This is a genomic window from Nonomuraea sp. NPDC003804 (genome assembly GCF_040610675.1).
Lineage (GTDB): Bacteria > Actinomycetota > Actinomycetes > Streptosporangiales > Streptosporangiaceae > Nonomuraea.
In genome coordinates this window covers 56,835-101,480 of record NZ_JBEXMT010000035.1, presented here as the reverse complement: position 1 = coordinate 101,480, position 44,646 = coordinate 56,835, and the positions used below count along the sequence as shown (strand labels likewise).

At 70.9% G+C, this 44,646-nt stretch carries 43 protein-coding genes and 1 pseudogene (1 of these 44 cut by a window edge); 23 read left to right on the top strand and 21 right to left on the bottom strand.

The genetic code is table 11. The annotated features are described in order from the left end of the window. Positions 1–357 precede the first annotated feature (357 nt). The 3 genes and pseudogenes from ABZX22_RS37085 to ABZX22_RS37075 form a co-directional block, all read left to right on the top strand. Positions 358–795, top strand: a pseudogene (locus tag ABZX22_RS37085) (methylmalonyl-CoA mutase family protein); the annotation flags it as partial. A gap of 111 nt (positions 796–906) precedes the next feature. Continuing rightward, the gene (locus tag ABZX22_RS37080) at positions 907–1,521 is read left to right on the top strand and encodes a TetR family transcriptional regulator C-terminal domain-containing protein (protein ID WP_354919049.1); all 615 of its coding nucleotides are present in this window, start codon (positions 907–909) and stop codon (positions 1,519–1,521) included. Next, complete coding sequence (locus tag ABZX22_RS37075) at positions 1,518–2,486, top strand: haloalkane dehalogenase (RefSeq protein WP_354919047.1); 969 nt, start codon at positions 1,518–1,520, stop codon at positions 2,484–2,486. The genes ABZX22_RS37080 and ABZX22_RS37075 overlap by 4 nt, the downstream gene beginning before the upstream one ends. A 78-nt stretch (positions 2,487–2,564) precedes the next feature. Here ABZX22_RS37075 and ABZX22_RS37070 read toward each other — a convergent pair whose 3' ends face one another. Further along, positions 2,565–3,356, bottom strand: a complete 792-nt coding sequence (locus ABZX22_RS37070) for a hypothetical protein (protein ID WP_354919044.1) — start codon at positions 3,354–3,356, stop codon at positions 2,565–2,567. Between the two features lie 269 nt (positions 3,357–3,625). Here ABZX22_RS37070 and ABZX22_RS37065 point away from each other — a divergent pair, with 269 nt between their 5' ends. The 10 genes from ABZX22_RS37065 (at position 3,626) to ABZX22_RS37020 (ending at position 15,307) form a co-directional block, all read left to right on the top strand. Next, a complete protein-coding gene (locus ABZX22_RS37065; RefSeq protein ID WP_354919041.1) occupies positions 3,626–4,525 on the top strand; it encodes a serine/threonine-protein kinase in 900 nt (299 codons plus the stop codon). Positions 4,526–4,752: 227 nt separating this feature from the next. Further along, positions 4,753–6,063, top strand: coding sequence for an extracellular solute-binding protein (locus ABZX22_RS37060; RefSeq protein WP_354919038.1), 1,311 nt, complete (start codon positions 4,753–4,755; stop codon positions 6,061–6,063). Positions 6,064–6,123: 60 nt separating this feature from the next. After that, on the top strand, positions 6,124–7,077 hold the full coding sequence (locus tag ABZX22_RS37055; protein WP_354919035.1) for a sugar ABC transporter permease: 954 nt from the start codon (positions 6,124–6,126) through the stop codon (positions 7,075–7,077). Continuing rightward, positions 7,074–7,883: a carbohydrate ABC transporter permease gene (locus ABZX22_RS37050; RefSeq protein WP_354919033.1), complete on the top strand. Its 810-nt coding sequence runs from the start codon at positions 7,074–7,076 to the stop codon at positions 7,881–7,883. The genes ABZX22_RS37055 and ABZX22_RS37050 overlap by 4 nt, the downstream gene beginning before the upstream one ends. Further along, entirely contained in the window at positions 7,880–9,304 is a 1,425-nt protein-coding gene (locus ABZX22_RS37045; RefSeq protein ID WP_354919031.1) for a GH1 family beta-glucosidase, read from the top strand. The genes ABZX22_RS37050 and ABZX22_RS37045 overlap by 4 nt, the downstream gene beginning before the upstream one ends. 74 nt (positions 9,305–9,378) lie before the next feature. After that, positions 9,379–10,716, top strand: a complete 1,338-nt coding sequence (locus ABZX22_RS37040; RefSeq protein WP_354919028.1) for an ABC transporter substrate-binding protein — start codon at positions 9,379–9,381, stop codon at positions 10,714–10,716. A 132-nt stretch (positions 10,717–10,848) separates the two neighbouring features. After that, positions 10,849–11,820, top strand: coding sequence for a sugar ABC transporter permease (locus tag ABZX22_RS37035; RefSeq protein WP_354919055.1), 972 nt, complete (start codon positions 10,849–10,851; stop codon positions 11,818–11,820). After that, positions 11,817–12,731 carry a carbohydrate ABC transporter permease gene (locus ABZX22_RS37030; RefSeq protein WP_354919026.1) on the top strand — a complete coding sequence of 305 codons (915 nt, stop codon included), beginning with the start codon at positions 11,817–11,819 and terminating at the stop codon, positions 12,729–12,731. The genes ABZX22_RS37035 and ABZX22_RS37030 overlap by 4 nt, the downstream gene beginning before the upstream one ends. Continuing rightward, complete coding sequence (locus ABZX22_RS37025; protein ID WP_354919023.1) at positions 12,728–13,723, top strand: LacI family DNA-binding transcriptional regulator; 996 nt, start codon at positions 12,728–12,730, stop codon at positions 13,721–13,723. Before ABZX22_RS37030 ends, ABZX22_RS37025 begins: the two co-directional genes overlap by 4 nt. A 24-nt stretch (positions 13,724–13,747) precedes the next feature. Continuing rightward, positions 13,748–15,307 carry a sigma factor-like helix-turn-helix DNA-binding protein gene (locus tag ABZX22_RS37020; protein WP_354919020.1) on the top strand — a complete coding sequence of 520 codons (1,560 nt, stop codon included), beginning with the start codon at positions 13,748–13,750 and terminating at the stop codon, positions 15,305–15,307. Here ABZX22_RS37020 and ABZX22_RS37015 read toward each other — a convergent pair. After that, positions 15,285–15,926, bottom strand: a complete 642-nt coding sequence (locus tag ABZX22_RS37015; RefSeq protein ID WP_354919017.1) for a TetR/AcrR family transcriptional regulator — start codon at positions 15,924–15,926, stop codon at positions 15,285–15,287. The two genes, ABZX22_RS37020 and ABZX22_RS37015, sit on opposite strands and share 23 nt — an antisense overlap. Positions 15,927–16,001: 75 nt before the next feature. Here ABZX22_RS37015 and ABZX22_RS37010 point away from each other — a divergent pair, with 75 nt between their 5' ends. Then, a complete protein-coding gene (locus ABZX22_RS37010; RefSeq protein WP_354919014.1) occupies positions 16,002–17,105 on the top strand; it encodes a serine hydrolase domain-containing protein in 1,104 nt (367 codons plus the stop codon). Positions 17,106–17,126: 21 nt separating this feature from the next. On the opposite strand, the gene ABZX22_RS37005 is transcribed toward ABZX22_RS37010, so the two are convergent. The 3 genes from ABZX22_RS37005 to ABZX22_RS36995 all read right to left on the bottom strand — a co-directional run bounded on the left by ABZX22_RS37005 (position 17,127) and on the right by ABZX22_RS36995 (position 21,129). Next, positions 17,127–18,644: a glycoside hydrolase family 13 protein gene (locus ABZX22_RS37005; protein WP_354919012.1), complete on the bottom strand. Its 1,518-nt coding sequence runs from the start codon at positions 18,642–18,644 to the stop codon at positions 17,127–17,129. A gap of 7 nt (positions 18,645–18,651) precedes the next feature. Next, a complete protein-coding gene (locus ABZX22_RS37000) occupies positions 18,652–19,707 on the bottom strand; it encodes an extracellular solute-binding protein (protein ID WP_354919009.1) in 1,056 nt (351 codons plus the stop codon). A gap of 435 nt (positions 19,708–20,142) precedes the next feature. After that, complete coding sequence (locus ABZX22_RS36995) at positions 20,143–21,129, bottom strand: LacI family DNA-binding transcriptional regulator (protein ID WP_354919006.1); 987 nt, start codon at positions 21,127–21,129, stop codon at positions 20,143–20,145. 304 nt (positions 21,130–21,433) lie between these two features. Between ABZX22_RS36995 and ABZX22_RS36990 the strand changes: the two genes are divergently transcribed. Beyond that, positions 21,434–22,294 carry a TrmH family RNA methyltransferase gene (locus ABZX22_RS36990; protein ID WP_354919003.1) on the top strand — a complete coding sequence of 287 codons (861 nt, stop codon included), beginning with the start codon at positions 21,434–21,436 and terminating at the stop codon, positions 22,292–22,294. Positions 22,295–22,427: 133 nt separating this feature from the next. Here ABZX22_RS36990 and ABZX22_RS36985 read toward each other — a convergent pair whose 3' ends face one another. Beyond that, a complete protein-coding gene (locus ABZX22_RS36985; protein WP_354919000.1) occupies positions 22,428–23,210 on the bottom strand; it encodes a helix-turn-helix transcriptional regulator in 783 nt (260 codons plus the stop codon). A gap of 255 nt (positions 23,211–23,465) precedes the next feature. Then, on the bottom strand, positions 23,466–23,963 hold the full coding sequence (locus ABZX22_RS36980; RefSeq protein WP_354918998.1) for a GyrI-like domain-containing protein: 498 nt from the start codon (positions 23,961–23,963) through the stop codon (positions 23,466–23,468). A 273-nt stretch (positions 23,964–24,236) separates the two neighbouring features. Between ABZX22_RS36980 and ABZX22_RS36975 the strand changes: the two genes are divergently transcribed. From ABZX22_RS36975 to ABZX22_RS36965, 3 genes are read left to right on the top strand one after another with little or no spacing between them, the layout of a single operon-like run. Continuing rightward, complete coding sequence (locus tag ABZX22_RS36975; protein ID WP_354918995.1) at positions 24,237–24,515, top strand: discoidin domain-containing protein; 279 nt, start codon at positions 24,237–24,239, stop codon at positions 24,513–24,515. After that, positions 24,485–25,429 carry an MBL fold metallo-hydrolase gene (locus tag ABZX22_RS36970; RefSeq protein ID WP_354918992.1) on the top strand — a complete coding sequence of 315 codons (945 nt, stop codon included), beginning with the start codon at positions 24,485–24,487 and terminating at the stop codon, positions 25,427–25,429. Before ABZX22_RS36975 ends, ABZX22_RS36970 begins: the two co-directional genes overlap by 31 nt. Continuing rightward, entirely contained in the window at positions 25,408–26,922 is a 1,515-nt protein-coding gene (locus tag ABZX22_RS36965; RefSeq protein ID WP_354918990.1) for an FAD-dependent monooxygenase, read from the top strand. Before ABZX22_RS36970 ends, ABZX22_RS36965 begins: the two co-directional genes overlap by 22 nt. Positions 26,923–26,948: 26 nt before the next feature. Here ABZX22_RS36965 and ABZX22_RS36960 read toward each other — a convergent pair whose 3' ends face one another. The 3 genes from ABZX22_RS36960 to ABZX22_RS36950 all read right to left on the bottom strand — a co-directional run bounded on the left by ABZX22_RS36960 (position 26,949) and on the right by ABZX22_RS36950 (position 28,806). Further along, on the bottom strand, positions 26,949–27,188 hold the full coding sequence (locus tag ABZX22_RS36960; RefSeq protein WP_354918987.1) for a DUF6343 family protein: 240 nt from the start codon (positions 27,186–27,188) through the stop codon (positions 26,949–26,951). 22 nt (positions 27,189–27,210) lie between these two features. Next, a complete protein-coding gene (locus ABZX22_RS36955; protein ID WP_354918985.1) occupies positions 27,211–27,909 on the bottom strand; it encodes a maleylpyruvate isomerase family mycothiol-dependent enzyme in 699 nt (232 codons plus the stop codon). A gap of 174 nt (positions 27,910–28,083) precedes the next feature. Continuing rightward, a complete protein-coding gene (locus ABZX22_RS36950) occupies positions 28,084–28,806 on the bottom strand; it encodes a hypothetical protein (RefSeq protein WP_354918982.1) in 723 nt (240 codons plus the stop codon). 188 nt (positions 28,807–28,994) lie between these two features. Between ABZX22_RS36950 and ABZX22_RS36945 the strand changes: the two genes are divergently transcribed. Genes ABZX22_RS36945 through ABZX22_RS36930 form a run of 4 tightly spaced genes read left to right on the top strand, consistent with a single transcriptional unit; the run spans position 28,995 to position 31,991 of the window. After that, positions 28,995–29,888 carry a sugar kinase gene (locus tag ABZX22_RS36945; protein ID WP_354918979.1) on the top strand — a complete coding sequence of 298 codons (894 nt, stop codon included), beginning with the start codon at positions 28,995–28,997 and terminating at the stop codon, positions 29,886–29,888. Positions 29,889–29,945: 57 nt separating this feature from the next. After that, entirely contained in the window at positions 29,946–31,217 is a 1,272-nt protein-coding gene (locus tag ABZX22_RS36940) for an MFS transporter (protein ID WP_354918976.1), read from the top strand. A 52-nt stretch (positions 31,218–31,269) separates the two neighbouring features. Then, positions 31,270–31,638, top strand: coding sequence for a hypothetical protein (locus tag ABZX22_RS36935; RefSeq protein WP_354918973.1), 369 nt, complete (start codon positions 31,270–31,272; stop codon positions 31,636–31,638). A gap of 11 nt (positions 31,639–31,649) precedes the next feature. Continuing rightward, the gene (locus tag ABZX22_RS36930; protein WP_354918970.1) at positions 31,650–31,991 is read left to right on the top strand and encodes a YbaB/EbfC family nucleoid-associated protein; all 342 of its coding nucleotides are present in this window, start codon (positions 31,650–31,652) and stop codon (positions 31,989–31,991) included. Here the strand turns inward: ABZX22_RS36930 and ABZX22_RS36925 are convergent. The 11 genes from ABZX22_RS36925 to ABZX22_RS36875 all read right to left on the bottom strand — a co-directional run bounded on the left by ABZX22_RS36925 (position 31,988) and on the right by ABZX22_RS36875 (position 44,472). Further along, positions 31,988–32,824 carry a hypothetical protein gene (locus ABZX22_RS36925; RefSeq protein ID WP_354918967.1) on the bottom strand — a complete coding sequence of 279 codons (837 nt, stop codon included), beginning with the start codon at positions 32,822–32,824 and terminating at the stop codon, positions 31,988–31,990. The two genes, ABZX22_RS36930 and ABZX22_RS36925, sit on opposite strands and share 4 nt — an antisense overlap. A 107-nt stretch (positions 32,825–32,931) precedes the next feature. Then, positions 32,932–34,113 (bottom strand): MFS transporter, encoded by a 1,182-nt coding sequence (locus tag ABZX22_RS36920; RefSeq protein WP_354918964.1) that lies wholly within the window; start codon positions 34,111–34,113, stop codon positions 32,932–32,934. Further along, positions 34,113–35,258 (bottom strand): YcaO-like family protein, encoded by a 1,146-nt coding sequence (locus ABZX22_RS36915; RefSeq protein ID WP_354918960.1) that lies wholly within the window; start codon positions 35,256–35,258, stop codon positions 34,113–34,115. The genes ABZX22_RS36920 and ABZX22_RS36915 overlap by 1 nt, the downstream gene beginning before the upstream one ends. Before the next feature lie 32 nt (positions 35,259–35,290). Beyond that, positions 35,291–35,413, bottom strand: coding sequence for a hypothetical protein (locus tag ABZX22_RS36910; RefSeq protein ID WP_354918957.1), 123 nt, complete (start codon positions 35,411–35,413; stop codon positions 35,291–35,293). Positions 35,414–35,464: 51 nt separating this feature from the next. After that, on the bottom strand, positions 35,465–36,421 hold the full coding sequence (locus ABZX22_RS36905; RefSeq protein ID WP_354918955.1) for a hypothetical protein: 957 nt from the start codon (positions 36,419–36,421) through the stop codon (positions 35,465–35,467). Continuing rightward, a complete protein-coding gene (locus ABZX22_RS36900) occupies positions 36,418–38,841 on the bottom strand; it encodes an SMC family ATPase (RefSeq protein WP_354918952.1) in 2,424 nt (807 codons plus the stop codon). The genes ABZX22_RS36905 and ABZX22_RS36900 overlap by 4 nt, the downstream gene beginning before the upstream one ends. Further along, positions 38,841–39,980, bottom strand: coding sequence for an exonuclease SbcCD subunit D (locus ABZX22_RS36895; protein ID WP_354918949.1), 1,140 nt, complete (start codon positions 39,978–39,980; stop codon positions 38,841–38,843). Before ABZX22_RS36895 ends, ABZX22_RS36900 begins: the two co-directional genes overlap by 1 nt. Positions 39,981–39,990: 10 nt before the next feature. After that, entirely contained in the window at positions 39,991–41,742 is a 1,752-nt protein-coding gene (locus ABZX22_RS36890; RefSeq protein ID WP_354918947.1) for an ATP-binding protein, read from the bottom strand. Positions 41,743–41,859: 117 nt separating this feature from the next. After that, positions 41,860–42,546, bottom strand: coding sequence for a helix-turn-helix domain-containing protein (locus tag ABZX22_RS36885; RefSeq protein WP_354918944.1), 687 nt, complete (start codon positions 42,544–42,546; stop codon positions 41,860–41,862). A 59-nt stretch (positions 42,547–42,605) separates the two neighbouring features. Then, positions 42,606–43,331: a ThuA domain-containing protein gene (locus ABZX22_RS36880; protein ID WP_354918941.1), complete on the bottom strand. Its 726-nt coding sequence runs from the start codon at positions 43,329–43,331 to the stop codon at positions 42,606–42,608. Next, positions 43,219–44,472 carry an MFS transporter gene (locus ABZX22_RS36875; protein WP_354918937.1) on the bottom strand — a complete coding sequence of 418 codons (1,254 nt, stop codon included), beginning with the start codon at positions 44,470–44,472 and terminating at the stop codon, positions 43,219–43,221. Before ABZX22_RS36875 ends, ABZX22_RS36880 begins: the two co-directional genes overlap by 113 nt. A 66-nt stretch (positions 44,473–44,538) precedes the next feature. On the opposite strand from ABZX22_RS36875, the gene ABZX22_RS36870 reads away from it, so the two are divergent. Next, positions 44,539–44,646, top strand: the start of a protein-coding gene (locus ABZX22_RS36870) for a LysR family transcriptional regulator (protein WP_354919052.1). 834 nt of this gene lie beyond the right edge of the window; 108 of the gene's 942 nt are visible here — the first part of the coding sequence; it begins with the start codon at positions 44,539–44,541; its stop codon lies off the right edge, out of view.

Genomic DNA, 44,646 nt, shown 5'->3' with positions numbered 1-44,646 from the left:
CTCGGATGCGCGGGCACACAACGATTGGAGGTTCCTGGATGCCAGTTTCAACCCATTGGAAGGCTGCTTCTCGGCACATCCGGACTTATGCCTCGATAGCATGGGCACTGCAGTGCATTTGGGTGCAAGTGTGTCTGAATTACTGATTGCGGTTGTGTGAGTATTGGGTCACTGATGGCGGGGATGGATCATCTGGTGATTTTTGATTTTTGTTAGACTTGGATTTTAATATAACAAGGGGTGAATTCATGAGCGGAGTTTCAGCATTTTCTAACGAAATTTCTCTGTATGATGACGAAGACGAAGGGCTGCGGATCGAGTGTTCTGAAAAATTCGTTGAGCGCATTAAGCGGGGCCGATCTGGTCGAGGAAGCGGTGCTGAGCGAGTTCGAGCGCCTGTCGGACCGCGGCGGCGTGCTCGGCGCGATGGAGACCGGCTACCAGCGCGGCAAGATCCAGGACGAGTCGATGCTCTACGAGACCCGCAAGCACGACGGCTCGCTGCCGATCATCGGGGTGAACACCTTCCGCAACCCGCGCGGCGAGGTGGAGCACGGGCCGCTGGAGCTGGCCAGGGGGACCGAGGAGGAGAAGCATTCCCAGCTCGACCGGCTGCGCGGCTTCCAGGCGAGGAACCGCTCCACCGCGCCGGCGGCGCTGCGCCGGCTGAGGGAGGTGGCCATGTCGGACGACAACGCGTTCGAGGTGCTGATGGACGCGGCGAGGGTGTGCTCGCTCGGCCAGATCACCGAGGCCCTCTTCGAGGCGGGCGGCCAGTACCGCCGCAACGTCTGATCCCGCCGGAACGACAGGCCTCCCGGGGGCGCGTCACGCGCTCCCGGGAGGCCTTTCCGGTTGTGGAGCCTATGGCTTGACGAAACCAATATGAACGTCCATATTGGACTCATGGCGAGACCATCGAAGAAAGACCAACTCCTCGACCAAGGGATGGAGGCCGTCCGCAGGACGGGACTGGTGGGCGCGAGCGTCCGCACCATCACGGCGGCGGCCGGCGTCCCGCTCGGCTCGTTCAGCAACCACTTCGCCTCCAAGGAGGACTTCGGGCTGGCGGTGATCGACCGCTACTTCACCGACGTCCGCGCGATCGTCGCCGCGACCCTGGACGACACCGGCAGGCCTCCGCTGGAACGGCTGCGCGCCTACTTCGACGCCATCACCGAACGGCTGCGGGCACGCGAGTGGCACGACGGATGCCTGATCGGCAACACCAGCCTGGACTCGACCGAGACCAGCGAGGCCATCCGCACGCACCTGGCACAGATCTTCACCGAGTGGCACGAGCCGTTCGCACGCTGCCTGGACGAGGCGCAGCGGGCAGGCCAGATCACGCTGCCGCTGCCCGCGCCCGACTTCGCCGACTTCCTGATGGCCTCCTGGCAGGGGGCGATGCTGCGGATGAAGGTGGAGCGCTCGTCCGATCCGCTGGAGCGCTTCACCACCGTGGTGTTCGGCACCCTCCTGGCCCCTTCCACCTCACCGACCGAAGGACGACACCCATGACCGCGAGCACCGGCACCGACACCATCGCCGGCACCGACACCGTCTCCGCCGCCGACACCAGCACCAGCACCATCTCCGCCGCCGGCACCGGTACCGGCACCATCTCCGCCGCCGACCCGCACCCGCGGCGGCAGGTGCGCGTGCTGGGCACCCACCTGAGCCACGTGGACACCGGCGACGGCGAGCCGGTGGTGTTCCTGCACGGCAACCCCACCTCCTCCTACCTGTGGCGCAACGTGATCCCCTACCTGGCCGACGTCCGCCGGTGCCTGGCGCCCGACCTGGTCGGCATGGGCCGTTCCGGGCCCGCGGCCGACGGGGCCTACCGGTTCGCCGACCACGCCCGCCACCTCGACGCCTGGTTCGACGCGGTGCTGCCCGAGGGGCAGGTCACGCTGGTGCTGCACGACTGGGGTTCGGCGCTCGGCTTCCACTGGGCGCGCCGCCACCCCGAGCGCGTGCGCGCGATCGCCTACATGGAGGCGATCGTCCAGCCGCGGCTGTGGGCCGACTTCCCCGAGGGCCGCGACACGCTGTTCCGCGCGATGCGCGGGCCCGAAGGCGAGGAACTGCTGCTGGGCCAGAACTTCTTCGTCGAGACGGTGCTGCCCCGAAGCGTGCTGCGTCCGTTGCGGGAGGAGGAGATGGCGGCCTACCGCGCTCCGTTCGGCGACCGGGACTCGCGCCTGCCCACGCTGGTCTTCCCCCGTGAGCTGCCCATCGACGGCACGCCTCGGGACGTGGCCGAGGTGGTGGAGGCGTACGGGAGCTGGCTGGCCCGCAGCGCCGTCCCCAAGCTGCTGATCTCCGCCGAGCCCGGCGCGATCCTGGTCGGCAGGGCGCTGGAGTTCGCGCGCACCTGGCCGAACCAGCGCGAGGTCGGCGTGCGCGGCATCCACTACGTCCAGGAGGACTCCCCGCACGAGATCGGCGCGGCGATCAGGGACTTCGTCCTGCGGCCGTGACCGACCGGCCCCACCACCCGGCTCCCGCACCCGGCACGCCAGCCCGGCGGCCCGCTCGTCCGTCCGGGAGGGTGAGCGTCAGGTCGCCGGCGGACGGTGCCACATCGTCAGCCGCATCAGCCGCAGGTATCCCATCGCCTCGTAGACCGGCTGGCCCTCGTCGCTGGCGATGAGCATGGCCGGCTGGTACGGCTCGGCGAACGTGGCGGCCCAGGTGACGGCGGCGCCGATGCCCCTGCCGCGATGGGAGGGCAGCGTGGACACCCATTCGACGTCGACGATGCCGTGCCCGAGCCGGGATCCGGACGTGGCGACGGGCCGGTCGCCGGCGTATCCCACGAACAGCTTGATCGGGCCGTCCAGGACCCGTGCGTCGCCGAACACCGTGCCCTCCGCCTCCGGCATCGGGTAGGCCTCGACGAGTGTGCGGACGAAGTCCGCCAGGCCGCGGCGGTCGGTGACGGGGACGATCCTGAGCCCGTCGGGAAGGGGCGGCGGGCTCCCGCCCGGCGGGCGCAGCATGAGCGGAGGATGGCCCATCAGCCGCAGGCCCGCCGTGGACAGGTCCGGCGTCGGCCAGACCGACAGGAACACGAAGTGGCGTTCGGGCGGGTAGAAGGCGAGCAGCCGCCGCAGCGTGTCCGCCAGGTCGATGTACGGCGGTGGCGCCAGCAGCACGGCGGCGTTGTCGAACAGGACGGGCGAGGCGGGGTCGGCGACCGCGAGGTCCTGCCAGCGTTCGGCGCGCCCGCCCGCGTAGGCGGCGACGAAGGCGTTGCGGTCGGCGTTGGCCAGCACGAACCTGCGCACCAGGGAGTCTCCGGCGTCGAGGTCCTGCTCCCAGCCATGGGTGAGATGCTCGTCGGACACGCGGCGCACCTGCCTCTCGTCCGGGCGACGAGGTCCACGCTCGAGTCTAGAACCGTGGGAGGCCGACGACGAGCCGCGGGCGGCAACGGCCGCCCGCGTCCGCGTGCACCGCCGTGATCTCCTGACGCCCCATGGGCCGATCGTCGGCGGCCACGTCCGGCGCCCGCGGGACCGGGCCCGCGCCGCACGGCGATCAAGATCCACCTGGTTGCTGTAGATTCCCCGGAGGGTCTCAAGCGGGCTGGTCGTGGAGGGGGCAGGAGAGGCGGATGGTCATCGGTGACCGCTACGTGCTCGACGACCTTCCTCTGGGCCGGGGCAGCATGAGCGCCGTCTACCGTGGCCACGACCGGCATCTCGACCGGCGGGTGGCGGTCAAGCTGCTGTACCCGCTGCCCGGCAAGGACGCCGACGAGGAACTGGAGCGGCGCTTCACCAGGGAGGCGCGCATCCTGGCGCGCCTGGAGCATCCGGGGGCGCCCGTCCTGTACGACTTCGGGACGCACGAGCAGCGGCTGTTCCAGGTGATGCAGTTCATCGACGGGGTCACGGTCGCCGACCTGCTGAGCGAGCACGGCCCGCTGCCGGTGCCGTGGGCGGTGGCGATCGCGGCGCAGGCGTGCGCGGTGCTGTCGGCGGCGCACGCGCTGGAGATCTGCCATCGCGATCTCAAGCCGACCAATCTCATGCTCTGTCGCGACGGCAGCGTCAAGGTGCTCGACTTCGGCCTGGCGATGTTGCGGGAGGCGAACGGCACGCAGTTCACCAGGATCGGGCAGATCCTCGGCACTCCCGCCTACATGGCGCCCGAGCAGATCCAGCGGGGTGTCGCCGAGCCGCGCAGCGATCTCTACTCGCTCGGCTGCGTGCTGCACGAGATGCTGACGGGGCGGCAGCTGTTCACCGGCCCGACGGAGTACGTCGTGTTCGAGAAGCAGGTGAAGGAGCGGCCGCCCCCCGTGCCCGGGCTTCCGGCCGCGCTCGGGAAGGTGCTGTCCGACCTGCTGGAGAAGTCGGTCGAGGACCGGCCGCGCGACGCCAACGTGCTGTACGAACGGTTGCAGGCGTTCGCGGTCGATCTGCCGATGCTGCCGGGGTTCCTGACCCCGCCGGCGACGCCGAGCCCCGGCCGGATGTACGCCAAGGTGCTCGGCCGCGTCCTCGGCTGAGAGAACGCTCTCCCACTACAGGTAACACTCTGGAAACGGGCCAACCGTCTGGGAGCGCTCCCACCACTCCAAGGCGTGGCCGTCACCTGCGGAAACGCCGCCATGGATGAGAGAGCGCTCTCTGGCGCACCCCTGAAACCCTCCGTTGACATGGCAGGCCCCCGACCCGCAACCTCTGAGAGAGCGCTCTCTCATCGCCACTCCCCACCGCCCTCGAGGAGGGTTCCATGGCCACGCCGTACTCCCAGGCCCGCCGCTTCGGGCGGCTCGCCGTACCGGTGCTCACCGCCTCCGCGCTCGCGCTCGCGCTCGCCGCCTGCGGCGGCGGATCACAGCAGACCGCCGACACGGGCGGCGGCACCGCCGAGAAGGTGACCCTCAGCGTCGCGCTCTTCGGCGACTTCGGCTTCAAGCCGCTGTACGAGGAGTACAGGAAGACGCATCCCGACGTGGAGATCGTCGAGCGGGTCACGCAGTTCAACGACCACCACAACAACCTGGTCAAGCGGCTGGCCACCAACGCGGGCGCGGCCGACGTCGAGGCGGTGGAGGTCGGCTACATCAGCTCCTTCACCTCCCAGCCCGACAAGTTCCACGACCTCAAGCAGTACGGCCTGGACAAGCGGCAGGGCGACTACCTGGACTGGAAGTGGCAGCAGGGCCTGTCGAAGAACGGCTCCCGGCTGCTCGGCCTCGGCACCGACGTCGGCGGCCTGGCCATGTGCTACCGCAAGGACCTGTTCGAGAAGGCCGGGCTGCCCACCGACCGCGAGAAGGTCGCCGAGCTTTGGCCGACGTGGGAGCAGTACATCGACACCGGCAAGAAGTTCGCCGCGAACGTCAAGGACGCCAAGTTCGTCGACTCCCCCGGCGAGATCTTCCGCGCGATCGTCAATCAGGCGCCGGTCGGCCTCTACGACGCCCAGGACCAGATCGTCGTCGCCACCAACCCCGAGGTCAAGAAGGCCTGGGACCTGTCCAACCAGCTCAGCCTGAACGGCCTGAGCGCCAAGCTGGCCGCCTTCTCCCCGCCGTGGAACACCGGCTTCGCCAAGGGCTCGTTCGCCACGATCATCTGCCCGGCCTGGATGACCGGCTACATCCAGGAACAGGCCAAGGACGCGGCCGGCAAGTGGGACATCGCGAAGGTCCCCGGCGGCTCGGGCAACAGCGGCGGCTCGCACCTGCTGCTCCCCAAGCAGGGCAAGCACCCCGAGGAGGCGGCCGAGCTGATCGACTTCCTCACCTCGAAGGACAACCAGGCCCGCGTCTTCAAGGAGGAGGGCACCTTCCCCTCGATCCCCGCCCTCTACGACGACCCGTCGATCCAGAGCTTCACCAAGCCGTTCTTCGGTGACGCGCCGATCGGCAAGATCTACTCCGACGCGGCGCGCACCCTCAAGCCCCAGCACCTCGGCCCCAAGGAGGGCGACGTGCGCGTGGCCGTCGGCGACGGGCTGGGCCGGGTCGAGCAGGGCAAGCAGACGCCGGACGAGGCGTGGGCGCAGGTCGTCGCGGACGTCGAGAAGATCAAGTAGCCCCCGGTACGGCGGGGCGCGCCCGTCCCGCCGTACCGCATCGACCTGGAGGACCTCCGCATGGCCACCCTGCCGGCCGCGGTGCCCGGGAGGCGCCGCCGCCTCGTCAGGCACGCGCTCGACCTCAAGCTCTCCCCGTACGCCTACGTGGCCCCGTTCTTCCTGCTGTTCTGCGCCTTCGGGGTGTTCCCGCTGATCTTCACGGCGTGGGTGAGCCTGCACGAGTGGACGCTCACCTCCGACACGCACACCTTCATCGGGGTGGAGAACTTCGGCACGCTGCTCGGCGACGGCTACTTCTGGAACGCCACGTTCAACACCTTCTCCATCGGCGTCCTGTCGACGGCGCCGCAGCTCGTGCTGGCCATCTGGCTGGCGCACCTGCTCAACCGCCCGCTGCGGGCGCAGACGTTCTTCCGCATCACGCTGCTGGTGCCGAACGTGACCAGCGTGGTCGCGGTCGTGGTCATCTTCAGCCAGCTGTTCGGGCGCGACTACGGGCTGATCAACTGGATGCTGTCGTGGTTCGGGATCGAGGGCGTGGCCTGGGCGGAGGGCACCGCGACCTCGCACGTGGCCATCTCGGTGATGATCATGTGGAGGTGGACGGGCTACAACGCGCTGATCTTCCTGGCGGCGATGCAGGCCGTCCCCAGGGAGCTGTACGAGGCGGCCACGATCGACGGCGCGTCGAACCTGACGCAACTCAAGAAGATCACCATCCCGATGATCCGGCCCACGATCATCTTCGTGGTCACGGTCTCGACGATCGGCGCGATGCAGATCCTGGCCGAGCCCCTGCTGTTCGGGGCGGGCAGCGGCGCGGGGGGCATCACCAGCGGCGGACCGGACCGCCAGTTCCAGACGCTCGCGCTCTACGTCTACGACCTGGGCTTCACCAAGTTCGACTTCGGCTACGCCTCGGCGGCCTCGTGGGTGATGTTCCTGTTCGTCGTGGTCGCGGCGGGCGTCAACTACCTGCTGACCCGCCGGCTGGGAGGGGCCTTCAAGTGAGACGACGCCTCACCCATCTGACGCTGCTGGCGGTGGCCTTCTTCTCGGTCTTCCCGCTCTACTACAGCGTGGTCGTGGCCTCGCGGCACAACTCGGCGCTGGCCGAGGTGCCGCCGCCGCTGCTGCCCGGCGGCAACTTCCTCGCCAACGTGCAGCGCGTCTTCGACACCGTGCCGTTCGCCCTGGCCCTGCTCAATTCCTTCCTGGTCGCCGGGTCGATCGCGATCGCGGTGATGTTCTTCTCGACGCTGGCCGGGTTCGCCTTCGCCAAGCTGTCCTTCAGGGGCAGGAACATCCTGCTGCTGATCACGGTGGCGACCATGATGGTGCCGGCCCAGCTCGGGATCATCCCGCTCTACATGCTCATGGCGAAGATCGAGTGGACCGGCTCGATGTACGCGCTGGTGGTGCCCGCGCTGGTGAACGCCTTCGGGGTGTTCTTCATGACGCAGTACCTCTCCCGCGCGCTGCCCACGGAACTGCTGGAGGCGGGCAGGGTCGACGGCGCGACGACCTGGGGGCTGTTCTGGCACGTCGTACTCCCCGCGGCGCGGCCGGCCGCGGCGGTGCTCGGGATGCTGACGTTCATGTCGGCGTGGAACGACTACTTCTGGCCGCTGGTGGTGCTCACCCCGGAGAACCCGACGGTGCAGGTGGCGCTGTCGACGCTTGCCAGCGGGTACGTCAACGACTACGTCCTCGGCCTGTCGGGGACGGCGGTGGGTACCCTGCCGCTGATCCTCGTGTTCGTCCTGCTCGGCAAGCAGATCATCGGAGGAATCATGCAAGGAGCTGTCAAGGGATGACGATCACGACCATGGAGGCGCGGGGGACCGTGGTCTTCCCTGAGAACTTCGTCTGGGGCGCGGCCACAGCGTCCTACCAGATCGAGGGGGCCGCGAAGGAGGGCGGGCGCGGCCCGTCGATCTGGGACACCTTCTCCGCGACGCCGGGGAAGGTCCGCGACGGCGACACCGGCGAGGTGGCCTGCGATCACTACCACCGCTACCGCGATGACGTGGCGCTGATGAGGGAGCTGGGCCTCGGGGCCTACCGGTTCTCCGTCGCCTGGCCGAGGATCCAGCCCACCGGCTCCGGACCGGCCAACTCGGCGGGCCTCGGCTTCTACGACAGGCTCGTTGACGAGCTCCTCGAAGCCGGCATCACCCCATATGTCACGCTTTATCACTGGGATCTGCCGCAGACGCTCGAGGACCTGGGCGGCTGGACCGTCCGCGACACCTCCCATCGCTTCGCCGACTACGCCGCGATCATGCACGACCGGCTCGGCGACCGGGTCAGCCACTGGACCACCCTCAACGAGCCGTGGGTCGCGGCGTTCCTCGGCTACGGCAACGGCGTGCACGCGCCGGGCCGTACCTCCGCGCACGACGCGCTCAGGGCCGCGCACCACCTGCTGCTCGGCCACGGGCTCGCGGCCAGGACGCTGCGCGCGAAGGGCGCCGAGGAGATCATGCTGGTGGTCAACTCGGCGCCGGTGCTGACACCCGCCCAGGTCAATGACCCTGACGTGGCGCCGTCCGCGGCCGACGCCGAGGCCGTCCAGCGCATCCACGCGCTGCTGACCCGCCAGTTCCTGGACCCCGCGCTGGCCGGCCGGTACCCGGAGGAGGTGCTGAGCGCCGCCGGTCGCAACGGCGGCACCGCGCACATCCGCGACGGCGACCTGGAGATCGTCAACGCCCCCATCGACCTGGTCGGCGTCAACTACTACAACCCCTGCGTGGTCGACGCGGCGCCCGGACTGCCCGCCGACGCCGCGTGGCCGGGCTCGGAGGGCGTGCGCTTCGCCCCCGCCGACGCCCCCGTCACCGCCATGGGCTGGCCGATCGTGCCCAGCGGCCTGTCGCGCCTGCTGGTACGGCTGTCGCGGGACTACCCGCGGGTCGGCCTCATGGTCACCGAGAACGGCGCCGCCTTCGACGACGTCGTGGAGCACGGCAGGGTGCACGACGACGGCAGGCTCGCCTACCTCGAAGGGCACCTGCGCGCCGCCCACGCGGCCATCACGGCCGGCGCCGACCTGCGCGGCTACCTGGTCTGGTCGCTGCTGGACAACTTCGAGTGGGCCGAGGGGTACCGCCGCAGGTTCGGCCTCGTCCACGTCGACTACGCCACCCAGGCCCGCACCCTGAAGGACAGCGCTCTCTGGTACAGGTCCGTGATCAGCGACAACGGGTTTACCTGGGGTCCCAACAAACCGTGATCCCCCCGATATTGACCTCGTCATGTGCGCCATCAATTCTCAGAGAACGCTCTCACCGGCACAGGAGGATGCACATGACCACCGCCCCTCGACTTCTCGTCGGAGCCGCGGCGCTGGCGCTCGTCGTCACCGGCTGCGGCTCCACCGGGTCAGGGTCCTCCACCGGCCAGGCGGCCCCCGCGGCCGACTGCGCCGCCTTCCAGCAGTACGGCAAGCACGACGGCAAGAAGGTCACGGTCTACTCCCCCATCAGGGACACCGAGGCCGACCTCTTCCAGCAGAACTGGAAGACGTTCGAGCAGTGCACCGGCATGAAGATCACCTACGAGGGCACGGGCGAGTTCGAGGCGCAGATCCAGGTGCGGTCCGACGGCGGCAACCCGCCTGACCTCGCCTTCTTCCCCCAGCCTGGCCTGCTGGCGCGCTTCGCGAAGGCGGGCAAGCTGAAGCCCGCCCCGGCCGAGGTCAAGGCGCTGGCCGACCAGGGCTGGTCCAAGGACTGGATCGCCTACGGCACCGTGGACGGCACCTTCTACGCCGCCCCGCTGGGCGCCAGCGTGAAGTCGTTCGTCTGGTACTCGCCCAAGACCTTCCAGGAGAAGGGCTGGCAGGTCCCGAAGACCTGGGACGAGCTGATGAAGCTGAGCGACACGATCGCGGCCGCCGGCACCAAGCCGTGGTGCGCGGGCATCGAGTCGGGCGAGGCGACGGGCTGGCCGGCGACCGACTGGATCGAAGACGTCATCCTGCGCGAGCTCGGACCCGAGGAGTACGACCGCTGGGTCTCCCACGAACTGAAGTTCAACGACCCCAAGGTGGTCGCGGCGGTCGACAAGGTGGGCGCGATCCTCAAGAACGACAAGTACGTCAACGGCGGGTACGGGCCCGTCAAGTCGATCGCCAGCACCGCCTTCCAGGAGGGCGGCGTGCCGATCACGACGGGCAAGTGCGCGATGCACCGCCAGGCCTCCTTCTACGCCAACTTCTGGCCCGAGGGCACCAAGGTCGCCCAGGACGGTGACGTCTTCGCCTTCTACCTGCCGGGCAACGACCCGGCCACGAAGCCGGTGCTCGGCGCGGGCGAGTTCGTCGCCGCCTTCGCCGACCGGCCCGAGGTGCAGGCGTTCCAGCGCTACCTGGCCACGCCCGAGCACGCCAACTCCAGGATGAAGCTGGGCACGTACGTGTCGGCCAACAAGGGCGTCGACCTCGCCAACGCGCAGAACCCGATCGACAGGCTGTCGATGGAGATGCTGCGCGACGAGGCGACGGTGTTCAGGTTCGACGGCTCGGACCTCATGCCGGCCGCCGTCGGCTCCGGCACCTTCTGGAAGGGCATGACCGACTGGATCAACGGCAAGGACACCAAGACGGTGCTCGACTTCATCGACGCCTCCTGGCCCACCTCCTGAAGTCCCCGGTACGGCAGGCAGCCCGCGCGGCGCCTGCCGTACCGGTCAGGGGAACGCCCGCCCCAGCCCGCTCACGTCCGCCCCCTCCGGCGCCACCCCCGCGCCCGAGGGCCCCCAGGAGGACCCTTGGACCTGGACTTCGACCTGGCCGCCGAGTCGCCCAAACTCATCCAGCTGGTCATCGGCGTCGTCGCGTTCCTCGCGGTCGTCGGCCTGGTCCTGCTGCTTCTCGACCGGGCCCCGATGCGCAGCAGAGCCCGCCTGCACGCCGCGATCCTGCTCGCCCCCGCCGTCGTCCTGCTCGCCGTGGGCCTGGTGATCCCGGCCGTCCGCACCACGCTGCTGTCGTTCATGAGCGGTGACGGCACCGCCTTCGTCGGCCTGGACAACTACGCGTGGATGTTCACCCAGCCGGAAGCCGTCACGGTGCTGCGCAACACGCTCGTCTGGGTGGTCCTCGTCCCGCTGCTGGTGACCGCGATCGGCCTGGTCTACGCGGTGATCGTGGACCGGGCCAGGTTCGAGTCGCTGGCCAAGTCGCTGCTCTTCCTGCCGATGGCCATCTCGTTCGTCGGCGCCGGGATCATCTGGAAGTTCGTCTACGCCTACCGGCCCGAGGGCGTCGACCAGATCGGCCTGCTCAACCAGGTGGTGGTGTGGCTCGGCGGCGAGCCCCGGCAGTGGCTGCTCGACCCGCCGCTCAACACGCTCTTCCTCATCGTGGTGATGGTCTGGATCCAGGCCGGTTTCGCCACGGTCGTGCTGTCGGCGGCGATCAAGGGGATCCCCGCCGACATCGTGGAGGCCGCCAAGCTCGACGGCGCCGGGGCGGCGCAGATGTTCTTCAGGGTGACGCTGCCCTCGATCCGGCCCGCGGTGATCGTCGTGCTGGTCACGCAGTCGATCGGCACGCTGAAGCTCTTCGACATCGTGCGCACCATGACCGGCGGCCAGTTCGACACCAGCGTCATCGCCAACGAGATGTACAACCAGGCATTCCGCTACGGCGAGACCGGCAAGGGCGCCGCGCTGGCGGTCTTCCTGTTCGTGCTGGTCACGCCGATCGTCATCTACCAGATCCGCAGCAGGAGGGCCCTTCGATGACGACCGCGCCAGCCCGGGTGCGCGCCCGCCTGTCGAGCAGGACGGCCTCCCTCGCCGCACTGCTGATCGCGCTGCTCTGGACGACACCCACCGTCGGCCTGCTGCTGTCGTCGTTCCGGCCGGAGGACCAGATCAAGACCACCGGCTGGTGGACGTTCTTCTCCGCGCCCGTGCTGACGCTGGAGAACTACCAGGAGGTGCTGTTCGGCACGTCCTCCTCCTCCGGGCAGCTGGCCAGCTTCCTGCTCAACTCGATCGTCATCACGATCCCGTCGGTGCTCTTCCCGCTGGCCTTCGCCGCCTTCGCCGCCTACGCGCTGGCCTGGCTGCCGTTCAGGGGCCGCGACTGGATCTACATCGGGATCTTCGCGCTGCAGGTCGTGCCGCTGCAGATGGCGCTGGTGCCGCTGCTGTCGTTCTTCTCCGAGGGCGTCGAGGTGTTCGGCCTGCAGCTCATGCCCGCCTGGAACCTGGAGGGCACCGGCAGGTTCGTCCAGGTCTGGTGCGCCCACACCTGCTTCGCCCTGCCGCTCGGCGTCTTCCTGCTGCACAACTTCATGTCCGAGTTGCCGCACGAGTTGATGGAGGCGGCCAGGGTCGACGGCGCCACCCACGGCACGATCTTCCGCAGGATCGTGCTGCCGCTGGTGGCACCCGCCCTCGCCAGCTTCGCGATCTTCCAGTTCCTGTGGGTGTGGAACGACCTGCTGGTGGGGCTGATCTTCGGCGGCGGCACCGCGGAGAGCGCGCCGATGACCGTCCGGCTGGCGCAGATGGCCGGAACCAAGGGCAACGAGTGGCAACGGCTGACCGCGGGCGCTTTCGTGTCTGTCATCATTCCTCTCGTGGTCTTTCTGTCGATGCAGCGCTACTTCGTCCGCGGGCTCCTGGCCGGAAGCGTCAAAGGGTGAAGCGCCCCACCCTCGAGGCGGTCGCCGCCAGGGCGGGAGTGTCGCGTGCCACGGTCTCCCGGGTGGTCAACGGGCAGTCGACGGTCGCCCCGCACATCCGCGACGCGGTGCTGCGCGCGGTCGACGAGCTCGGCTACGTGCCCAACCCGGCGGCGCGCAGCCTGGTCACCCAGCGGACCGACTCGATCGCCCTGGTCTTCTCCGAACCGCCGACCAGGGTGTTCTCCGAAGACCCGATGTTCTCCACCGTCATCAGGTCGGCCAGCGTGGAGCTGGAGGCGGCCGACAAGCAGATCGTGCTCATGCTGACCAGCTCGGCCAAGAGCCACGCGCGGGTGGAGCGCTACATCGCCAGCGGCCACGTCGACGGCGTCATGCTCATCTCCATGCACGGCGGCGACCCACTGCCCGCCGCGATCGCGCGGATGCGGATCCCCGTCGTCTCGTACGGCAGGCCCGCCGTCCCCATCGACATCCCGTTCGTCGACAACGACAACGTCGGCGGGGCGGCCGAGGCCGTACGGCACCTGGTGGAGAGCGGCCGGCGCCGGATCGCCACCATCGCGGGCCCGCAGGACATGATCGCCGGCCTGGACCGGCTCGAGGGGTACCGCACCGTGCTGCGCGGCTCCGACCGGCGTTCCATCGTGGCGATCGGCGACTTCACCAGGGAGTCGGGCGCCGTCGCGATGCGGCAGCTGCTGGAGGACGACCCCCAGCTCGACGCGGTCTTCTGCGGCAACGACCTCATGGCCGTCGGCGCGCTGCAGGCACTGCGCCAGGCGGGGCGCAGGGTGCCCGACGACGTGGCCGTGGTCGGCTTCGACGACATCGAGGCCGCCAAGTACACCGACCCGCCGCTGACCACGGTCCGCCACCACATCTTCGAGCAGGCCGCGGCCATGACACGGCTGCTGCTGGGGCTGTTCGAGGGCGGTCCCGCCGATCCGGTCATCCTGCCGACCGAACTGGTCATCCGCGAATCCTCCTGAGATGCTGGCCACGGAGGTGGCTGGATGGGTCCTCCGGACGGCTTCACCGATTTCGTGCTCATCAAGGGCATGGGGTTCGTGCGCTACGGCCTCGTGCTCACCGGCGACCAGCGCGAAGGCGTCCTGCTGGCCCAGGAGGCGCTGGCCGGGCTACGCATGGCGAGGACCGGCCACCCCGACACCTTCGTCGGCACGGCGATGGCCCGCCTGTTCGTGCGCCGGCGGCGGCGCCGGGCGGGCCAGGGGGTGCCCGAGGCCGAGATCGCCGGGCACGGCGGTGATCCGGACGTCTGGCGGCAGCTGGCCGAGCTGCCTCCGCTGGCCAGGGCGGTGATCGTGCTCCGCTCGTACGGCGGGCTGTCGAACGAGGACATCGCGCGCGTGCTCGACCTGCCCGCGGCCAGGGTGCGCGACCAGAGCGTCGCCGTCCGGCAGGACGACCTGGTCAGGACGCTGGAGGCGGCGGCCGCGACGGCTCGCCCCGCCGATTTGCTGTCGGGCCTGTCGCGGTTGCGGCGGCGCCGTACCGGCAGGCGGTTGCGGTCGGCCGCCGCCGCGGGTCTGGCGCTGGCCACGGTCACCGGCCTGGTCGTGCTGGTCAGGCCGACGGTCGCGGCGCCCGCCGACCACGTGTCGGCCGCCGCCAGGCCCGTGCCCGCCAGTGTCGGGCTGGCCAGGGCGGCCCAGGAGGTGTGGCCGCGCGCGGTCTCCAGGCTACCCGCCCGGTCCGCCGACGGGCTGGTCTACCAGCCGGCCATCGCGATCGACGACCGGCGCGTGGTGCTGCTGGCGCAGAACCGGCTCGGCTACGGCGACGTGCGGCTGGACGTCTACGACGCGGCCACCGGCCGGATCGGCCGGTTCGCGAAGCTGCCGGCGGGCGACGAGGTGCGCGGGTTCGCCACGGACGGCCGGCTCGTGGTGTGGAGCTCGCTCGGGCTGCGCGCGGACGAGACGCTGGAGACGCGGTTCTGGCGCGTGCCGGTCAAGGGCGGCAGGCCGCGCCTGGTCACCAAGGCCGCGCAGGGCGACCGGTCGGCCCCGCCGGAGGCCCGCTTCCAGGTGGGCGACGGCCATCTGTTCTGGAACACCGGCCAGGCGGTCTACCGCCGGCCGCTGTCCGGCAGGGGTGGCAGGGAGAAGGCCGGCGAGGGGCTGTGGCTGCTGGCCTGGCCGTGGGCCGCCGACCTGGCGAAGGGGACGTTGACCGACCTGGAGTCGGGGCGCTCGCGAGCGTTCGTGACCGGCGGGCAGGGGGTGGCGCGGTGTTCGCCCGACTGGTGCGTGGAGCGCCACCCGATCTCGGGGGTGACGCTCGCGCGCAGGACGGACGGGTCCGGCACGGTCGAGTTGCCGGGGACGACGGCGAGCGGGCCGGTGCTGAACCGGTTCGTGGTGCTCCGGCTGCGCGCGGGGTTACAGGTCATCAAGGATCTGCGCGCGGGGACGCTGGCGACCTTCGACCCCGCCGACCCGTCGATGGCGGTCGGCCTGGGCGACAAGAACGATCCGGGGACCCTGCTGGCCTGGAGCGACACCGACGGCCGCGACCTGTGGATCCTCAACCTGAAAGCGGTGCGCTGACTCCGTAGGCGCGCAGGAACGCCGCGACCGCCGTCTCGGCCAGCCGGTCGAGCTCGGCGTCGGTGTAGGAGGCGTCCCCACCGCAGAACATGACCCTGTTCACCGGGATCCACAGCAGCAGGCCCATGAGGTGGTCGGCGGCCAGCCGGGGGTCGTCCAGGTGGAGCAGGCCGCGCTCCGCCAGGCGCCCGAAGCAGCCGGTCAGCGTCGTCAGCACCCGCTCGAAGCCCTGCTCGTACCAGGTGCGGCCCAGGTCGGGGAAGCGGTCGGCCTCGGCGATGATCAGCCGCCGCAGGCTCAGCACCTCGGGCCGCAGCAGCGAGCCGAGGAAGGCGCGGGCCAGCTCGCCCAGGGCCCGCCGGGGATCGTCGCTGTCGTCGAAGGCCGCCGTGACCATCCGGGTGAGGTGGTCGATCTCGCCGGTCGTGTCGAGCACGAGGTGGGTGAAGAGCTGCTCCTTGTCGGTGAAGTACTTGTAGACCGTCTGCTTCGACACCGCGGCGAGGGCGGCGACCTCGTCCATGCTCGCGCCCACGTAGCCGTTGCGCAGGAAGACCGCCTTGGCGGCGTCGAGGATCTGCCTGCGTTTGAGTGCCGTGCGACCCACTTCCGTTGTCATGGTCCGGATAGTACTAGACAGTTCCGTACCGGTCTCAGTACTGTACCGTCTAGTTCCAAACATTGAAGGACGGACATGATGAGCGAACTCCAGAAGCTGGTGCAGCAGGCCGCCGACGACCTGGTCGAGTCGGGCCGGGAGCGGGGCCTCCAGGTGGCCGTCTACCGTGACGGCCGGCAGGTCGTGGACGTGGTCGCCGGTGTGGCCGACCCGGAGACCGGCCGGCTCGTGACGCCCGGCACACCGTTCTACAACTTCTCCATCGGCAAGGGTGCCACCGCCACCGTCGCCCACGTACTGGTGGAGCGCGGGTTGTTCGGCTACGACACGCGCGTGGCGGAGCTGTGGCCGGAGTTCGGGGCGCACGGCAAGGAAGGCGTGACGGTGCGCCACGTGCTGACGCACACCGCCGGGGTGCCCGGCCTCCCGCTGGACACCACGCCGGAGGACGTCTGCGACTGGGACACGATGGTCGCCGCCCTCGAGAACGCCGAACTGTGGTGGGAGCCGGGCACCCGCATGGGCTACCACGCCTACACGTTCGGATTCCTCGTCGGCGAGATCGTCCGGCGGGCCACCGGCAAGCCGATCTCGCAGGTGCTGCGCGAAGAGGTGAGCGGGCCGCTCGGCGTGGCCGACGAGCTCTACTTCGGCATGCCCACCTCGGAGCACCACCGGCTCGCCCGCCTGGAGGACGCCCCCATGGACATGTCGGCGTTCGCGGACATGCCCGAGGACCTGCCGATGTTCAAGGCCGGCCCGATGGACCTGATGCCCACCGCCGGGCTGGGCAGCCGCCCCGACTACCTGTCGGCCGACATCCCCGCGGGCGGCAAGACCTCGGCCAGGGCGATCGCCCGCATGTACGCCGCCCTGCTCGGCGAGGTGGACGGCACGCGGCTGATCTCGCCCGACAGGCTGCGCGAGGTGACGGCCACCTCCTTCAGCGGCGTGGACGAGGTGTTCGGCATGCCGTCGGCGTGGGGCCTCGGCTACGCGATCGGCCGGCCGGGGTCGGCGCCCGAGGAGACGCCGACGGTGTTCGGCATGGCCGGCGCCGGCGGCAGCGTGGCCTACGCCGACACCGCCACCGGCCTCACCTTCGCCGTCACCAAGAACCGGCTGACCAACGACTTCGACACCGTCACCACGCTCGGCGACATCGCCGCCCGCGGCTAGCCTCCCCCGGCCCCGGGCCGGTCAGGGTTCCAGCCACACCGCCGTGTCGCACGGCAGCAGCCCGTCCCCCGTCGGCCCGCTGGCCAGCAACACCGCCGAGTGCGGCGGCAGCCGTACCGGGTCGGGGCCGAGGTTCACCACGCACACCACCCTTGTGTCCCGCGTGAACGCCAGCACGTCGGGGCGCAGGTCCAGCCAGGTCAGCGACCCGTCGCCGAGCCGGTCGCGGCGCAGGCGCAGGGCCGTGCGGTAGAGGGTGAGCATGGATGCCGGGTCGCCGGCCTGCGCCTCGGCGGTCAGTTCCTTCCACTCCGGCGGCTGCGGCAGCCACGGCTCTCCCACGCCGGGGCCGAACCCGAACGGCGGCGCGTCGCCCGACCACGGCAGCGGCACGCGGCAGCCGTCCCGTCCGGGGACGGTGTGGCCCGACCTGGTCCACATGGGGTCCTGGCGCAGGCGGTCGGGGATGTCGTCGACCTCCGGCAGGCCGAGCTCCTCGCCCTGGTAGACGTAGACCCCGCCGGGCAGCGCCATCGCCAGCAGCGCCGCCGCCCTGGCCCTGCGGCGGCCGAGCTCCAGGTCGGCGGGCACGCCGTCCCTGCGGTCGGCGTGGTCCCACGAGGTGTCGGCTCTGCCGTACCTGGTGACCACGCGGGCGACGTCGTGGTTGGACAGCACCCAGGTGGGCGGCGCCCCCACGGAGGCGTGGGTCGACAGCGTCAGCGAGATGCTTGCGCGCAGCGCGGCGGGCTCCCACGGGCAGGCGAGGAAGTCGAAGTTGAAGGCGGTGTGCAACTCGTCCGGACGCAGGTAGCGGGCGAAGCGCTCCTGGTCGGGCAGCCAGACCTCGCCGACGAGGATCCGGTCGTCGTACTCGTCGGCCACCCGCCGCCAGCCGCGGTAGATGTCGTGCACGCCGTCGAGGTCCTCGTAGGCGGTGGCCGACTTGACCAGCAGCGCGGCGGAGTCGACGCGGATGCCGTCGGCGCCCCTGTCGAACCAGAAGCGCAGCACGTCGTGGAACTCCTGACGCACCTCGGGGTTGTCCCAGTTGTAGTCGGGCTGGCCCGGGTCGAACAGGTGGAGGTACCACTGACCGTCGGCCACCTGCGTCCACGCGGGCCCGCCGAAGATCGACCGCCAGTCGTTGGGCTCGTCGCGGAACCAGAAGCGGTCGCGCTTCGACCGGTCCCGCAGCGCCTCCTGGAACCACGCGCTGGCGGTGGAGGTGTGGTTGGGCACGACGTCGATGATGACCCTGATGCCCAGCCCGTGTGCCTCCCCGATGAACGTCTCCGCCTCGGCCAGCGTGCCGATCGCGGGCTCGATGTCGCGGTAGTCGGCCACGTCGTAGCCGCCGTCGGCCATGGGCGACGGGTACCACGGGGTGAGCCAGATCGCGTTGATCCCCAGGTCCTTCAGGTACGGCAGGCGCTCCCGCAGCCCGGCCAGATCGCCCACGCCGTCGCCGTCGCCGTCGGCGAAGCTGCGCGGGTAGACCTGGTAGATCGCGGCGCCCCGCCACCACGTGTCGGACATTGCGCTCCTAACCCTTGAGACTTCCGGCGGTGAGTCCCGCCATGATGTGCCGTTGGAAGAACAGGAAGATGACGATCGTCGGGAGGCTGGCGATCACCAGGGCGGCGGTGAGCGCGTTGGTCGGCATCGTCTGCGAGAGCGAGTTGATGGCGACGCTCACCGTCATGCGATCGGTGTCGGGCAGCACGAGCAGCGGGTAGACGAAGTCGCGCCACACGTTGACCACGGTGAAGATCGACACGACGCCGAGGATGGGCCGCGAGACCGGCAGCACGATGGACCACAGGATCCGCGCGGGCGACGCGCCGTCCATCTCCGCCGCCTCGATGAGCTCTCGGGGGACGGAGTCGAAGAAGCGTTTGAGCAGGAAGATGTTGAAGCCGTTGGCGGCGGCCGGCAGCCAGATCGCCCACGGGGTGTTGAGCAGGTCCAGGTCGACGACCGTCACGTAGAGGGGCAGGATGAGGACCATCGGCGGGATCATGAGCGTGGCCGCCTCGCGGATCTCGGCCCAGCTCTTGGGCGGCGTGTTCGGGTCGAGTCCGGCCTGGGTGAACAGCTTGCGGTTGTAGACGAGGCCGACCTTGTAATTTCCGCGCGGAACGCCGTAAGTCCTGCCGTTGACGGTGTATGCCGCCATCACGCTGGGGTCGATGTCCTTGAGCGTGCTGACGGTGTCGACGTAGGCGGTGATGTCGGCGGCCTGGCCCGCCTTGATCGCGGTCTGGACGTCACCGAAGTAGCCGTAGAAGAGGTCCTCCATCTGGCCACCGGCCAGCTTGGCGTCGTACGTCTTCACGTCGTGGCAGGGGAAGCCGTCCTTGCTGTCGACGGTGATGTTCGGGTGCAGCTTCTGGAAGGCGGCGACGTCGTCGTCCCAGTCCTTGCGCTGCAGGGGGTTGGTCTTGGGCGGCTGGCAGCCGACGGAGATCGTGACGGGCGCGGCCTGGGCCGTCCCGCTCGCCGCGGGCGCCGGCTCGTCGGGCGTGGAGCCGCAGGCGGCGACCGACAGGCTGAGGCCGGTGACGATCAGCAGGCCGAGTGCTCTGCGGGAGCTGCTCATCGGTCTGGACCCTTCTGATGGGGATGGGGAGGCCCACACGATAAGCAGCACCGACAGATGACTGCAAGATTTTGACAGTTGATTGAAATATAACGACTCCATGACGGCTGTAGCTCGTGGCGACCCATGTGCACACCCGCCCGCCGCCGCCGGAGGACGGGGACAGGGGGGCCAATGGGCGGGTGTGCGGGGACGCCGAGAAGCGTCAGGGCAGGCAGCCGTGCACGGCGGTACCCGGGCGGTCGAGCACGGGCAGGAAGCCGGCCCGCTCCCTACCGGCGGGGTCGCGCACGCGGGCCTGCTGGAGGCGCGGGCCATGAAGGGGCGGAGGGCCTACTGGGGGCGCGGGCCGTGGAGGCGCGCGGGCCTACTGGGGGCGCGGGCCGTGGAGGCGCGCGGGCCTACTGGGGGCGCGAGGCGTGGAGGGGTGCGGGCCTACTGCACGCGGGCCGTGGAGGCGCGCACGACGAGCTCCGGTTCGAACAGCAGCTCGTCGGCTGGGACCACCGCCTTGTCGATCAACGCCACGAGCAGGTCGACGGCCGCCCGCCCCATCGCGTCGATCGGCTGGCGGACGGTGGTGAGCGGCGGGTCGGTGCAGGTCATCAGCGCCGAGTCGTCATAGCCGATCACGGACAGGTCGTCGGGCACCTTGCGCCCGACCCGCCTGGCCGCCCTGATGGTGCCGAGCGCGAGCAGGTCGCTGGCGCAGATGACACCGGTGACTCCCTTGCGCATCAGCCTGGTCGCGGCCGCGTGGCCGCCCTCCAGCGAGAACATCGTGAACTCGACCAGGTCGTAGTCGCCGCCCCTTGCCAGGAAGGCGTCGAGCTTGCGCCTGGACGGCACGTGGTCCTTGGGGCCGAGCACCATGCCGATGCGTTCGTGGCCGAGGGCCCGCAGGTGGCCGAGCGCCATCTCGGCCGCCACGGCGTCGTCGGAGGACACCTGCGGGAAGCCCAGGTGCTCGACGGCCGCGTTGACCAGCACGGTCGGAAGTTTGCGTTCGAGGATGAGCTCGTAGTGCTCGTGCGAGGCGTCGCCCTGGGCGTACAGGCCGCCGGCGAAGACCACCCCGGAGACCTGCTGCTGCAGGAGCAGGTCGACGTAGTCGGCCTCGGAGACCCCGCCGACGGTCCTGGTGCACAGCACGCTGGTGAAGCCCTGCTGGGCCAGCGCTCCCCCGACCACCTCGGCGAAGGCGGGGAAGATCGGGTTCTGCAGTTCGGGCAGGACCAGGCCGACCAGCCGGGCGCGGTCACCGCGCAGCTGGGTGGGACGCTCGTAGCCGAGCACGTCGAGTGCGGTCAGCACGGCTTCGCGGGTCGCCTCGGAGACGCCCGGCTTGCCGTTCAGCACCCGGCTCACGGTGGCCTCGCTCACCCCGACTTTCTTGGCCACCTCTGCCAGTCGACGCGTCATGCGCAAACTATACGCCGATCCACGTAAGTCATTGCAAGTGCTTGCAGATTCGCTTGCGTTCATGGAGAACGATCCGGACGCGCCCGTCCATAGCCTCAGCTGCGCCGATGTTCCGTGGAATCGATCCCGCTATCCTGTCATGAATTTGCGAAAACTAGTCGAAATATTGCGGACTATCATCTTATAGTGCAGCTACCCCCCATGACAGACGCACCCTCGCGTTACTCGCCGCGCTGGCGCTCGCGGTCCTCGGCCTGCCTCACCTGGTTTGCCATCGCTTGAGGAACTGATCATTCTGTAGAGCGTGACTGATCGGAGCCCATCGTTATCGGCGCAGTTACGCATCACGCGGGCGAACGCGCGGTTCCAGCAGTGGCAGGCGCTGCTGGGAAACCGGGCCAAACGGCAGCGGGCCAAGGAGTTCCTGATCCAGGGCGTACGCCCGATCAGCCTGGCAATCGAGTTCGGCTGGCCGGTGCATGCGCTCATCTACGACGCCGAGCGACCGCTGTCGAACTGGGCGAAGCAGATGCTGAAGGAGGCGGGCGGCGAGCGGGTGTCCATGGCCCCCAACCTGTTGCGGGAGCTGGGCGGCAAGGACGAGGACGTACCCGAACTGGTGGCGGTGGTCGGGCTGCCCGACGATGAGCTGTCCCGTATCCAGGTGGGGCCGTCTTTCCTGGGCGCGGTGTTCGACCGGCCGAACACTCCCGGCAACATCGGGACCATGGCACGCTCGTTGGACGCGTTCGGCGGCGCTGGTCTGATCGTCACCGGGCACGCCGCCGACCCCTATGATCCTCGTTCGGTGCGGGCCTCCACCGGGTCGCTGCTGGCGCTGCCGGTGGTGCGGTCCCACTCCCACCGAGAGGTACTGGCGTGGGTGGCAGAGCTGCGCGGCCGGGGCTTGCCGCTGATGGTGGTGGGCACCGACGAGAACGGCAGTCGCGAGGTCGCCGAACTGGACTTGACCGGCCCCACCCTGCTGGTCGTCGGTAACGAGACCACCGGGCTGAGCGCGGGATGGCGGCAGGCATGCGACACGATGGCGCGCATCCCGATGGCCGGCTCGGCCAGTTCCTTGAACGCCGCCAGCGCGGCGACCGTGGTGTTGTACGAGGCCGCCCGCCAGCGCCGCAGCGGGACGAGCGGGTCGAGTCCGTGATGCTGCCCGTGCGCGACCGCGTGACCCTCGTGCGCAAGCGCTGACCCCTCCGTCACACCGGCCCCGATGCCGGCTGTGCGCACCTGCCTGCGAACGGGGTGGTCGGCGCGGTGGTCAACGGGTCACGCGACGGTCAGAGGCCGCCGAGGTCGAGGCGTGCGCGCAGGGCGCTGGGCGTCTCGGCGAGATGCTTGCGGACCGTCCGGGTCAGGTGCGCGTGATCGGCGAAGCCGTACATGGTGGCCAGTTCGGCGAACTGGGCGCCTCCGTCGGCCATGTGCTCCAGCACGGCCCGCACCCTCAGTTCGTTGCGATACTCGCTGATCGTGCGCCCGGTGACGTGGCGGAAGATCCTTCCGACATGCTTGGGCGAGGCGCCGACCAGCCGGGCCAGGTCCGTGACACTGTCGTTGAGGTGACCGCAGGAGAGCGCCTCCTGCACGGCGATGGTCATGCGGCGGTGGATCACCCGCGTCGTGGGCGGCATACCGGGGCCGGGCCGCTCGGTCCGCGGCGGGAGAGCCGCCAGCAGGCTCTGCAACCGTTCACCCACCTCCAGGTGGTCAGCGCCTCTCCTGCAGGCTGACAGCAGCTCGCGATGGCGCAGGTCGAGCAAGGCGGTGATTGCCAGCATCCAGCCTGGAGCGCCCTGGACGCCCGCGACGTATTCGTCGTAGGCGTCAGGGGTCAACATGATCCAGGTGTAGCGGATCTCGCTCGCCGACGGATAGGCGAAGCGCTCTTCCAGCCCTTTTCTGGTCAGGTAACCGCTGGCCGCGTCGAGGAAGGAGTCCTGCCCCGACGCGTGCCGGCGGAAGCCCCCCATCCGCATCAGCACCACGGCGTCGCCGACGTCCGGAGCCCACGACGACCAGCCCTTGACCTGCCCTCCACTGCGGATGTCATGAACGGACATGCCCAAGCCGGGATCCTTGCCGAGCTCCTGTCGCCACATGACATCCAGACTCGCCGCCCGATCGCCTTCACCGCCGTCGAAATCATCGCGGTTCGGCAACACATGGACCAGTCGCGCGATCTTCCAACAGAGCGCCACGCCCGCGACGGCCGCGGTGAGGCTCTCGCGGCGGGAGGCGCTGGCGCGGCCGGCGGTGAGGGCCGGCGGCGAGCCGAGGATGCGAATGTCGGACGCCGTGATGGCGAACGACCGGCGTCAGCGAATCGGCTGGATCAGCTGGGTACGCCAGGTCGCCGGGGCGGGCCAGCTGGACGGATCGGGTTGTGTGCTGAGGTCGAACCAATGGTAGACCTCCCACGCCCCGCCGTCAGGCTCGCGGTCGTGCTCCTTCAGCCATGCGCCCAGCAGGGCGTAGGTGTCGCCCAGGCTGTCGTGCGATCCGAGGTGCCACGTGGCGACGGCCGTGCCACCCGGCAGCTCGGCGGAGGCGACACGTCCCGCGCTGACAGGACGTCCGGCCACGGGCACGCCGACCTCCACGTCCGTCTCGCCCTCCTCGAAGGTGTGGTACCTGACGAAGGGCTGTCCCTCCACGCTCACGCCGGGCTGCTGGGTGTACTTCCACAGTTCCGAGAACCCTTCGCCCTGAGCCTCCGACAGGCGGGCGATCGCGACCGTCATCCTGATGCTCGCCGTGATCTGGGGATCGCGGTGGAGGATCTCGAAAGTGTGCCCGTGCGGCTGTTCCGTCATCGTCGTCCTTTCCTGGCCTGCAGGTCGTGCCTCATCCTTTCGGAGCCGGTCGGATCGACGCTTGAACATCGGTGCGCGACTGCGCCCGCCCCCTCAAGATCGGCCGATCCACCGCCTACGCAGCGCTCGCGCGACGCTGACCAGCAGCTGTCCCACTCGCATACCGTTTCCGCCCGTTGGCACCCCTAGCGAGATCGTTCTCATCGACAACGGCTGTCCGGCGGTTCCTCAGCCCCGTGGTCCGCGGGGCCCGACCTCGCCGCGGGCAGGCAGATGTCCGAGAGCAGCCACACCGACGTCTATCCCGCCGCCAACGCCGACGAAGGCAACCAGGCCACCTACGGGGAGAGCGCCGACAACGCCTTCCCGCAGTGGATCCAGGTCGACCTCGGCTCGCCGGTGAGCGTCGACCAGGTCGTGCTCAAGCTGCCGAACGGCTGGCCGAGCCGTACCCGGACGCGGGACGGGTTCCGGCGGGACGGGGCGGTGGCTTGCCGCGCGGGCGGGGTAGAGATCCCGGTATGCGCGCGTTCGCCTCGTCCGCCGACCTGACGGACAAGACCCAGACCCTGGAGATCGTCGGCGAGGGCGTCTACGCGCTCACCGCCGAGGGCGACCCGAACGTCGGCGCCGTCGAGGCCGACGACTTCCTGATCTGCTTCGAGGCCATGGCCACCCCGGCCGCCGCCCGCCAGTGGCTGGAGCGGCTGCGCGAACACACCGACAAACCCGTCCGCTACCTGGTCCTGTCGCACTACCACGCCGTCAGGGTGCTGGGCGCCTCGGCGTTCGCCGCGGACGTCATCGTCGCGCACGAGAACACCAGGTTCCTCATCGAGGAGCGCGGCCTGCAGGACTGGGAGTCGGAGTACGGCAGGATGCCGCGCCTGTTCAAGGATCCCGGCTCGATCCCCGGCCTGACCAGGCCGACGCTGACCTTCACCGAGACGGTCCGGATCGACCTCGGGCGGGGCAGGTTCCTCGAGCTCCGGCACCTCGGCAGGGGGCACACCGAGGGCGACATCGTGGCCTGGCTGCCGGACCAGCGGATCCTGTTCGCCGGCGACCTGGTCGAGGCGCAGGCGGCCCTCTACACCGGCGACGCCTTCCACCGCGAGTGGTCGACGACCACGCTCGACCGTGTCGCCGCGCTCGGCGCCGCGACCCTGATCGGCGGACGCGGGGCGGTCACGTGCGACGTGCCGGCGGCGATCGGGCAGACCCGTGACTTCCTCGAGGTGATGCTGCGCGAGGTCGGTACGGTCCACCGGCGGTCGGGCACGTTGAAGGAGGCGTTCGAGGCCGCCCACGCCGCGCTGGCGCCCCGGTACGGCCGCTGGCCGATCTTCGAGCACTGCCTGCCGTTCAACGTCTCCAGGCTCTGGGACGAACTGGACGGCGTCGAACGGCCCATCATCTGGACGGCGGAACGGGACAGGGCGGTATGGAACCAGCTCCAGTCGTGATCGCGGGGGCCGGCCCGGTGGGGCTGGCCACGGCCCTGCTGCTGGCCAGGTGGCGGGTGCCGACGGTGGTGCTGGAGGCGGCGGCCCGCCGCGACCCCACGGGCTCGAAGGCGATCTGCTTCCAGCGCGACGTGCTCGACATCCTCGACCGGGTCGGCGTCGCCGCCCCGATGGTCGCCGAAGGCGTCACCTGGACCACCGGCCGCACCTACTTCCGCGATCATGAGCTGTTCTCGGTGACCTTCCCCAGGGCGGAGGTGCCGCCGTGGATCAACATCTCGCAGGCGCGGGTCGAGGAACTGCTGTGCGCCCGTGTCGCCGCCGAGCCGCTCGTCGACCTCAGGTACGGCAGCGCGGTGATCGGCTACCGCGAGGACGCGGACGGCGTCGACGTTCTCACCGGCGACGGGCCGGTGCGCGGCAGCCACCTGGTCGGGGCGGACGGTCCGCGCAGCGCCGTACGCCGGCTGGCCGGGATCGGCTTCCCCGGCCGGTCGTTCGCCGACCTGTTCCTCATCTGCGACATCAAGGCCACGCTGCCCTTCCCCAGCGAGCGGCGCTTCTACTTCGACCCGCCGTGGAACCCCGGACGGCAGGTGCTCGTGCACCAGTGCCCCGACTCGGTGTGGCGGATCGACTGGCAGGTGCCGCCCGGCTTCGACCCCGGCACGGCCGACGTCGACGCGATGATCAGGCGGATCACGGGCAGCCTGCCGTACGAGATCGTGTGGTTGACCGTCTACCGCTTTCACTCGCGGGTGGCGGCCGCCTTCGGGCGGGGGCGGGTGTTCGTGGCCGGCGACGCCGCCCACCTGTTCGCGCCCTTCGGCGCGCGGGGCCTGAACTCGGGCCTGCAGGACGCCGAGAACCTCGCGTGGAAGCTCGCTCTGGTACGGCGGGGCGCCCCCGCCGCGCTCCTGGACTCCTACGACGTCGAACGGCGGGCCGCCGCGCTGGTCAACCTGGCGGTGACCGGCAGGACGATGGAGTTCCTGGTTCCGCAGAGCGCCGAGCAGTGGGAGTGGCGCAGGCAGGTGCTGGAGCGAGCCGTGCGCGACCCGCAGGCGCGGCGGTCGATCGACTCGGGGAAGCTGGCCGAGCCGTACTGGTACGTCGACTCGCCGCTGACGACACCCTCCCCCGTGCCGGTGCCGGCCGAACCGGGGGCGGCGCGGCCCCCGGTGCCCGGCGTGATCTGTCCCGACGCGCGGGTGCCAGGCGGGCGGCTGCGGCAGCGCTTCGGCCCCGGCTTCACGGTGCTGGTGGCGCGCGCGGACCGGGTGGAGCCGGCCGCGGAGGCCGTGGCCGGAGTCGCGCCAGCCGAGGTGGTCGCGCTACCCGGCCTGGGCATGGACGCGGGCCTGCTCGACGCGGGCGCCGACAGCGTGCACCTGGTCAGGCCGGACGGGCATCTGGCCGCCGTACTGCCTGCCTTCTCCGCCGCAGGCCTGGCCGCCGCGCTCCGCAGGGCGACGGGCCATCAGCGGCGATAGTGCGGCACCCGCAGGGCGACGGGCGATCAGCGGCGCGTGCGGTGATAGTGCAGCACCCCCAGGTCGATGGCGGCGAACAGGGCCACCGCCGCGGCGATGGCCGTCTCCCACCACCAGACCTCCCGGCCCGTGCGCATCGCCAGGACGGTGAACACCACCGTTCCGACGAGCGCCAGGGGCAGCGCGACACTCGACATGATCTTCCTGGCACGCAGCGGGCTCCGCGCGCTGACGGGCTCCGTGCCCTCAGGATGCCGCTGCCACATGACCGCTCCTCTCCGGCTCCTCTCACGCCAGGCAGCGCAGCGCTGTCGCGATCCTCTGGTCGACCGCGTGCTCCGGAGTCGTCCTGCCCACGGTGGCCTCGACGAACGCGGGGAACGACAGGCTGTCGCTGGCCCCGTCGGTGTACACCCACACGTGGTCGGCCATCGTCTCCACCTGCACCTTCGCACCCTGCTCGGCCAGCACCTGCCTGGCCAGCTGCAGCCGCCACCAGGTGCGCTGGTCGCGTTCGTCGTCCGAGACGGGCGCGCCCACGTCGTCGGCGTGCGTGGCGTACTCGGAGTCGTAGTGGTAGGTCTGCATGTCGACCGGGTACGGCCCCGCGGACGTCTGCAGGACGCCTTCGCGGCCGAGGGCGCGCATCCGCTCGCGTGTCTCCCCGTTCTTGGTCCGCCACTCCTCCAGCACCTGCTCGACGGGCAGTTCGCGGCGCTGCTCGACGCACCACTGGTTGAACTGGTCGAACCCCTTGACACCCTCGCGCTCGACCAGGTCGAAGAACCCCTCCACGTCGCCGTCGAGGCAGGCGTGGTTGTAGAGCTCCTCCCCCGCCAGGTGCGCGAGCACGTCACGCACCGACCAGCCGGCGCACCGGGTCGGCCGGTCCCACTCTTCCTCGTCGAGCGAGGAGAAGAACCTGTCGAGTCTGGCCGCCTCGGTGTCGAAGATGTCGAAAGGATCGAATTCCTTCAACTGCTCCATACTGAGAGCGCTACCCCGGCTCCGGGCCGTCACGCCTGCCGGCGGGCACTCACCGCAGGTAGGAGCCTCGGGCTCGGCGATGCCCCGCATCGTCGCGCGAAAAAGCCGGCCCGCGTGCGCGCGGACCGGCTTTCTCAGTGGTGCTCAGTGGTACTCAGCCGAGCTCAGTGGTGCTCAGTGGTGCCAGCTGTAGACGCGGACCCAGTCGGTACGGCTCTCCGAACCGTTGGTCTCGTCGTCACCGTCGTAGACGGCCTTGAACGTGCCGCTCTTCCAGGCGCGGGTCTTGGCGCTGAACTTGCCGCCCCACCGGGTCTCGGTGCTCGTGACGTACTTCCAGCCGCTGGAGCCGTTGGCGCGGAAGTAGATCTCGACCTCGCCGCCGCGCAGGCCGTCCCAGCCCTCGTCGTCGACCTGAAGGCGCCCGGAGAACCAGATGCTGCGGCCCTTCTTCACCGGGTCGGGGTTGGCCCTGAAGCTGGTGATGCGGGTGTCGGCCTTGCCGCCCTTCACCTCGACGTCGAAGGTGGCCTTGTCGCGGTCGGTCTCGCCGCCCTTGGTGGCGGTGGCGATGGCGCGCCACTTGCCCTCGTCACCGGAGCTGAAGGGCACCGTGAACTTCCAGTTGTCCCCGTTGGGGATGACGCTGACGTTCTTGGCCGCGAACGTGCGGATGTCGCTCACCGGCTCGACCCTGAGCTCGACCTTGGCGTCCTTCGTGGCCTCGACGAAGAACGTGGCCGTCGTCTCGCCGCCCTTGGCGACGACGACGGGGTCGGGCTGGATGTCGTGGATCTGGACGTCAAGGGTGGTGCGAGCCTGGGCGGCGGTGCCGCCGGTGACAAGCAGAGCGCCACCCATGGCGGCGGCGATGAGGCCTGCTGCGATCTTCTTCATGAGGGTGCTGATTCCTCTCCCCGTGTTGATGGGGTCAGGCTCGGGATTGCCCGACCCCCTCTACCACTTAGAGGCACACTAACGAGAAAAGGTTGACTCGAGAGAGGGGAAAGTTTTGCTCACAAAACGATCATTTGTGTGACCTGGGATTCTGATGTGAAAAATTATGATTCTGTAGTGTTGATCACATGAGTGACGTCTACACGATGGGCGAGCCCCTCGGTGTGGTGTCCAGCGGCCGGATCCGCCACGACGGCGAGGCGCGCATCGACGTGGGCGGACCCGAGCTCACCCTCGCGATCGCGCTGGCCAGGCTGGGTCACCGGGTGAGCTTCCTCGGCAAGGTGGGCGCCGACGAGCTGGGCGCGCGGATCACCACGGTGCTGCGCGGCGAGGGCGTGGACGTCTCGGACATGCGCGAGGACGGCACCGCGCCCACCGGCCTGCTGTTGAAGGAGTCGAGAGTCGGCCATGATCCCCGCGTCACCCATTACCGCGTCAGGTCGGCGGGCTCGCGGCTGTCACCGGGAAACGTGCCCATCGACAGGATCGCCGCCTCGCGCCTGCTGCACATCACCGGAGTAACCCCCGCGCTCGGCCTGGACCCGCGCGACGCGGTCGAGACAGCCGTCGGCGCCGCCCTGACCGCCGGGGTCCCCGTGTCGATGTCCGTCGACTACCACGCCGCCCTGTGGCCCTCGCTCACCGAGGCCGAGGAGGTGCTGGGCGCGCTGGCGCGCAGGAGCTCGCTCCTGTTCGTCCGGCAGGACGAGCTCGACCTGGTCAAGCCGGCTCTCACTCCCGACAGGGAGGTCGTCGTCACGCGCGGTCCGAAGGGCGCCAGCGTGCGCTCCGGCGGAGTCCGCTACGACGCGCCCGCGCTGCCGGTGCCGGTCGTCGACACCATGGGCGCCGGGGCGGCGTTCGCGGCCGGGTACCTCAGCGCCGTGCTCGACGGGCTTACCCCGCAGGAGCGGCTCGGCAGGGGCGCCGCGCTCGGCGCCGCCGCGGTGACCAGCGCCAGCGACTGGCAGGGGCTGCCCACCCGGGCCGAGCTCGATGGCGGGATCCGGACCTCGTAACGCGGGGTCCGAATCCCGCGAGCCGGGCCGGGTACCGGCGCAGCAGGCTACGGAGCCGTGCTGCTTCGTATCGATGATGTGCGTCGCGACTTCGGCCTGCTGTGGGCAGGGCAGTCGCTTTCCCTGTTCGGCGACCAGTTCATGAAGCTGGCGCTGCCGCTGGTGGCGGTGACCGCGCTGGACGTGTCGCCCGCGCAGGCGGCGTTGCTGCCGTTCGCGCTCTTCCTCCCGTTCCTGCCGCTCGGCCTGCCCGCCGGGGCGATCGTGGACCGGCTGCCGCGCCGTACGGTGATGCTGGTTTGCGACGGTGTCCAGATTGCCGCGTTCGGCGCTGTCTGGGGGTTGCTGGCCACGGGTGCGCTGACCTTCCCGCTCCTGCTCGGGCTGGTGCTGGTGAGCGGCTGCGCGGTGGTGTTCTTCCAGGTGGCCTACTCCTCCTACCTGCCCTCCCTGATCCGCGACCGCGAGCGCCTGCACTCCGGCAACGCCCGCCTGGCGCTGTCGGAGTCGGTGTCCAACACGGTGGGCCCGATGGCGGCGGGCCCGCTCATCCAGGCGCTCGGTGTGGCGGGCGCGGTGGCCGCCAACGTGCTCAGCTTCGCCGCGTCGGTGCTGTCGCTGGCGTTGATCAGGCACCGGGAGCCGGTACGGCAGGCCCCCGCCCGGGAGCGCGGCTGGCTGCGCAGGGACATCGTGGAGGGCCTGCGCTTCGTGGCGGGCCACCCCCTGCTGGAGCCGATCATCGCCTGCGGCACCAGCTACGTGCTCTTCCTGTCGATGCTCGAGACGAGCCTGGTGCTCTACTGCCGCGACGTGCTCGGCCTGTCGCCGCAGTGGATCGGCGTGGTGCTGGGCGCCGCGGCGGCGGGCCACCCCATCGGCACCCTCGCCTCGGCGCGGCTGGTACGCCGGTTCGGCGCGCCGCGCACGCTGGTCGGCGCGGCCGTCGTGTCGGTGGCGGGCATCGTGTCCATGCCGGTGCTCGGCACCACGGTGGGCGCGGCCGGGCTGGTCGCGGCGAGCATCCTGCACTGCGTGGGCGAGGGGGCCTTCAACCCCACCTCGCTGACGTTGCGGCACACGGCCGCCCCCGCCGCGCTTCTCGGCCGGGTCGGCGCGGTGCACCGCTTCCTCATCTGGGGCGCCGTGGCGGTCGGCGCGCTGCTGTCCGCCGCGGCCACCGCGCTGGCCGGGCTGTCGGCCGCGGTGTGGATCGGCGCGCTCGGCACGGCGCTGTGCCTGCCCGCCCTGGTACGGCGGGGCGTGCGCGCCGCCGCGTTCGGCCGGAGGGGCGCGATGTCCTTGTGCGACGGCTTGCCAGCCGAGTGATTAACCTATTAAAAAGGTAGGCAATATCAAACATGTTGTCGGAAAGGACTCCATGCCCCCGGACGAGCCCGCCCCCTCCGGCGCGCGACCGACCACGACCGATGCCCACTTCTCCTCCTTCGAGAGCGCCGCGAAGGCCTTCGCCGACGAGCACGACCTGTTCGGCGCCGACCTCATCGGCCTGGTGGCCGCCATCACCGCCATCGGCGACTTCGCCGGCGACGACGACAGAGGCGTGAAGTTCAAGCGCGACTACGTGAAGCACGCCACCGACGCGGCCACCTCCATCGAGGCGCTGCGGGACGCCTACCCGGAGATCGCCGCCCGCCTGCGCCTGTCGACCGTCAGCCTCGACGTGGCCACCTGGGCCACGATCAAGGCGACTCCGAAGGTGCCCGCACCGCCCACCTACCAGCCGTGATCGGAGTTCCCTTGACCGAGCCCACCATCGACACCGAGGTTCGCCGGCTGCTCGCCGACTTCGAGGCGGAGATGCGCCCCCTCCACGAGGCCAGGCAGCGCATGGCCGACGTCCGCGGCCACGGTGAGGCCGCGGACGGGCTGGTCCGCCTGGAGGTCGTCCCCGGCGGCGCCCTGTCCGGCCTGACGATCGATCCGCGCGCGATGAGGCTGGGCTCGGCGGCGCTGGCCGAGGCGGTGCTCGAAGCCGCGCGGGCCGCCGCGGCCGACGCCGCGACACGCGTGTCGGAGACGATCGACGACACCATGGCGCCCTACATCGAGGACGCCAGGCGCTTCTACGACTCCCTCTAGCCTCCCTGGCGGCTCCATCCCTTGCCGAGCTGCCCCGCGCCGACCAGGAACTTGCTGATCATCTGCTGCCAGGTCGGCAGCAGGCCGGCGGGGTCGTCGAGGATGTCGCCAGGCCGGTTCAGGGCGTTCGCGGTCACCGTGAACACGCTCGACCCGGCCAGGAACACCACGTACTTCTGCAGGTCCGCGTTCTTCGGCAGGATCTTGTCGACGCCCACGCGCTTGAAGTTGGCCGGATCGATGCTGTAGAAGACCATGGCGGCGGCGAAGTTCTTGCCCATGGCGACGAGGTTGTCCTCCAGCGAGCCGATGTCGTCGCCGAAGGCGAGCTTGACGCCGTCCACGATGATCTGGTCGGCGATGGCGTAGAACAGGCTGCCCGAGACGTACTCGGCCAGCCTGAGCAGGAGCTTGGCCTGCACCTTCCGCATCGCCCTGCGCGCGAACCAGGTCGTCATCCCGCCGATCTCCGGCCAGGCCATGAACATCAGCATCTCCAGGTAGGAGATGATGGCCATCTGGAGGACCTTGCGCTGGGTGTCGTCCAGCACGTCGGCGTAGTCGTCGCACACCTTGGCCAGGCCGCGCGCGTAGGCGGAGACCTGCGGCGGGTACGGCTTGAGCCGATCCCGCCAGTAGGCCTCGAACGCGTCGACGCCCTCGCCCGTGTTGGTCTTCCACACCGCCTCGGCGACCTCGTCCATGTCGCGCAGGCTGGTGTCGACGCGCGCGGCGATGCGCCGCCACACCGCCGCCACCTCGCGGGCCTTGCCGGGGTCGCCCTCTGGCCACTGGACGAGCAGCATGATCCCGACGAAGGTCGTGATGCTCATGCTGCCCAGGGGATAGACCGTCAGGCGGCTGAGGGCCACGCGTCCTCCAGTTTTCCTATATTTCAGGTTTGTTCAGTAGGTTATATCCTTTCGAACCAAAGGACCGGTCAGCCGAGGGACATCCGGGTGGAGGCGCGGACGGCGTGCAGCCCGGACAGCACGACGCACACGACCACCACCAGCAGCAGCAGGCGATGGTCGATCAGGGTCACGACGACGGCGCCCGCCGCGACGGACAGCAGCTGCCCGCCGCCGCTCAGGGCGTCGAAGGCGGTGGAGACGCGCCCCACCACCTCGTCGGGGCTGCGGCGCTGGAGCAGGGTGCGGACGGCGACGCCGGCGAGGGTGAGGCTGATCCCGGCCAGCGCCATCGAGGCGACCATCGCGGTCTCGGCAGGCACCAGCCACATGCCGATGGCCACGCCGTACAGGGCGATGCCCGCGCCGACCATGCGCAGCTCGCCGAGCCTGTCGACCAGGCGGGCCACCACGAAGCCGGCGGCGATGGCGCCGACGCCCATGGCGGTGGAGGTGACGGCGGTGAACTCCGGCGGGCGGCCCAGGCCCTCGATGACCGCGAAGATGATCGACTCGGTCAGCCCTGCGGCCAGGAACATCAGCACGAACGCGGTGACGGCCGGGCGGATCGTCCGCTCGTGCCTGATGTGCCGCAGCCCCGCGGTGAACTCCTCCCGCCAGTGGCCCGGCGGACGTCGCGCGCCGCGGGCCGGCGCGGGGAGCACGGCGAAGGCGACGGCGGCGAGGACGAAGGTGGCCATGTCGAAGGCGACGGCCGCCCACAGCCCCGCACTGGTGTAGACGGCCACGCCGAGCAGCGGGCCGAGCAGCCTGGCGCCGTGGCGGGTGGTCTGCAGGGCGTTGTTGGCCTGCGCCAGCAGCGCGTCGGGCAGCATGGTCTTGAGCAGGCCGCTCAGCGCGCCGAAGATCACGGTGTAGGAGCAGCCCATCGCGGCCGACACCGGGTAGACCAGCCAGTAGGTCGCCCGGCCTGTCACCAGTGCCAGCGGCAGCAGCGCGACGGCCGAGACGAGACAGGCCCCGACGAGAAACCGCCGCCGGTCCACCCGGTCGATCACCATGCCGAAGAACGGCGCGAAACACATCGGCGCGGTGAAGAAGAACAACGCCAGCCCCGCGGCCCCGTCGGAGCCCGTCATCTTCTTCGCCAGAATCGACGGAATGAGCAGCAGGGAGGCGTCCCCCAGCAGACTCGCGGCCATTCCGAAGAACACCAGCCGGAAATCCCGGCGGCCGAGGACGGCACGCATCAAACCAACCGGCGCATGGCCCGGCCCGTCGGCAGGACGGGAATCGCGTTGTGCACCATGGAGAAGGTGTCCATTCCGGGAACGACGACCGTCACGACCGGGCAGCCGGGGCCGCCGGGATTCCACCGGAACAGGTAGGCCGACAGCCCCGCGGCGGCCAGGGTGTCGAGGACGAGCGCGATCTGCGCCTCGACGCCGGCGGCGGCCGGCGCGCCCGGAGGGGCCCCGGTGTACGTCAGCCGCTCCCGCAGGGGCACCGGGTCCACCCGCGCGCACCTGTCGAGCAGCGGCCACGGCCGCAGCGACTCCAGCCTGCGCTCCAGGGTGAGGTCCACGCCGAGCGACATGTTGAAACGCGACTGCGCCAGCTCGGTCACCGCCCGCTCGATCGCGTACGCGGGGTCGAGCGACGCCCCCGACCCCAGCACGCCAGGCGGGTCACCGGCCCCGACCGGCAGCGCGCAGTAGGCGGGAATCCCCAGGTCGGAGGTGATGTCCAGGACCAGGGCCGCCTCGTGCGGCACGGCGGCGATCGGCCCGTCGCCGAGATACCAGTCGAGCAGGGCGTGCGAGAGCGCGTCCCTCTCGACCACCTCCAGCAGGCCGTGCAGCACCGCCTCGTTCTCCGTCACGCCCGTGGCGGTGCCGCTGTCGTAGGCGTAACGCAGGTACGGCACGTAGCCCCGCAGGTCGTCGCCGGGAATCGGATGCTCCCTGCAGGCGGGCGACCTGGTGAAGGCCGGGTACCACAGCGGCCGCCCACCGTTCAGCGGCTCCAGCAGCAGGCAGGCCGGCGAGGCGGAGGGGAAGTCGCGGCCGAGCCTGGCGAGCATCTCGTCGCCCCCGATCCCCTCCTGGTCCAGGACGGCGCCGACGGGAAGCACGCGGACGCGCTCGGTGTCGAAGGGAAGCGCGGCCTGGCCGCGTTCGTGCTGGAGATGCTGCCACGCCTCGAAGAGAGCGCTCGCCCTGCTCTGTTCGCCACGCCCCTTGCCGAGCGACTCGGCCACGATCTCGCCGGAAGGGGCGAGGACCGAGCAGCGGTGGACGGGAAACTCCGACGTGCCGGCGGACACCAGTTCCACCGACAATCCCGCGTCCCTGAACAAGGACTCGATGATGCCGAGCGAATCGGCGAGGCTCACCTCGCGCTCTCTCCGGGCGCGCGAATCCACGGTCAGCGGACCGTGAACGACTCGTCGAGCAGCACCATTTCCGCGAGCGTGAGCGAGAATCCGTCTTCCAGGACGGAGGCACCTGGCTTGAGCAGGGTCACGCCGTCGGAGTTGCTGTTTCCCATGACGCTCCTTTCTCGTGTTGATCACCACCGAAACACGAGAAAGGAAGGCGGTCAAGAATGGGCGGCGGTGCGCAGGGCGCGGTAGAGGACTTTGGGATCGCCGAGGCGATGGCGCAGCAGCTTCTCCAGGCCGCCGATCGGCACGAGGTTCTGCGGGGCGCGCGGATCCTTGTAGTCGACCCCGGCCAGGGCGGGCAGCACGAGCGTGAGCGTGTCGGCCAGCCGTACGACCTCGTCGCGGGGCAGGTCCGCGCCCGCCTCGCAGCGGGCGATGCCCGCCCACGGCGCGGCCGAGCGGACGGGCAGCCGCACGTACCAGGCGTGCCGCCGCCAGCTGGTGCCCATGAGGAAGACCGGGGTGCGCTGGCCCGGCGCGAGCGCCGAGACGACCGCGCTCTGCGGGCCCGGCAGGTAGGCGGTGTGGTGGGTCTTGATGTAGCCGACCGTGCGCGGCAGATGGGTGCGCCCGCGCAGGGGCCCGTCGACCAGCAGCAGGTCGTCGGTCCGCGAGCGGTACCTGACCGCCAGGTCGACCTCCAGCTGCGTGACCTGCCGCTGCAGGGCCAGCGACAGCTCGTCCATGCTCGGCCCCGAGGCCCGCTCCGCCCGGTAGGTCGCGTGCGGTGTCTTGACCTCCGGCGTGTACGGCGAGGCGCTGAACAGCGACCTGCCCACCTCGAGGGCCGCGAGCGTCGCCCCCGAGGGGCCGCACTCGACGATCCCGGCCGCGTAGGAGGCGGCGATGCCCGGGATCGGCATCGGCGAGGAGGGATCGTGCACCCACACGCGCGCGTCGACCCTGCGGACCCCGTCGGCGATCAGCAGCGCCTGCGGCGCGGTCGTGCCGGGCGACGGGTCGACCGGCTTCCAGTCGGCCGCGTCGCACTCGACGTCGAGGACCAGCTCGGCGCTCGTCGGGCCCAGCTCGGCCAGCGCCTCGACGGCCAGCGCCGCCGCGTAGCCGGGATCCCAGGGATCGACGGTGAACTCCGTCACGGACGCCGTCATGCTCCCACCCTCCGCAGGTGCGACCCCTTGGTGTCGCGGCCGATCTCGAACCGCACGGGCACCCGGTCGGCCAGCGCGGGAACGTGCGTGACGACGCCGACCATGCGGTCCTGTCCCGCCGCCAGGCGTTCGAGGGTGGTGGCGACGGTGTCGAGAGTGGCGGGGTCGAGGGTGCCGAACCCCTCGTCGAGGAAGATCGAGTCGAGGCTGCGCGCCACGGTGCCCGACAGCGCGAGGGCCAGGGCCAGGGCGGCCTGGAAGGTCTCGCCGCCCGACAGCGTGCGCGCGCTGCGCCGCATGCCCGCCTCGCCGTGGTCGATGACCTCGATGTCGCCCTTGCCGCCGAGGGTCAGCTCGTACTGCCCGTCGGACAGCTCCCGCAGCGTGTCGGAGGCGGTCACGACCAGGAGCTCCAGCGCCTCGGCGCACAGCCACCGCTCGAAGGCGTTGGCGCGCAGCAGCAGGGTCAGCTCGTGGGCGACCCTGGCCTCCTGCTCCTTCTCGGCGGCCAGCGCCTCGAGCGCGCGGGCGCGCTCGCGGTCCTCCCTGACCCGGTCGAGCCTGCTCTCGGCGCGGGCGACGGCGGTGGCGAGGGCCGCGCCGATCTGGTCGGGCCCCGCCTGGGCCGGGACGGCGATCTCGTGCTCGGCCAGCAGCCCGGTGAGCCTGGCCCGCTCCTCGGCCCGGCTCGTCTCCGCCCGGGAGAGTTCCGCCTCCCGTTCGGTCAGCGCGATTCGGGCCGCCCGCCCGGCCTCGTCGCGCCAGGCGATCAGTGCGCTCCAGGCCCGGTGCAGGTCCTCCCGGTCGACGGGAGGAGGAGGGGTGCCGTCGGGGTGCGCGCCGAGGGTGAGCACGCCGTCACGGGCCTGCTCCAGCTCGCGCCACGCCTGTTCCGTCCGGCGCCGCGTGCTGTCGGCGGTGCGCTGGGCCTGCTCCAGCCTGGCCCGGCCGGCCCGTACGGCCTTGCGCGCCTCGGCCACGGCCGCATCGGCCTTGCGCACGGCGGTCATGCGCTCCTCCAGGGCGGTCCGCTCGCTGGGCGGCGGCAGCTCGGCCAGCCTGGCCGCGAACGCGGCGACCTGTGAGTCGAGCATGGCGGCCTCGGTCTCGGCCTTGCCGAGGCCGGTCCTGGCGCGCTCGGCCTCCGTCCTGGCGGCGCGCAGCGCGCGCTCGGCCGCGCCGACGTCGGCGAGCGCGGGATGGTGCGGCAGCTCGGTCAGCGGGCGCAGGCAGGTGGGGCACGGCTCGCCGACCGACAGGCGGGCGGCCAGGTCGGCGGCGGTGTGGGCGTCGCGCAGCCGGTCACGCTCGCGCTCGGCGGCGGCCAGCGCCTCCGTGGCACGGCGCGCCGCCTCCGACAGGTCCGGCAGCGCGTCACGGACCCGGGCGGCCGCGGTCGTGGCCTCGCCGGCCGCGGCGGTCACCCGCTCCCGCTCGTCGAGGGCGGCCAGGCGGTGGGCGATCGTGTGCCGGTCGCCGAGCGCCGCCAGCTCGTCGTGGGCCTGGTGCTCGGCCGCCTCCAGCGCCGCCACCTCCTCCGCGAAGGCCGTCACGGTCGCCGCGGCCTGCCGGGCGCTCTCGGCGAGCGTCGGCACCTCCTGCGGCATCAGCAGCGACTGCAGCGCCTTGACCCGGACGGCGACCGCCTCGCGGTCGGCCGCCGCCCTGCGGATCTCCTCCTCGCGGGCGCGCAGCAGGTCGAGGTCGATCCGCTCGGCGAGCGCGCGCAGCGTGGCGACCTGGTCGGCCGCCGCCCGCTCGGCGTCGGCGTCGGCGCCGGACAGCTTGCCGAGCTGGTCGCGGGCGAAGGCGGCGGCCTGCTTGCTCGCCTCCTCCTCGCGGACGGCCCGCTGCCTGATGCGCTCGTAGACGTCGGCGTCGAGGAGCTGGACCAGCAGGTCCTGCCGCTCGCGCGGCGCGGCGTGCAGGAACTCGGCGAAGCGGCCCTGCGGCAGCACCACGCACTGGGTGAAGAACTTGTACTCCAGGCCCGTGACCCGCTGCACCTCCGGGGTGACGGCGTCGCCCTCGGCGACCGGCCGCAGCACCGCCGCCAGCACCTGCGCCAGCTCGCCCGTGACGGCGGGGTCGAGCTCGTCGAGCCTGGCCTCCTTGGTGCGGACGGTGCCCTTGGCGTCGCGCTGGAGCGCGCGGACCACGCCATGGCGGCGTCCGGCGCTCTCGAAGACCAGCGCCACCTTGCCCGCGGCGGCCGAAGGCGCCAGCGCGTGGGCGATCACGTTCTCCTTGCCCCAGCGCGGCACCGTGCCGTACAGCGCGAAGCAGATCGCGTCGATCACCGTGCTCTTGCCCGCGCCGGTCGGGCCGACCAGGGCGAAGTAGTCGATGTCGGAGAAGTCGATCGTGACGGGCGCGCGGAAGCTGCCGAAGTTCTCCAGGTGCAGCAGGAGCGGTCGCATCAGCCGGTCACCTCGTCGTAGAGCCGGTCGAACAGTCCGGCCACCTGGTCGTCGTGGCGTCCGGCGCTGGTGAGGTAGTCGCGGAACAGCTCGCGCGGGCTGCGCGAGGCGGTCGACGCCTTCGGTACGGCCCGCACCGGCCGGAACCGCTCGTCGAGCGCCACGTCGAGCGCGCCCGGCAGCAGCTCCCGCACCGTGTCGGCCAGCCCCGGGCGCGGTTTCTCCTCCACGATCACCTTCACCCACGCGTCGCCGAGATCCATGGCCTCGAGCTGCTCCAGCGTGCCGGTGACCGTCCGCAGCGTCCTGGCCTGCCTGAACGTCACCTCGCGGACGACCGCCGGCCGTCCCGGCGAGACGTCGACCAGCAGCGCGCCGGGGGTGTTGGCCTCCTCGCCGAAGTCGACGGCGAGGGGCGAGCCGCTGTACCAGATCGGGCACGGCCCGGCGATCTGCTGCCTGCGGTGCAGGTGGCCGAGCGCGGCGTACTGGGTGGCGGAGGGGAACGCGGTGGCCTCGAAGTAGTAGGAGAAGATCGACTGCGCCTCCCGCTCGCCGCCGCCGAACGCCCCGCCGGGCAGCGTGCCGTGGGTGGCCACGATGTTGACGGTGTCGGCCTGGAAGGGGGCGGTCAGGGCGCCGAGCAGTTCGCCGATCCTGGCGGCGTAGTCACGGTTGTGCTCGGCGGGGGTGCCCGTCAGCACCTCGGCCGCGCGCACCACGTACCGGTGGGACAGGAAGGGCAGGACGGCCAGCCGTACGGGCTCGCCGGTCCTGGCGGTGAAGGACAGCGTGCCTCCCCTGTCGGGGCGGCGGAAGGCGCCGACGACCTGGATGCCGAGCGCGCCGAGCACCGGCCGGTAGACCTCGAGCAGCTGCGGGTTGTCGTGGTTGCCGGCCAGCACCACGACGTCGCGCCCGTCCTCGCGCAGCGCCATCAGCGCGGGCATGACCAGCGCCTGCGCCTCCGGGGTGGGCGCGGAGGTGTCGAAGACGTCGCCGGCGACGATGACGGCGTCCACGTTCTCCTCGCGGGCGGTCGCGACCAGTTCCCTCAGCACGGCACGGTGCTCGTCGATGCGGGAGCGGCCTTTGAGCACCTTGCCGACGTGCCAGTCGGCGGTGTGCAGGATCTTCATCGGGCTCCGATCAGAACGGCGGGATGTCCTCTTCTTCGACCAGTCCGTGGAACGGGTCCTCGCTCGCCGGTCTGATCGGCACCGCCTCCGACGGCCGGGTGGCCCAGGCGGGGAAGGGGAAGGCGACGGCGAGCGGCACCGGGATCTCGGGCTGGGCGACGAACATGGTGCCCGGCTTGGCGATCGTGGCCCGGTCCCTGACGGCCGGCGGCAGCCAGCCGTACTCCGAGCGGCCGGCCTCGGCGGGATCGAGGCGGCCCGCCACGCGCACCGCGCTGTTGGAGACGATGCGGCGCTCCACCTCGGAGGCGGTCTGCTGGGCGCCGATGAGGATCACGCCCAGCGACCGGCCGCGCTCGGCCACGTCGAGCAGGATCTCCTTGATCGGCGAGTCGCCCTCGCGGGGGGCGTACTTGTTGAGCTCGTCCAGCACGACGAACAGCAGCGGCCTGGCCGTACCGGAGCTCTCCTTCCTGGCGAACTCGCCGCGCAGGACCACGCCGACGACGAACCGCTGGGCACGCTCGGGCAGGTTGTGCAGGTCGACGATGGAGACCTGCGCGTCGGACGTGCGGATCGAGTGCGGACGGCCGCCCGACACGTCGGCCCTGATGATCGGCGACAGCGGCCTGACCGCGCTGCGCAGGCGGCGCAGGAAGGCGTTGACGGTGCCGAGCGGGGTCTGGGCGCCCGCCCAGGTGACCCTGCTCGCCTCGTCCATGAGCTGGTCGCTGAGCAGCTCGACCAGGTCGGAGAACGTGCGGCACACCCCACCCTCGGGCAGCTTGATCGCGCCGCCTTCCACCGGGACGGCCCACGCCGCCAGCCGCGCCGCGACCTGGCCGACGAGCAGGGAGTAGCCGGCCCGCTCGTCGTCGGCGTCGGCGAAGACGAAGCGGAGCAGCTCCTCCTTGCAGAACTCCTCGAGCGTCCAGTAGAAGGCGCTGACACCGTGGGTGCGGGCGGCGACGTGCGGGACCGCGTTGGGGTCGTTCGGGCGCGGAGGGGCGAAGACGTGCACGCTGCCGAACGGCTCGGCGGGCAGGCCCAGGCGCTCGTACGCGGCGGCCGAGGCGGCGTCGAGCCGGCTGTTGGGGTGGTCGAGGAAGAGCAGGTCCTCGCCCTTCACCGAGAAGATCAGCGCCTTGGTGTTGGCGGCCTCGCCCTGGAGGACGCCCGAATGGAAGATCGAGTACAGCAGGAAGGTGGCGAAGGAGGTCTTGGTCGCCACACCCGAGACGCCCGAGATGGACACGTGGGCGCCGCGCGTGCCGTCGAGGAAGTCGAAGTTGACGAACAGCGGCTGGCCGTCGCGGCCCATGCCCATGGGAACGCGGCGCTCCATCACGTCGAAGTAGAGCGCCTGGTCGCGGTCGCCGGAGCCGGCACGGTAGACGATCTCACCGGGCAGCGGCGGCACGAACACCTCAGGCTCGACCCTGGTGACCCGCACCTCGGCCACCTCGACGACGGCGGCGGGCAGCGCGCCGTCGGCGATGAGGAAGACGTCGGAGTCGTAGGCGGCGCCCTCGTGCCTGGCCTCGACGGTCGCGACCACGCCCGCGACCAGCACCTGGCCGTAGCCGGGGACCTCCCTGCGGGTGACCACGACGTCGTCGAGCTGGACGACCCGGCCTGGTTCGAGGCCGATCCAGAAGGAGAGCGGGGAGGCCGCCTGCGTGCCGAGCACCCTGCCGACCGCCTCACCGGACGCGACCGTCCCAGGCATCGCCGTACGGCTCGCCACTCCGTTCTCGATCACTCAGCCCCTCCGCCCCATAACGCCCTCAACCGCAGCGTAATGGGGTTGGGGGTGTGGGTTCGGCATCTTCCACGGGTCCGGCGGGTTTCCGCGCGGTCGCGCCCCGCCGATCCGGGGTCAGGAGCCCTCGGGCGAGACCATGACGTAGCCGAAGTTCGGCGGCTTGCCGACGGCGCGTTCGAGCTGGCGGAGCACCTTGCGGGGCTCGTCGTTCGGGCCCACGACGTAGAACGGCCTGCCGTCCCTGCCGAAGGTGACGGTGCCGGCGATCTCCTCCTCGCCCAGGTGGCGGGCGAGCGGCGCGAAGTCCTCGATCGGGTCGAGGCCGAGGCTCCTGGCGTACTCGACCGAGCCCAGCACCAGCTCCCTGGCCAGCTCGAACGGCGCCTCCTGCCAGCCGGGGAAGTCGGAGAAGAAGTAGTCGCGGAAGCGGCGCAGCTCGCGCTCGTCCATGACGTCGGGGCCGACGGTGTGCCTGACGCCCAGGCAGTAGGTGTCGACCAGGTAGCCGCAGACCACGTACTTGTCCCAGCTGTGCCGGCGGGCGACCAGCACGCAGACGGTGCCGTTGGTGCCGTGCTCCTCCGGGGCCTCGTCGACCCACCCCGGCGCGGTGAGGCCGACGCTCCAGCCGGTGGTGACCCAGCTCCCGGCCACCTCCCCCATCTCCTCGACGGGGGCCTCGGCCGCGACCGCCCGCACCAGCGGCGCCACCTTCGACGGCGGTACGCCGAGCGCGCGGGCGATCTCCTTGGGCGATTTGCCCTGGCCGCGCAGTTCGCGCACCTTGTCAATCAGCTCCATAAGGATGGGACTTTATCCGCTCCCCTCCGATCACCGGCCCGAGGGCGGGGAACGGCGCCCTACCAGGTGATCGGCGTGTGGACGTTGCGCAGCGGCTCGCCCGCCCCTTCGGCGGGCGCCGCCCACAGCACGGCGTTGGCCAGCACCCGCAGGACGCCCTCGTGGTAGAAGACCGGGTACTTCTGGTCGCCCGGGCTGAAGTAGAAGATCCGCCCCTTGCCCCTGCGGTAGCAGCAGCCGGCCCGGAAGACCTCGCCGCCGGTGAAGGAGCTGATGAAGACCAGCTCGTCAGGGGTGGGGACGCCGAACGGCTCGCCGTAGGTCTCGTGCTGCTCGATGACGAGCGGGTTGGGCACGCCCGCCGCGATCGGGTGCGCGGGGTCGACCGTCCACACCAGCTCGCGCTCTCCCGCGTCACGCCAGGTCAGCGTGCAGGTCGTGCCCATCAGCGCGCGGAAGATCCGGGAGAAGTGCCCCGAGTGGAGCACCAGCAGGCCCATGCCGCCCAGCACGCGTTCGTGGACGCGGGCGACCACGAACGCCGAGACCTCCTCGTGGGCGGCGTGGCCCCACCAGGTCAGCACGTCCGTCTCGGCGAGGACCTTCTCGGTGAGGCCGTGCGCCGGCTCGTTCATGGTCGCGGTCCGCACCGCGACCCGTTCGCCGAGCCGCTCACGCAGCCCGGCGGCGATCGCGCCGTGCATCCCCTCCGGATAGCGCAGCCGGACGTCCTCCTCCCGCCGCTCGTGCACGTTCTCGCCCCACACCGTGACGTTGATGGCCACGCCGCCTTCTCCCTTCGGTCAGCACTCCGGTCATCGCCGCCAGCAACCACGCGGCGGTGAACCCGACCAGCCAGCTCCAGCCTGCCCTGCCGTACACGATGCTGCCCAGCGTGCCACCGACACTGCTGCCCACGTAGAAGAAGAGCGTGTACATGCCGGAGACGTGGCCGCGGGCGCCTTCGGGGGCCTCGGCGGCCGCCCAGCCGTTGGCGACGGCGTGCGCGGCGAAGAAGCCGCCGGTCAGCACCACCAGCCCGGTGACCACGAGGGCCAGGGAGTCGGGGACGGTCAGCAGCGTGCCGAGAACGGTGACCAGGAGCGCGGCGACGAGGACCGGGCGCTTGCCGTACCTGGCGACGAGCCGGCCGGCGGCGCCGGAGGACAGCGTGCCCATGGCGTAGGCGAGGAAGACGAGGGAGGCGACGGCGGGGGCGAGGCCGAGCTCGCGGATCAGCCTGAACCCGGCGGCGTTGTAGACGGCGACGAAGGAGCCCACGCCGGCGGCGGCCACGCCGTACTGGGCGAGGAGCACGGGGCGGCTGAAGGCGGCCCGCAGGCCGCCGCCCGGTCGGACCCGCGGGCGCGGGGGCGTGGGCGGCAGCGTGAGGGCGGCGACCGCCGCGCAGACCGCGCAGACGCCGCCGACGACGGCGAGCGCGCCGTGCCAGCCGAGCGGTTCGGTGACCAGCCCGGCCACCAGGCGGCCGGCCATGCCGCCGACCGAGTTGCCGGCGATCATCGCGCCGACCGCGGTGGCCACCCCCGCCGCACCCAGCAGGTCCATCAGGTACGCCGCGGCGACGCCGGGGAAGCCCGCGATGGCCACGCCCTGCAGGGCCCTGAGCACCAGCAGCGTCTCGAACGTCGGCGCCAGAGGCAGCAGCAGGCCGAGCACGGCGGAGGCGATGACGGAGACGAGGATGATCCGCCGCTTGCCGACCACCTCCGACAGCGCGGCGACGGGCAGCACGGCGACGGCCAGCGCGCCGGTGGCCACCCCGACCGCCAGCGAGGCGCTTCCCGGGTCGAGGTGGAACTCAGCGGCGAGCTGAGGCAGGACGGGCTGCGGCGCGTAGAGCAGGGCGAAGGAGGAGATGCCCGCGGCCGCGACGCCGACAGCCACTCGAGGTGCGATAGCCACGAGTACGAAACTAAGCAACGCTAATAAATACGTCCAATACCGCAATATGCGAAAATTCATACCGTGATGCATGAATGGGCGCCGAACCTCGAACTGCTGGCCGCGATCAAGGAAACCGAGCACGTGACCAGGGCGGCGGAACTGCTCGGCGTACCCCAGCCGACGGTGAGCAGG

Bases quoted from the DNA above. Each gene is read 5' to 3' on its own strand.
- ABZX22_RS36935 (WP_354918973.1), top strand. From the start codon at position 31,270: ATGCCCCCGGACGAGCCCGCCCCCTCCGGCGCGCGACCGACCACGACC.
- ABZX22_RS36980 (WP_354918998.1), bottom strand. From the start codon at position 23,963: ATGACGGAACAGCCGCACGGGCACACTTTCGAGATCCTCCACCGCGAT.
- ABZX22_RS36960 (WP_354918987.1), bottom strand. From the start codon at position 27,188: ATGTGGCAGCGGCATCCTGAGGGCACGGAGCCCGTCAGCGCGCGGAGC.
- ABZX22_RS37065 (WP_354919041.1), top strand. From the start codon at position 3,626: ATGGTCATCGGTGACCGCTACGTGCTCGACGACCTTCCTCTGGGCCGG.
- ABZX22_RS36950 (WP_354918982.1), bottom strand. From the start codon at position 28,806: ATGAAGAAGATCGCAGCAGGCCTCATCGCCGCCGCCATGGGTGGCGCT.
- ABZX22_RS36965 (WP_354918990.1), top strand. From the start codon at position 25,408: ATGGAACCAGCTCCAGTCGTGATCGCGGGGGCCGGCCCGGTGGGGCTG.
- ABZX22_RS37055 (WP_354919035.1), top strand. From the start codon at position 6,124: ATGGCCACCCTGCCGGCCGCGGTGCCCGGGAGGCGCCGCCGCCTCGTC.
- ABZX22_RS36995 (WP_354919006.1), bottom strand. From the start codon at position 21,129: ATGACGCGTCGACTGGCAGAGGTGGCCAAGAAAGTCGGGGTGAGCGAG.
- ABZX22_RS36970 (WP_354918992.1), top strand. From the start codon at position 24,485: ATGCGCGCGTTCGCCTCGTCCGCCGACCTGACGGACAAGACCCAGACC.
- ABZX22_RS36975 (WP_354918995.1), top strand. From the start codon at position 24,237: ATGTCCGAGAGCAGCCACACCGACGTCTATCCCGCCGCCAACGCCGAC.
- ABZX22_RS36920 (WP_354918964.1), bottom strand. From the start codon at position 34,113: ATGCGTGCCGTCCTCGGCCGCCGGGATTTCCGGCTGGTGTTCTTCGGA.
- ABZX22_RS36885 (WP_354918944.1), bottom strand. From the start codon at position 42,546: ATGGAGCTGATTGACAAGGTGCGCGAACTGCGCGGCCAGGGCAAATCG.
- ABZX22_RS37005 (WP_354919012.1), bottom strand. From the start codon at position 18,644: ATGTCCGACACGTGGTGGCGGGGCGCCGCGATCTACCAGGTCTACCCG.
- ABZX22_RS36905 (WP_354918955.1), bottom strand. From the start codon at position 36,421: ATGACGGCGTCCGTGACGGAGTTCACCGTCGATCCCTGGGATCCCGGC.
- ABZX22_RS37015 (WP_354919017.1), bottom strand. From the start codon at position 15,926: ATGACAACGGAAGTGGGTCGCACGGCACTCAAACGCAGGCAGATCCTC.
- ABZX22_RS36945 (WP_354918979.1), top strand. From the start codon at position 28,995: ATGAGTGACGTCTACACGATGGGCGAGCCCCTCGGTGTGGTGTCCAGC.
- ABZX22_RS36900 (WP_354918952.1), bottom strand. From the start codon at position 38,841: ATGCGACCGCTCCTGCTGCACCTGGAGAACTTCGGCAGCTTCCGCGCG.
- ABZX22_RS36910 (WP_354918957.1), bottom strand. From the start codon at position 35,413: ATGGGAAACAGCAACTCCGACGGCGTGACCCTGCTCAAGCCAGGTGCC.
- ABZX22_RS37010 (WP_354919014.1), top strand. From the start codon at position 16,002: ATGATGAGCGAACTCCAGAAGCTGGTGCAGCAGGCCGCCGACGACCTG.
- ABZX22_RS37040 (WP_354919028.1), top strand. From the start codon at position 9,379: ATGACCACCGCCCCTCGACTTCTCGTCGGAGCCGCGGCGCTGGCGCTC.
- ABZX22_RS36925 (WP_354918967.1), bottom strand. From the start codon at position 32,824: ATGAGCATCACGACCTTCGTCGGGATCATGCTGCTCGTCCAGTGGCCA.
- ABZX22_RS37020 (WP_354919020.1), top strand. From the start codon at position 13,748: ATGGGTCCTCCGGACGGCTTCACCGATTTCGTGCTCATCAAGGGCATG.
- ABZX22_RS37060 (WP_354919038.1), top strand. From the start codon at position 4,753: ATGGCCACGCCGTACTCCCAGGCCCGCCGCTTCGGGCGGCTCGCCGTA.
- ABZX22_RS36955 (WP_354918985.1), bottom strand. From the start codon at position 27,909: ATGGAGCAGTTGAAGGAATTCGATCCTTTCGACATCTTCGACACCGAG.
- ABZX22_RS37080 (WP_354919049.1), top strand. From the start codon at position 907: ATGGCGAGACCATCGAAGAAAGACCAACTCCTCGACCAAGGGATGGAG.
- ABZX22_RS36985 (WP_354919000.1), bottom strand. From the start codon at position 23,210: ATGTCCGTTCATGACATCCGCAGTGGAGGGCAGGTCAAGGGCTGGTCG.
- ABZX22_RS37030 (WP_354919026.1), top strand. From the start codon at position 11,817: ATGACGACCGCGCCAGCCCGGGTGCGCGCCCGCCTGTCGAGCAGGACG.
- ABZX22_RS37045 (WP_354919031.1), top strand. From the start codon at position 7,880: ATGACGATCACGACCATGGAGGCGCGGGGGACCGTGGTCTTCCCTGAG.
- ABZX22_RS37000 (WP_354919009.1), bottom strand. From the start codon at position 19,707: ATGAGCAGCTCCCGCAGAGCACTCGGCCTGCTGATCGTCACCGGCCTC.
- ABZX22_RS37075 (WP_354919047.1), top strand. From the start codon at position 1,518: ATGACCGCGAGCACCGGCACCGACACCATCGCCGGCACCGACACCGTC.
- ABZX22_RS36895 (WP_354918949.1), bottom strand. From the start codon at position 39,980: ATGAAGATCCTGCACACCGCCGACTGGCACGTCGGCAAGGTGCTCAAA.